The organism is Aureibaculum flavum (assembly GCF_016406085.1).
In the GTDB taxonomy this organism is placed as follows: Bacteria; Bacteroidota; Bacteroidia; order Flavobacteriales; family Flavobacteriaceae; genus Aureibaculum; species Aureibaculum flavum.
Window position 1 is genome coordinate 403,700 of the sequence record NZ_JAEHFJ010000002.1, and the last position, 57,671, is coordinate 461,370.

Here is a 57,671-nt window from a genome sequence, read left to right on the forward strand (position 1 = left end):
ATAACTAACTCAAATAACAACTTGTAAGAGAAACTGTATTCTCTAGCTTAAATTATTTTATTAATACCCAAAGTTTTGATCTAGAGCTGGAGCTTTTTCTATTTCCGCTTGCGGAATAGGCAAATAATATCTATAATCAAACCAAGGTCTGTTAACTACTGTCCCTTCAGTAAAAGATAGTGATCCATCCGCAGCTTTTTTCCATGTCAAACCTTTGATATCATAACCACCGATATGGTCTTGTTCCATCCATCTTCTTTCATCAAAAAAGTTATGGCCTTCAAAACAAAGTTCTATACGTCTTTCTCTTTTAATTGCGGCTAACAAATCTGTTCCACTTGCAGTAATATCAGGCTGTAAAGCTCTATTAGAAACCTTATTCACATACTCACGAGCTATATCTTCTGCACCCAAATTATATTGTGCTTCCGCATAATTCAAATAAATTTCAGATAATCTATATAAAATATATGGACGATCAGCGGAAAGATCTGTCAATGCTGATAAACTCTCATCTTGAAATTTTCTGATGTTATATCCTGTTTTAGAAGAATGTAGCGTGTTACCCAATCCATTCGGTGAATCTAAACCATCGGGTGTTGACACGCTTGGGTTATCAGCTAAAGCATAATCAACTGAACGTCCTCTAAAGTTAGCTCCTTGAAAATTAAGATCCGCATAATACCTCATTTCTCTATTGTCATTTGGCTTTGTGGCATCAAATGTTGCACCACCAGTTGTTGTTCCATCAGCCATATTAAACTCCAACGCAAAGTTATGAGATGGAGAAACCAATCCCCATCCGCCATAACCACTAGGAGATTGTGCTTGGTCTGGCAACGTATTAATATCATTTGCCATTTCAGCATACAAACTACCATATGATCTTGCAAATAAAATATCTTGATTCGCAGATAAAAATAAGTTTTGATACTCTGTTGCATTTGCTACAGCAATCAAATCACGAGCACCTACTAAATCAATCACCGCTTTTGCAGCATCGGAAGCATCTTGCCACTTGCTACCTTTAGTATAATCGTATAAAGGTCCATTTGGAACTGTACTTGGGTCATGTAATATACTAGCAGCATATAGTAAAGTACGAGATTTCACTGCCAACGCAGATAATTTTGTAGCTCTTCCAAACCATGCATCTGGCTGTGTTTCAGGTAAGACTGCTGCTGCTGCATCTAATTCCCTAACAATAAAGTCAACACATTCTTCATAAGAATTTCTTGGTAAATTAAAATCATCATCCAATCCTAAAGCATTTTCCATAATTGGAATACCTCCATAATACTTTATTAATTTAGAATAAATATTGGCTCTTAAAAACTGCATTTCTGCTTTAAGAATATTTACTTTATCTGGATCTGATTGCATAGCAGGACTATCATCAATTTTACCTAAAAACTCACTTATTAATCTGACATAATCCCAAGAGTTAGCCCATCTATTGTTAAAGGCTAATCCGGCATTACTTGGTGACCATCCTCCCCTCATTTTATAAGGATTGTCTAAATCTTTAAAATTAAATTTACCCTCCCATGAGGCACCTTCAATATTAATTCTAAATGTCCACCATTGAAAACGGTTTATAGACCAACTCTCTGTACTATTATACGCTGTAAAAACAACTCTTTCTGCTTGATCAGGGTCACTGTAAATTAAATCCTCAGCAAAAGCATCTTTTGCTTCAGTATCTAGTACATCTTCACAACTTACTAATGAAAAAACAGCGAACAGTACGATTGCATATTTTATTATTATATGTTTCATCTCTTTATATTTTTTTGTGTTTTTTTAAACAATTATTATTCTTAAAAATTGAAATTTAATCCAAACGTATACGTTTTTAAAGAAGGGTAAGTACTACCTCTAAAGCTGTTATATCCCGCTGCTTCTGGATCCAACCCTAAATCATACACATCAGAGAACATTGTTACTAAATTATAACCTCTAAAATACACTTTAACATCTCCGAACTTAATTTTATCTTTGGTGAACGTGTAACCTAATTCAATTTCTTTAAGTCTTACATATGATGCATCGCGTAACCATAAATCAGCTCCTTGAAAATTCCCTGGATCACTGTTTCGGTTAGCACTGTAAGAATCACCAACAGCAAATGCTCTTGGGTATGCGGCATCTGTATTTTCAGGAGTCCATCTTTGGTCGTATATGAAGTCAGGTAAAGCTCCTTGTCCTTCGAAAAATACCCACATCTTAGCTTTGGCTTGTCCTTGAAATAAGAAATTGAAATTCCAGCTCTTATAATTTAACCCTCCAAAAATTCCGTATTGTATTTCAGGCACATTGGAAGAGTATGTACGAACTCTATCTTCAGCGTTAATTTTACCATCTTCATTAGTATCTATATAATAAGGTTCACCAGGAACAGTACCTGCTAGAGTTGCAGGTGCAGCATCTATTTCTGCTTGATCATTAAAAATACCATTGGTTGGATAAACTATATAAGAATCCATTGAATGCCCTTCTCGCTTTAAAGCATCTGATACATCAGCAGCTTCATCCAAGTATTTTACTTCGTTTTTTGCTTTTGTAAAATTAAATCCTAAATTATAATTAAGGTTATCGTTTATCTCATCATTCCAACCTAATTCAAGTTCCCAACCATAATTGTCAACTTTTCCTAAATTTTCTTGAGGTAAAGTCAATCCTGTAAAATTAGGAACAGAAGCATTTCTTGTAATTAAAATATCTTCTCTTTTTTGGTAGAAATAGTTAATATCACCCGACAATTTATTATCAAACAAAGTGAAATTTAAACCTAAGTTTTTCATGTCAGCTGACTCCCAAGTTACATCTGGGTTAGCTGCCTGAACCCCAATACTAGAAAAACCATTATAATATTGACCTCCAAAATTATAATAATTAGGTTGTGCACCTAACGCACCTGCATAATCATACCTTGTTAAATATTGAAATCCACCGATACGGTCATTACCCATTTTTGCCCATGAAGCTCTTAATTTCAATGCGTTTATCCAATCTACATCATCCATAAAAGATTCTTTATCTATAGACCAAGCTACCTGTATAGCTGGGAAGGTACCAAATCTTTTATCTGGGCCAAAAGTACTAGAGCCATCATAACGTAAGGTTAGATCCATATAATATTTTTTCTTATAATCATAAGATAATGACCCAAAATAATTCACTCTCCCCCATTCAAAAGCCTCTCCGTAAGATGTTTGACCTTCAGCATCACCAGCAAATAATTCAGAGTGGTCAGAATCTGGAAACCCCCTTTTCTCAACCCAAAAACTACGTTGCTCTGAAGTTGTTTGTTCATAACCTATAAAGCCACCGATTGTATGATCTTCAAATGTTTTATTATAATGTAAAGTAGCATTTAACATTAACTCGTCATATTTCCAAAAGCTCTCACGTAAAATACGTTCATTACCTCTTTGAGAAAATCCTGATTGTTCTATATATTCATCTGTACTTTCTTGATAGTTATAAACCGACCAAGGTGTGTACCAAGATTTGGTGTCATTATTCATTCTTCTATACCCTCCAAATGTTTTAAGCTCTAACCCATCTACCAACTTATCTAACTTAAAGTTTAAAGATACTTTACCTCTTAAATCATTACTAATGGTCTCAACAAAACCTGACTCATCGCTAGACATAACGATTGGATTAGCACCATTTTCGCCACCCCAACCTGGTAAACCATTGTCATATACACCAACTTCTGTTGGAAAATTTGTATAGATGTGTTTAAAAATATAGCCATCATCAACACCTGGTTCTTTTGTATTACCAAATCTACCTGATAAATCAACACCTAAATTTATAGCGTCACTAATTTTTATATCAATATTAGATCTTACTTGATTTTGTTTAAATTTTAAATCACCAGAATCATACATACCCGTTTGTCTTACCATATCACCACTCACAAAATACTTTACATATTCACTACCTCCAGAAATTGAAAGCGAAGTTCTTGATTCAGGCGAGCTATCTGCAAAAGTCTCATCTTGCCAATTTGTATCCGTACCATTCCCTGAAGCAAAAGCATCAATTTGTTGCTGAGAATAAGGTAGTGCCGTTCCTGCTCTTTCTGCAATTTCATTATTGTAAATTGCAAACTGCTCAGAGTTCATTAATGTTGGTGTCGCAGAAAAGGAAGAGAGATTGTAAGATGTTGATAAACTAATTTTCGGTTTACCTGTTTTACCTCTTTTCGTTGTAATTAAAATTACACCGTTTGCTGCACGTGCACCATAAATAGCAGCAGCACCATCCTTTAATACCGTTAAACTTTGAATGTCTTGTGGTGCTAATTGAGAAAAACTACCTGCTGTAATTCCATCAATTAATATTAATGGGGAGTTATTACCCAATGTAGATTTACCTCTAATTAATAGCGTTAAATCTGCAGCATTAGTTGAACCAGGTAATCCACCTCTGTCTGAAATAATTAAACCAGAAACTTTACCGGCCAACGATTTTGCTAAATCTTTACTACCCGCTTGTTCTAATTTTTCAGAACTTACTGTACTAACAGATCCTGTTACATCTCCTTTTTTTCTAGAGGTATAACCAATTACAACCACTTCATCAAGTTGTGAATCTGAAATTAAGATTACATTAATAGCTGTTTGATTTCCTACTACTATTTCTTGCGTTTTGTAACCCACAAAAGAAAATACTAAAACTGCATTTTCATTTTCTACATCGATAGCAAAATTACCATCAAAATCAGATGTTGTACCTACGGTAGTACCTTTTATAGATACGGTTGCCCCAGGCAATGGTCCATCAGCGTCAGAAATTACCCCTGTAATCTGAGTCTGCTGTTTAAGGAATGTGAATTCCGCTGTGTCGTCATCAAAGTCATTGTTTGAATTTGTATTCAAAGCAATAACTTGAGTAAGGCCAAATGTAAAGGTCAGCACTGTTAAAAGCACTTTCTTTAGAGACCGTTTAAATACTAAACTATCCAATAAGGAATAATTTATTTGTCCGTCTAGGTTTCTAATTTTTTTCATAAAATTGAGTTAAGTTAGAATGAGTAAATTAAATTTTTCGATTAAATCTGTAGTGCTTACAAGTCTTTATATTTTCTTTATTAAATACATTATTAGACTATTAGCACTTTAGTGAATACAAAGTAAGACAAATGTTTTGTGTAGAAAATAATGGCATTTACCTAAAAATTACATTATTTTACCCCATCAGGCTTTTTAGAAAAAACTATTGAAGAATTAAATTGTTTTACGATATCCTTTAGGAGTACAATTCATAATTTGTTTAAACTGCTTATGAAAATTTGTTACAGAATTATACCCTACGAGATAACAAGCCTCAGAAATTGGCATATTATCTTGCACAAGTAAACGAGAGGCATTCCGTATGCGTACTTCGTTTAAAAACTGTGTGAAAGATTTGTTTGTCATTTTTTTAAAAAAGCGACAGAAAGAGTTCGTGGTCATACATGCCACATTAGCAATATCATTTAAAGTAATACGACTTGCATAATTATCAGATATAAACTTTAAAACAAGATCTAGCTTGTCAGAATTTTCAGAAGTATATTGTCGCATATCAGAAGAGGACAACATTACTTTATTTGTTGTAATAGATAGTTGATGTAAAATATCTAATAGTTTTATGCTTTGCTCTGTAATTGGTAAATCTGGAAGTTTAATTATTTGATCATGTAGTTTCTTACTAACGCTATTATCGAAACATATTCCATATTTAGAGTCCTCCAACAATTTACTAATTTTAGAAAAATTAGGATTGTTAAAAGTACCTTCGCCAATAAAGTCTCTATTAAACTTTGTTACAATCGTGTTTACCTTAGTAGTTCTTTCACCACTATAATATGAAGCATCATTTCTCCAAAGATGTGGTAAATAAGGACCCACCAACACTAAATCACCAGCTGAAAAATCAGAAACACTATCACCAACAAAACGTATTCCAGTGCTTTTAGAGATATACAAAAGTTCGTATTGCGAATGATAATGCCAAGCCGCTTCTAAGCAAGCAACATCCTTCTTAAGGATATTCAGTCGCTTATGAACAAGAGTGTCAGTATTTTTAATTACGAGTTTCATTATTAACAAATATAGGATTTTTTTATATTGATTTTAAATAATTAACATATATGCGGTTCACGAAGAGGTAATATTAATTAATTATATGGTAATATCTGCCTAGCTAAATATTACCAACTTTCGATAATTTTGTAATACTGTTACTATTATATGAATAATAAATAAGATCGCTAAAAAAGTTCAGCACTGTAAAAACTTACATTAATAAAGAATGTATGATTTTCAGTTTTATATTAATTATTTTTGTAGTAATGGTTTTACTTCTTTTCATTTAGAAGTGGAAATAGCATCTTTTTTTACTCTAATATGGAGTTTGCTATTGACTTAAGTATTATTTACGCGTAAAACAATTTAATAAGATAGAAATATGTCATCACAATTAAAAACACATCCACATCGTCGTTATAATATTTTAACTGGAGAATGGGTGTTAGTTTCACCACACAGAACCAAAAGACCATGGCAAGGTAAAACAGAAACTTCTACTAAAAAAGAGGCAATACCTTACGACCCTGAATGCTACCTGTGCCCTACTAATACCAGAATTAATGGTGAAGTTAATCCAGATTATAAAAATACTTATGTTTTTAAAAATGATTTCGGAGCTCTTTTAGAAGACACTCCTTTATTTGAATATAAAGAAGGGTTGCTTCATGCGGAAGGTGAAAAAGGAATTTCTAAAGTGATCTGTTTTTCTCCGAATCATTCACTAACCATTCCAGATATGGAAATAGCTGATTTGGTGCAAGTAGTTGAAACTTGGCAAAACGAGTTTACGGAATTAGGGAATACTGAGGATATAAACTATGTGCAAATATTTGAAAATAAAGGTGCCATTATGGGATGTAGCAATCCACACCCACATGGGCAAGTTTGGGCACAACATTCCATTCCTACAGAAGTTGAAAAAAAGACAAATGCACAAAAGAACTATTTAGAAAAAAAGGGTTCGGGATTATTACAAGATTATATAGAACAGGAATTAAAAGAAGATGTTAGAGTAATCTCACAAAATGAAAGTTTTGTAACTTTAATTCCTTTTTGGGCTGTTTGGCCTTACGAAGCTATGATTGTACCAAAACGAAAAATGGCAAACATATTAGGGTTAACGGATAAAGAAAAATTAGATTTTGCAGAGCAATTAAAAACACTTACGCAAAAGTATGATGCTCTTTTTGACACTTCTTTTCCTTATTCTTCTGGGATACATCAAGCACCAACAGACGGAGCCTATTATAAAGAATGGCATTGGCATATGAGTTTTTATCCGCCATTGTTAAGATCTGCAACGGTAAAAAAATTCATGGTTGGTTATGAAATGTTTGCCATGGCTCAACGTGATATTACTGCTGAATCAGCAGCCGAAAAATTAAAATCATTATAGACCTAATCAAGAGATTCATTAACAAAGGTTTTGTATTTATTTATAAACAAAGAACCAAATAGTAAACACTTAAACTTCATTCAAGGATATGAAAGAAATAGAATTTAATGCAAGCAATTGGGATTTAATTATAGATTCTCCTGGAAGAATAAATATTATTGGAGAACACACAGACTATAATCATGGTTTTGTTTTACCCACAGCTATTGATAAAAAAATACAGTTTAAATTTAATAAAAACGGAAGCTTAAACACGTGTAATATCCATAGTAATAACTTTAATACAGGTTTTAGTTTTGAGCTAGATGCAGTAGCAAAAAGCGAAAAGCAATGGGAAAATTACGTGTTGGGTGTTATTTATGAAATACAACAACTTTCAAATAAATTACAAGGGTTTGATTGCGTTTTAGATAGTGACATCCCTGTCGGTTCTGGCATAAGTTCATCAGCAGCTTTAGAATGTGGGTTGGCTTTTGGCTTGAATGAATTGTTTGATTTGAAATTATCAAAACTAACCATAGTAGAATTGTCTCAACGAGCAGAGCATAATTATGTAGGAACCAAATGTGGTATCATGGATCAGTTTGCATCTGTTATGAGCAAGAAAGACCATGTGATTCTTCTCGATTGCCAATCTTTAGATTTTGAATATGTCCCTATTAAAATAGAACCCTTTAAAATTCTACTTTTAAATACAAATGTGTCACATAATTTGGCTTCTGGAGAATATAATATCAGAAGAAGTCAATGTGAAGAGGGTGTAAAAATTATTAAGAAAAAATATCCAGAAGTACAAACTTTACGTGATGTTTCTAGTACTATGCTAAACGAATTTAAAGATGAACTTTCTGAGGTTATTTTCAAAAGATGCACTTATGTTATTGAAGAAAAAGAACGTGTTTTAAACACTGTAGCAGCATTAAAAAAATCACTTTCACATAAGCTCGGTGAAAACATGTATAAGACTCATGATGGCTTACAGAATTTATATGAAGTGAGTTGCCCTGAATTAGATTTTCTGGTTGATTTTTCTAAAAACTATGATGAAGTAATTGGGGCCAGAATGATGGGTGGTGGTTTTGGTGGATGTACCATAAATATAATTCATCAAGATGCTGTAGCCTCTTTTATCAAAGAAGCCTCGAAAGCCTATTTTGAAAAATACAACATTAAACTCACTGCTTTTGAAGCCATGCCTAGTGAAGGAACTAGTATAAAGACTACGTGAAAAAATTACGTATGACCTAAACCTAATCTCTTTAATGTGTCTAATCTTGAAATATCACTACAAGTTAATACTATGTTTAAGCTGATAATTAACACATCACATGGAAATGAAATATATAGCACTCCATAATTGAACTACTTTATAATAAAGAAAGTCATTTTTAAGGTTGAAAGTAATCGTTCTGTTGCTCATTAATTCATAACTTTGTTTTGTCTCTTTTGAAAATCACTATCGTACGAATTGCGTTTTAAACCTATTTGTGACCTGAATAAATATAATATAGAGAGCGAATAATAAACAGAAACTATTCTAATTTAAAAAAAGCGACATGTTAAAAACGATAAAAATATTATTTGTTTGTCTAATGATGATGACTTCTTGCAAAGAAGAGAATAAAACTCAAGCTGTAAATGAAACGAAAGGGCGTGATAGTATTCAACCAAATATCATTTACATCATGGCAGATGACTTAACCACACAAGCCATTAGTGCTTACGGTGGAATTTATAAAGACATCGCTCCTACACCAAATATAGATAGACTTGCCGACGAAGGTATGTTATTTCAAGACGTCTTATGCACTAATGCTATTTGTGGCCCTTCACGTGCCTCAATTTTAACAGGTACTTACAGTAATAAAAATGGTTATTATAAAAACGAAAGCGGCGGTAAATTTGATAAAAGTCAATGGACATTTCCACAAGAATTTCAAAAAAACGGATATCAAACAAGCTTATTTGGAAAGTGGCATTTAGGTACTGTACCACAGGGATTTGATAATTTTAAATATCATAATTCTGCAGGTCAACAAGGTAATTATTGGGATCCCATTTACAATGAAAATGGTAGAGACATCAAAGAAAAAGGTTATGCAACCAATTTAAGCACTGACTTTGCCATAAACTGGCTCGAATCAGGTAGAAAAAAAGAAGCTCCTTTTATGATGCTCTTACAATACAAAGCACCACATAGATCTTGGCAACCAGAAACTAAATATGAACAGTTATGGGAAGATATTGAAATGCCCTACCCTGCTACCTTTGATGACGATTATAAAGGTCGTGAGAAAACCGCTGGTGATACTGAAATGACCATGGATTATTTCTCACGAAGAGATATGAAATACGCTGAACCTAAAAATTTAAAAGGTAAAGAAAAACTGGCTTGGGCATTTTATGGGGCTAAAAAAGATGAAATAGTGCAACCAGATGGAATGTCTGCCCAAGAAGGTAAAAAATGGCGATACCAGACCTATATTAAAGATTATTTGGCCTGTGTAAAATCTGTTGATGATAATGTTGGACGTATATTAGACTATTTAGATGAAAATAATTTAACAGAAAATACAATGATTGTTTTGACTTCAGATCAAGGTTTTTACCTAGGTGACCATGGCTTTTTTGACAAGCGTTTTATTTATGAAGAATCATTGCGAATGCCATTTATAGTTAAATATCCTAAAAAAATTAAATCAAAAACTATAAATGAAGATATTATAACCAATATTGATTTTGCACCAACATTACTAGATTTAGCAGATATTAATACCGAACAAAAAATGCAGGGTAAAAGTTTCAAATCTATTTTGATGGGCAATACACCGAAAGATTGGCAACAGGCTATGTATTATCATTATTATGAATTTCCGTATTGGCATCATGTTCAACCCCACTACGGTATAAGAACTCAAAAATATACTTTAGCACATTTTTATTATAATATAGATCTTTGGGAATTGTATGATCTAGAAAAAGATCCTCAACAAATGAATAACATTATAAATGACGAGGCCTACTCAGATACTATTTCCGATTTAAAAATGCAACTAACAGGTTTAATGAAAAAGTACGAAAATAATAAGTCATTGGAAGAATTTAGAGTAATAACTGATAAAGATTTTGGTTCAATCGTTGATCAAAAAGATGATGAAATGTCAGTAAAAGATATTTTAAATAAAGAATAAAAAAAACAGTTCTTAAAAACTCAAGTGAGGTAACTCATACAATATAGCGAGTCTTTTCAATGAAATTTACACTCTAAAGGATTGGCTTAGGTGGTCCTGAATGTGCTCCGAATTCTAATAGGATAGACATGGTAACCTCATAAAGCTCCACGCGACTGTTCAGGATTGAAAATAAAAATCCAAACTTGTAAATTCAAGCGAGCTTGATTTACCGTCTTGTTACAGGATTGGCTTCGACAGAATTACATTTCCTGAATAAACTCTCTTCTGTAAATATAAAACTGTAACGCAAAGCATTACCGCTTTTATTATTTTTTCTTGATTCTGAAGTTACACTTCAATCATTCAAAAATAAGAAAACCTGCAATTTTTCAATTACAGGTTTTATGCTTAAAGTGACCTCGACAGGATTACATTTCCTGAATGTGCTCCGAATTCCGAAAGAAAAGTCAAAATTGTTACACAATTTAATTTTTTATTTTACTGAAATATCCACAAGCAAGCTTGGAAGATTTCAGTAAAATAAAAAGTCCAATGCTATGCATTGGACTCTTCTTTCTTAGTGACCTCGACAGGATTCAAACCTGTCTTGTAAGTATCTTTTTTACAGTGTTTTATAAACTGAAATGATATTTGATAGTCGAATAACGACCTTTTATATTATACTAGATTGTTTTCAATTAACCTCAATCTTGGTCTAAAGATAATACAAATACATCTAATTTACTACAGATTGAATTAATTTGATTTGCTGAATAAATCAAAATTAATGATGTTTATTGGAGAATTGTTGAACTGGAAATAACTCGACCGAAGGAAGCGTTATTCTATTTCAATAATGCCCGTATATTAAGCTAATTAACTTTCAAAATACTTATATCTAATAGACATTTTTCATTGGAAAACGTATTTCTCATTTATATTTTTTAATAAAATAAATTGGAATCCAAAAAAATAAAATTTTACTTTTCCCCTGTTACTGTTTCTTAGTTCCTGTAATTGAAACATGTTTAGATTGTGATTACTATTATCAAGTCAATAATAAAAGAAAAAAATAAAATTCAACTACTCAAAATTTATTAAAAATCAATACTTTTATAAAATGTACATACAAATCAATAGTATAATACCTATTTTAGATACCTAATAGCTTATATACTATAAAAGCATAAACAATATGATTAGCGTTATTTTTTAGATTAACCTCAGATGTTAAAAAGAATTTATACATTTTTATTACTATTAATTTTCACATGGAGTGGATTATATGCTCAAAATACTGAACTCGAGTATTCTAAAAAGATTGATATTTCTGATGGGTTAGCACACAATGGGGTTACTTCCATTCTTGAAGATTCTAAGGGTTATCTATGGTTTGGTACTTACGACGGACTTAACAAATATGATGGATATCATCTAGATACTTATAAAAATACGTTAGATAACGATATTTTAACAAGCAACCGTATCAGAGCGTTAAGTGAAGATAAAAATGGAAATATTTGGATTGGTACTGATGAAGGGATTACTATTTTCAATTATTCGCAAAAAAAGTTCAAAAAAATCTACTCCAATAAACTATCTGGAAAAGGTGCACGTGGGCCTATTATTCGTAAAATAATTATTACAGAAGAAAACAAATTTATCTTAGCCATTACCGAAAATAATGGAATCCTTGTCTTTAACAAAGACTATTCTTTAATTAAAAATTATTCACAACCAACGAATGTAACTAACGCCTACGTAAAATTTTACAACGGAATATACTTAGAAAATTCAAATTATATCTTTTCTACATCTGTAGGTCTAATACTTTTCAATTCTGAAACTGAATACTTTCAGAAAATTTCAGATATTGACATAAATCATAGTAAATCAATTATTAAAATTGATAATCATACGGTTCTGGCTACGCTATTCAAAGGCATTGCCATTATTGAATTTAATGCTATTAACAATTCTTACTCCTTTACTGTTAAAGAGAAAATATTGAACACTTACCATTTTAATAATGCCATGTTAGATACCTTAGGTAATTTATGGTTAAGTGAGTTAAATGAAGGTATTATTCATATCGATAACATAGATGCAATTATAAAAAAAACTCCTTTTAAACTTACAAAATTCAATGATGGTCTTAAAATTTTAAGAGGTAGCGGTTTTCTTAAAACTTCTAGAAATAGTTGTTGGTTTGCAACCTTTAACGAAGGTTTGTATCAGTTTAAAATTAATAAGAATCCTTTTCATAGTTATAATACGGATATGGATTATGATTTAGGATTACAAACAAACAGCATCACTCATATTGCTCCTTTTGATGATAATCGCGTTTTTTTATCTGCAAATTTTGGTGGATTGGCATTATTTAATACGCAAAATGAAAAATTTGAACCGTTACCATTTAAATTACCAAAGAGTTCAGACTTATCAATTTCAGCGGTATTTGTTGATTCGAAGCATAACACTTGGATAAGAATCAATGACGAAAAAGCGTTGCATCGAATTAAGAAAAATTCGAAAAAATTTGAAAAGATTCCATTTCCAAATATTTCTAATCCCAATGAGATTGCCATTCGCTCCTTTTCAGAAGATAAATTTGGAAATATTTGGATTGGGACAAATAATGACGTTTATAAAATATCTATAAATAAATTTGATGTTGTAACGCAGGTAGAATCTCTCAATACTAATAATTTTTTTAAGAATAATGAATTGACGCTTGCTCGATATGTCTATGCCGATCCACTGTATGATTATGTTTGGGTTGGTACAGGGTCAGATGGTCTATTTAGGGTATATAATGAAATAAATAAACCCATTGAGAAACTAGAAATAAATCAATATATAATTGATAAAACAAGCGAACATTCCCTTTCTAGCAATTTTGTTACTTCAATCTTAAGAATGCCTAATGAAGAATTATGGATTGGTACTGAGGGAGGTGGTATTTGTAAAGTTTTAAAGAGTGATACGAAACCTGAATTTATAGCTTTTACCGAAAAAAACGGATTGTCTAATAACGTGGTTAAAAGTATTTCATTTGATAATGAAAATAATCTATGGGTGGCCACCAATATTGGATTAAATAAATTTAATACTATAGATAAAAAATTTAAAAAGTTTCATAAATCCGACGGACTACCATTTGAAGATTTCTGGTTTGCTGCAAAGAGGATGGATAATGGAATTATTGTATTATCTGGTTTAGATGGTCTTTGCTATTTTAATCCTAATGAAATTGCAAATACTGAAGACTTACCATTACTTCAATTCGAAAACTTTAAAATATATAATAAAACAATCGTTTTAGGAGATACCATTGATGGAAGAGTTTTACTAAAAAGGAGTTTAAACGAATTAGATGAAATTACACTAAAACATGACGAAAATGTGTTTTCAATCGATCTAATTAGTTTGCATTACTCAAATCCAGCAAATCATAACTTAAAATATAGATTATTACCCTTAAATAAAGAATGGATTGAAGTTCCTTCAGGTCAGAACACTATTCAATATAGTGGGCTTCAACCAGGTGATTATGAATTTAATGTAATGGCATCTAACTCTTTAGATGAATGGACGATACCTAAGCAATTAAAAATAATAATTAAACCTTCCATTTGGAACACAAAATTAGCTTACTTTATTTACACTCTTTTAGGTGTTTTATTGACTTATATTATAGGTCGTGGACTATTTAAAATCCAGGCGTTAAACTATAAAGTAGAAATTGAGAAGTTAGCAGTTAATAATGTAAAAGAAGTTAATGAAGAAAAATTACGTTTCTTTTCTAATATCTCACATGAAATAAAAACACCATTAACTTTAATTTCAGGCCCTATCAACATCTTATCAGATAGGTTTAAGGGTAATGCTGATGTAACTAGTAAGTTGAAACTTATGCAGCGTCAATCAAAAAAAATTCAACAATTGATTGATCAAGTCCAAGACTTTAGACGTGCAGATGCAAACCTTTTAAAAATGGAATACTCTCGTTTTAATTTTGATAATTTTATTCTTGAGCTTGTTGAAGACTTCAAATTTTTAGCTAAAACAGATAATAAATCACTTATAATTGATGGTGGTGAAACCCCCATTATTATAGCTGCAGATAAAGATAAATTGGGAAAAATTTTAAATAATTTATTAAATAATGCTTTTAAATATACACGAACAAATGATACAATTACTATAAATTATAAAAGTGACAACAAAGATTTAATCGTTACAGTTTCAGATACAGGGCAAGGTATAGAGGAAGAAGATTTACCACATGTTTTTGAACGATTTTATCAGTCATATAAAAAGAAAACTGAACATATAGGCGGATCTGGAATAGGTTTGGCATTTTCTAAAAGATTAGTTGAAATGCATTACGGATTTATTAATGCTAAAAGTGAACTTGGTAAGAATACTATAATCACGGTGCGGTTGCCAGTTGTTAAAAAACACTTAGCATCAGACAAACTTGAAGAATTAGTATTACCAAAAGAAGAAGAGTTTGAAATTGATAATCAATTTATTGAAAGTTTTACTCCTTCTACTATAGAAGTAAGTGGTGAATTTACTAAATCACTGATATTCTATGCTGAAGATAATTTAGAAATGAGAAATTTTGTATCAGAAGTACTTTCAAAGTACTTTATCATTAAAAACTTTAGGAATGGCCAGGAATGTATTGATGCAATGGAAGATGAATGGCCAGATCTTGTAATTAGTGATGTTCAAATGCCTGAACTTAATGGTTTAGAGTTATGTATTAGTATAAAATCAAATTTAAAAACAAGTCATATTCCTGTTATTTTACTAACGGCTCTAACCAACATAAAGGATCATGTTCAAGGCATTAGAGATGGAGCTGATGCTTATATAAAAAAACCATTTAACGTACAGCAATTGGTCACTAATGTTGAGGCGTTGCTTACCAATCGTAAACAACTCCGCGAACGCTATCAGGTTGGAATACCATTGACTAAGGAAAACAATAAGAATAACAGAAATGATAATGCATTTCTAGAAAAACTATACAGTCTCATTGAAGAGAATCTCGATAATCAGGATTTTAACCTCAACAGTTTAGCCAAAGAACTCTATTTAAATCGCACCCATTTTTATCAAAAAGTAAAAGTATTAACTGATAAAACTCCTTTTGAACTCTTGAAAATGTACAGACTAAAAAAAGCAGCAGAATTTCTTGCACAAAAAGGACTCTCTGTTAATGAAGTTTATGCAATGACCGGTTTTAAGAGCCGTACCCATTTTACAAAAATATTCAAGGAAAAATATAATATTTCTCCAGGTAAATATGCTGCCGAAACTAGAAAAAACCACGAATCTAGTTAGTAATTTCAGAATTAAATTTCTTAATGAATCTATAAAGACCAATAAACTTGGTATGTAATTTTGATTTTAGATAACATCTAATAATAGATTTAAAGTGTAGTTGGAATTATAACATGTTTACTTAAGAATACATATAATATATTCTGAAATACATTTAATTTTAATTAAAGACCTTAATTTACTATTAATAATTAAAATGCATATTAACACCATTTATTCTATGAATACGAATCTAATTCAATTTCCAATAACAATACTCATTTTGTTTTTAAGCATTAATTGTGCATCAACTCAAGTTGAGCCATCTAACAACGAAGTACATAAATTTGCTGTTTATAGTATTGAAACAGGGTTTACAATTTCAAAAGTGCGTACTGCACAAAACCAGAATAAAACTTACGTAGTAGCCAGTAGCTACGAAGGTACTATTTTAGGGATTTCTTTAGATGGAAAAACACTATGGAAAAACGAATTATCTGGTTTTATGAATCATGATATTTGGGCTGCTGATATTAATAATGATGGTAATGATGAAATTATCGCAGCCAATGCAGATGGCACTGTATATTGCTTAGATAACAAAGGGAAGTTACTCTGGCAATTTAAGCAGAATGATGCACCAATGTATTCCGTATGTGTTATAAATAAAGAGAACGAAGCTTATGTGGTTTGTGGAGGATATGATAACAGTTTCTACTATGTGTCACCAAAAGGAGAAATGGTAAGCGAAATACCTTCAAAAACATATTCTATAGAAAAACCATTTGGCAAATCACATAAAGAATTGCCACCTTCAGGTTTGCACATAACAAATTTTCTAAGGCCAGGAAAGCTTAATGGAAAAGATATTTTAATTGTTCATGGTGTTCAGAATAGTATGAATGGGGATGGGTCAATCTATTTATTTAATCCTTTGGAAAAGCTGCCATTTGAAACTGTTAGTGTACAAAAACGTGGACCATATGGCGATTTAAGAGTAGTTGATGCTAATTCTGATGGGAGTAGTGAAATTTTATTAGGCCGAACTGGAGCTCAAGCAAAAGGAATGACTTTCCGTATTATTGACACAAAATCTCCTAATAAACAAAGTGTTCAAGATTTAAATAAAGCTAAAGATAAGGCTTCACTAAAAAGAGGTATGTATCGTGTTATTCAGCCAGAAGTTATTGATAATAATGGTAAACCCGCGTATATGTCTTTATTTGGAAGTAATATTATTATTTCAAATATAGGAGAACCACAAGCTGCTGCCGAAGTAATACCAACACGGTTTTCTTTTAATGATATGTTTAAAGATCCAAATTCTAACAAAGTAATATTAGCAAGTGCACAAAGTGGTGGCAGTGCCATTCATATTATTGATTTTAGTAATAAAGAATGGAAAAACGGTTATAAAAAATTAAATCCACCAGGAAAAATACAGGAGATACTGACTAATTCAGCAGAAATCAAACAGAATTTAAAAGGCTATAAAAAACCATCTTATCAAAAAGAATCAGCTCCAGTCTATTTTATGTCTGAAAACAGAAAGAAACAAGGTGCAGCAGAAGCTATTGAAAGGATTGAAGCGAAATATAGCAATCCAATATTTTTAAATGGAGGAAACTTTGATAAAGAAAATTGGGATCGTTCTACTATGACAAGTGAGATCTATAAAAATAAGCGAGATGGTAGAATGAAATATATACTAACACAAAATGATGTTTTAGAAATAATAGAGGAAAAGCATCAAAAGTCGAATGGTAAAGGTATTTCGTATTGGGGAGGACATGGTAATGATCCATTTATGTATCAAGTTTCAACCACTATGAAAGGTATGGATTTTGCCAATGGAAATAAAACAGTATTAATTTATCCAGAAGTAGTTGATTCTTCAGAAGAGTTTAATTTTGTGATGAATGAAATGTATTGGCCTTTAGCAAATTATGCTTCAACCCGAAATGGTAATTTGTACATGCGTAATAAGCATTTGTTTTGGCAAGCTGATGTATATATGCCAATGTGGGAACCTTTAGTTGCTGGTAAATATGCAAACGTATTTGTTCCAGCAATGGAAGAAACTACAGATAAATCTATGGAACTTAGTTTTACATCTCGATTGGGACTTTGGGCAAGTGGCTCTGTTGATAGTTGGGGAGCACGTTGTGCTAGAGATAACGTTAGTTTTGATCGTTTGCGTCAACATTCAAATCAAACGCTACCCAACCATTTTTTAAGAACCATGGTGTATTCAATATCTAGTGGTGCACAGTACATTGATAACTTTCCAGTCGATCAAGAATATATGAGTTTACTATGGGATTTAATAGCTGAAGGTGCACTATACGTACCAGAACGCTCTGATATTTTAAGTTTTTCACCTGTACATTTAAGTATTAATAATCCAGATGAGGAATATTTAACAACCTCAAGTAATGTAAAATGGTTGACCTTTTACAAGAAAGATGGAGATAATCTAGATGATTTTGCCTTTAGTAGGTTAAATGGCACATGGCCAGGAGCTCCTTTAACTAAATGGGATTTTTCTAGATATGCTGCCGGAGCAAATGAACGACGTTTAAATTTTATTCCAAAATATAATAACGGAATGGTTTTAATTACTCCTACACAAAATGGTGTATTTGTAGATAAAGATGCCGTTAGAAAACCGTTGGAAGAAAATATTAACCCATGGTACAAAGGTAAATTAAAAGAATATTATTCAGATGGTAAGAATTATATGTCCGCAGATGGTAAGACCACTTATAAACCTAGTGATTATTACAAGGTAATTGAAAAAGATATTGAAGATAGTGCTGTTTTGTTACCATTGACTGTTTCTGGTAATGTGGGATGGGTAGTTGCACAAATTTCACCAAAACATTTACGTTTAACAATTGTCGAAAATGGCTATATTAATCCGAAGAAAGCTACTGCATCGGTTAAAATTAATAGTATTAAAGTAGTAAAAATCAAAGATATCTTAAACAATGAAGAGTTTAAACCTAATGTAAACTCTGAAGTTGAAATAGATATTCCCTTAGGAGGTTTTCGTTTTATAGATATTGAACTGGAAAACGAATTAAAATAAGATTGACTGATATTTAATAGAAAAATATGAAAACATACATCGTCAAAATAGTAGTACTTGTAACTATTATCAGTTTAAATAGTTGTGATACGAAACAAAAGGAAGTAGCAGAAAATAATACTAATGTTACTGATAGACCAAATATTATTCTTTTTGTTTCTGACGACCATGGTACCGACGCAATAGGTGCATATGGTAATCCAGTTATAAAAACGCCAAATTTAGATAAGTTAGCAAATGAAGGTATCGTATTTACGGATGCATACTGTACCAGTGCCAGTTGTGCTGCTAGTCGTTCTGTAATACTTTCAGGAAAATTTGGTCATGCTACCGGCTCTTATGGTCATGTGCATGACTATCATCATTTCAGCACATATGATACTATCAAATCACTTCCAGTACTATTAAGTAAAGCAGGGTATGAAACAGCACGCATAGGTAAATATCATGTGGCACCAGAAAAAGTATATCATTTTGACCAAGTTTTAGAAGCAGATCCAAGAAATACGGTTGAAATGGCAGAGCAATGTGCTGATGTATTAAAATCAGACAAGCCCTTCTTTTTATATTTCTGTACGGATGACCCCCACAGAGGCCATCCTTTTGAACCGGACCCATGGGATACACCAAATAGTTTTGGAAATAAAAAAGAAGGTTATAAAGATGTTGAAACTATTACTTACAACCCTGAAGATGTTCTTGTGCCAGCCTTTTTACCTGACACGAAACAGACAAGAGAAGAAATTGCCGAGTACTACCAAAGCATATCTCGAATTGATCAAGGTTTTGGAAAATTAATGCAAATGTTGCAAGAAACAGGGAAAGCAGATAATACTATTGTTTTTTATATTTCTGATAACGGAATGGCCTTTCCAGGAGCTAAAACTACAGTTTATGAACCTGGAATTAAGTTACCATGTATCATTAAAGATCCGACAAAGAATAGTAAAGGATTGACGAGTAATGCTATGATTTCATGGGTAGATTTAACACCTACGATTCTTGATATGGCAAAGGTTGATTTTGATGCCAATAAATTCCATGGGCATTCATTTTATGATATCATGGGAAAAGAAAAGTTTGAAGGTTGGAATGAGATATATGCCTCACATACCTTTCATGAAATTACTATGTATTACCCAATGCGTGTTGTAAGAAGTGAAAACTATAAACTCATTTGGAATATTGCTTATCGATTAGAATATCCTTTTGCTTCAGATTTGTGGGCATCTTCAACTTGGCAAGCCATTTACAGAAATAATATAGAATTTTTTGGACCAAAAACAGTGAAAGACTATTTGTTTAGAGCAGAATTTGAACTCTACGATTTAAGTAAAGATCCGAATGAGTCGAATAATTTAGCTACTAACGCTTCTTTCCAAGACATTTTAAATACTATGAAAGGTAAAATGAAAGCCTTTCAAACCAAAACGAAAGACCCATGGATGATTATGTGGGGTCATGATGCTTCTTTACAAGGAAGTGGTGTTAATTTATAAAAATCAATATGAAAAAAATTAAGCAGATAACATTAATCGTATTATTTGGATTTTTAATATCATGTACTTCAAATGCCGCCGAAGTCATCCATATAAAGCATACAGATGGAGACATGACAATAGCAATTCGTGAAGTCATTGAAAATGCTAAAGGAAAAGATATCAAACTTGTTTTTGAAAAAGGTAATTATAAATTTCTTACTGATTATGCAGTTGGTAAATACATGCATATTACCAATCATGGTAACGGTTTTAAGAAAGTAATTTTCAATTTTGAAGGTTTTAATTCAGTTGAAATAGAAGGCAATGGTTCAGAATTTATATTTAGAGGGCAAACTGCACCTTTTGTATTTGAAGGTTGTAATAAAATCAATATTAGTAATCTTACTTTAGATTGGGATATTCCGTTTTCTTTTCAAGGTGATGTTATTGATGTAAATAAGGAAGAACAATATTTTGATTTAAAACCTTATACCGAGGGCTTTTCTTGGAAACTAACAAAAGGACAAATTGAATTCCCTGGAATTAATCATTTTAATTTCACAGCATTAGGAAGTACTTTGTCACATAACAAAGAAACCAAAGCAGTCGATTATGGTGCTTGGGATATATCTTTAAATCCAAATTACGTAGAAAAATTATCAAACGGAAATTTACGTTTTTATGATAAAAACATGAAACATTTTCCTAGAGTAGGAACTGTTTTACAGTCAAAAGGCGATAAAAAAAATAATCGTTATGCACCAGCTTTTTTAGTTAGAAATTCAAAAAATATAACAATTGACAACGTTGTGATTCATCACGCCTTGGGCATGGGATTCTTGTTCGAAAGGTCTGAAGACATTAAAATCATAAATAGTGGAATCTATATTCGTGAAGGTTCAGATAGAGTCATTTCTATTATTGCAGATGCAACTCATTTTGCAAATTGTAAAGGGGATATTCTAATAGAAAATTGTCGTTTAGAAGGAATGTATGACGATGGAACCAATGTGCATGGAACTTATGTGGAAGTTGATAAAGTTTTAAATAAAAATACGGTTAGAGTTGCTTTAAGACACGACCAGCAATTGGGTTTTGAGTTTGCGGGAGTTGATGATGAAATTTGGTTTATTAAAAGCCCTAATCCACAAAGAGCTGAAGAAAACAAAGTGTCTTCGGTGAAAGTTATTAATGATGTTTATACAGAATTAACGTTTAAAAATGAATTGTCTTCAGACCTCAAACCAGGAGATATTTTAGAGAACAAAACTTGGAACCCAACATTTACAATGCGTGGAAATACTATTAGGGATCATCGAGCGAGAAATATCATCATTAAAACACCTAAAAAAATAATTATAGAAGATAATGATTTATCATCAATGATGTCTTCAATTATGTTACGTGGTGAAACATTCTATTGGTATGAGTCCGGCAATGTAGAAGATGTTGTAATACGGAATAATCGTTTTGTTCATTGTGCTTATGGTGGAGCAGAACATGCGATTTTAAAAGTCTCGCCTAGACTTGGTAAAACTTTTGATGATTCAATGCTTTATGATAGAAATATATTATTCGAAAACAACACCATTGAAACCTTTGATAACAGAATTATTTGGGCTGATCGTGTTGATGGATTAATAATTAAAAACAACACCATCAAACAAACAACCACTGAACAACCGCAATATCCTGACGCTTTTATGTTTGATTTAATTAATTGTAACAACATTGAAATCACTAATAATATTTACGAAGGTGATTGTAAAAATGTCTTGAAAGCAGATGATGTTTCAAAAAAGACATTGGTTTTTAAAAAGAACAAAGGACTTAAAAAATAAGAGATGAGACTTTTCAAATTCATAATTGTAGTTTTTTTAAGTTTTACATCTTGTAAAGCTCAAAATGTGCCAACTGGTATAAATGATAAAATTGAAACACTTCAAAATCTAATTAAAAAAGCAGAAAAAAAAGGAATCGATGTTTTAAAAGAAAAAACAACTATAAGAACTGCTGAAATATTTTTAAAATTTGCAAATTGGGATGAAAAAAATGTGGAGACCAACGTAACATTCTTCAAAAAAGTACCATCTTATAAAGCGGACGCTGAAAAACTAGCACAAGATTTACCAGCTTTCGAGAGAAAAGAAATCTACTTAATGCTCGATAAAGCAGAAAGTAATTTAAGAAAATTAATTTCAAAAGAAATCTATAGAAAACCAAGTCCAAATGTAGATTGGACCAAAGTAAATGTTGAAGGAGACCAAATAACTTACAACAACAGACCTGTTTTTTTAACAGATTATACTTGGAAACCTGATGGGAAATTGTATAACGAATATCATGGAAATCAAGATGGTTTTTTCTTAACACCTTCACAAGTTATAGATTCAAACGGAACTGTTAACCCACGAGTTATTAATGAACTAGATTCTAAAGCAGATGGCTCTATTGGTTTTATTTTTATGAACCATAAAAATGTTCCTGATTGGACAACAAAAAAGTATGGAGAAGGTTTCAAAATGCGTGAAGATACCTATACAGCTTACGATATAGATAATCCTGGTGCTAGAGAGCTTCAAAAGTATTTATTGGGAGCAGTAGTTCCTAAAATGGCTGGTAAAAAATACACACAACTCGGTTATATGTTGTGTAATGAACCTCATTTTTATGCCTACAGCGATAAAACCAAGAAAAAGAAACCTTGGGCTTCAGGTCCCGTTTCAGAATATACAATTGCTAAGTTTAAAGATTGGCTGCAGCATAAGCATCATGGTATTTCAGAACTAAATCGAATCTGGAGAACAAATTTTACTAGTTTCGAAACAATAACAGCCAATATCCCTTTAGATATAAGCTTAAAGGGAACACCAATTTGGTATGATTGGGTAGCTTTTAATATGGATAGGGTTACGGAATGGTATACATTTCTAAAAGATGAAGTCAAAACTCACGACCCTGAAGCCAAAGTACATTTAAAGATAATGCCAAATCTTTGGACAAATAATATGAGAGCTCATGGTATCGATTTTGAAGCACTAACAGATTTAAGTGACATTATCGGTAATGATTCTGGTGCAGACCACAAGTATACTTGGGGAAAACCACATGAATGGCAAAAAAAATATGCTTTTGAGTGGCGAGAATTATGCATGGGCTACGATTTCTTAAAATCTGTAAGTTCAGATAAAATTAACTTCAATTCAGAATTACACTACTTATCTACAGTACGTTCTCGAGATTTATACCTAGATCCAAGTTATGCTAGAGCGACGTTTTGGTTGGCACATTCTTACGGAATGACAGCAAGTCAAATTTGGTTTTGGCCTCGTAAAGCAGATGGTGAAGTTACTGACAGAGCTGGCAAGGGTTATGCAGGGTCTAATAACCAGCAACCAAGAGTCACTAACGAAGTGGCAATGACTTTAATAGATTTAAATACCAATGCTGAAGCTATTATGGCAATGCAAAGACAACGTAAGCCAATACGTTTGTTTTATTCAAAAACGTCTGCCATAAATAATGGTAATCATATGGATAATCAATTCAAAATGTATGAAGCATTGCATTTTGAAGGTACACCTTTGGGCTTCGTAACGCAGAATATTATTAAAAAACAAGATAACAGTAATTGGAATGTAGTAGTTGTATACAATACTCCAAATGTTACTAAAGGAGAGCTTCAATCACTTCAGAATTACCTCGATAACGGTGGAACAGTTATCCTAGATAATAAAAGTCTGTTGAAAGATGAATATGGACAAGCTTTATTAGAATTAAAAGCTTCAAAAGGAATTTTAATAATGCTGAATTCAGTTTTGGAAATCAAGAACAAAGTATTATCCATTTTAAAAGATAAAAATAGTTTACCAGAAGTAAAAGTTGAAGAAACAAATACCATTGGTACTAAAGGTTGTATTTGGAAAGTCATTAAAAATGAAGCAGGTAATAACGTGTTGTCTGTGGTAAATGTTGGAAAATCAGATGCTACATTAAATATCACACTTAATGGAAGTGACGCTATTATTTGCAAAGATCTAATTGATGGAATTGAGGTTAGCAAAACGCCAGTATTAAAGCCTTTCGATGTCTATTTTGTTGAAATAACTAAAAACTAAAACATGAAGAATTATTTCTACACTTTTATCCTAGTGATATTTATTTTTACAAGTTGTAATACAGCTAAAGTAGATGCTTCTAAATCAAAAATTGGAAATTCAAAAGATGTACACGTCGTTTTATTAGCTGGTCAATCAAACATGCAAGGTGCAGGAAATTTTGATAATTTAAATGCTTCTGAAATTGAAAGAATTGAAAAAGTTTCAAGTCGAGTTTCACTAAGTTTTAACGGAGGAAAAGTAGAACCACTCTCTTATTACGATAATAAACCATCAGAAAAATATGAATTTACAAAACGCTTTGGTCCAGAGATATTTATAGGGTTAACCTTAGCGGAAAACAATCCAAATCAAGAATTTTTATTGATAAAGCGTTCTCAAGGCGGAACCGCTTTGTATGGTGCATGGAACCCAAATTGGACAGCCGAAAAAGCGAAAGCTGTTGAAAAAGAGAAAAAGCAAAAAATTCAGCTTTACAATTTGCATATCCAAGATATAAAGGAGAATTTGAAAGCATTAGAAACTCAAAATAAAACCTATAAAATTATTGGCTTAGCTTGGATGCAAGGGGAAAACGATGCAGCAAAAGAAATTAGTGCAACAACTTACGAAGAGAATCTTAAAATTTTGATTAAAAGTTATAGAGATGAATTTGGTATTATAAACATGCCATTTGTAATCGGACAAATAAATTCAAGATACGGAAAGTATAAAGCAAAAGGTCCAGCAATGGTTCGGAAAGCTATGGAAGATGTGGCTAATTCAGATAAAAATGTTGATATCGTTAAAACAACAACGGATACGAGTTGGAGTGATTATCCTAAACATATGGATAACGTCCATTATAATGCCGAAGGACAAAAACGCTTAGGTAAGGCATTTGGAGAAAAGCTAATTATTTTAAATAAATAGAGCTATGAAAAACTATTTGATACTATTTGTTGTTATTGTTTTTTATTCATGTAAAAATGAAAAACCTTCTCATACGAAAATAGCTCAAAAACCAAATATTGTCTTTGTATTAGTGGATGATTTAGGCTATGCTGATGTAGGTTTTAACGGTTCAAAATATTTTGAAACACCTAATTTAGATGCTTTGGCTAAAGAAAGTTTAGTGTTAGATAATGCGTATATGTATCCCACATGTTCGCCATCAAGAACTGCAATTTTTACAGGAAAACAATCTTTCAGAACTGGAGTTTATACAGTACCTGTTCTTGAAAAGGGAACAGCGGAAGAAAATATTTTTTCACGTTGGACAGTTGGGAAAGAACATCCAATCTATGCAGAACCCTTGGCAGATGCTGGATATAAATCTATTCATCTTGGTAAATGGCATATTGTTGGTCCATATCCAGAGAAAGAATTGTCAATGGAGTTTCCATTTCATCAAAAACTGACACAACCAGAACCTGGAGATTATAGTTGGGTAGCAGCACATAAACAACCAGAAATCAGTCAGTATTATCCTGAAGGAAGAGGTTTTATAAAAAATGTAGGAGGCACATTTAGAGGTGATCCTGGATTTGAAGAAGGTGGTTATAAAAGTGAAGCAGGAGGTTATTGGGCACCATTTAGCAATCCTTTTATAGACAAAAAAACAGACGATAATTGGTTAACCGATAGACTTACAGACGATGCTATTGCGTTTATGGATTCTCATAAAGAAGAACCTTTCTTAATCAACTTAAATTTTTATGCAGTTCACAGACCAATTAAGTCGCGTAGTGAAAAGTTGTATAAAAAATATATGACTAAACCTGTTGATTCAGTTTTAGGTCAAGGTATTGGTAAGAACGCAAAAGCAAAGGAATTAATGGCAAAATATGCCACAATGCTAGAATCTGTTGATGATAATATACAACGCGTAATTGACTATTTAGATAAAAACGGACTTAGAGAAAACACCATAATTATTTTAACATCAGATAATGGTTACCATAGAATAGCAAGTGCAAATAAGCAATTAAGAGGAGCAAAAGGAGATATTTACGAAGGTGGAATAAAAGTACCAATGTTGGTGAATTGGCCAAAGAAGGTAATACCAAGACGAAGTGAAGTTGCGGTTTCGGGGTTAGATGTTTTTCCAACGCTAATGGATTTAGCAAAAATTGAAGATTATAATGGACAATTAGATGGTGCTTCAATGACTAGCTTATTTCAAACAGATGATAAATCTCTAAAAGAACGACCCTTGTTTTGGCATTTAGCAAGTCAATATAAACATGGTACTTGTTCTGTAATTAGAAAAGGAAATTATAAGTTAATTCAATTTTTAGCGGATGGTAAATTGGAACTATATGATTTAAAAAACGATCAAAAAGAAAGTCATAATCTCGTTGAAGAACAACCAGAATTAACAACAAAATTATTGGTAGAATTAGTGGATTGGCGAAAAAACAATATGGTGCCTTTACCACCAAATTCTGTTTTGAAATTTTAGATTAAACCAATGTTGAAATTATAAGTCAAATTGATTTAGTCTTATATAAAACTTAAAAAATGAATTCAAAATTTTTAAAAATATCATTATTCGTTTGTTGTTGCATGTTTTTGTCTTGTAATGCACAAAAAGGGAATAAAACAACTCAAACAACCGTTAAAAAGAAACCTAACCTCATCATCATTCACACCGATGAGCACAACTTCAGAACATTAAGTTGCTATCAAAAATTATTGACAGAAGATCAAGCCTTTGTTTGGGGAAAAGGGAATAATTCGACAACGCCAAATATTGATAGATTGGCAGATGAAGGTGCCATTAGCACGAGTTACTATGCATCTTCTCCCGTTTGTACACCATCGCGTGCTTCATTAATGACGGGTTTATATCCACAAGCAACAGGAGCACCTAAAAATGGGCTTCATATTAGAGAAGATGTACCAACGTTTGCAACTATTCTAAGAGCTCAAGGATACGCAACATCATACGTTGGTAAATGGCATTTAGCAGGTCATGAGAAATACACATTTAATATTAAGTATAAAGCAGGTTTTGATGATAACCGTTATATGATGCGTGGTGGACATGCACCCTATTTCAAACTTTCTCAAGACGGTTCTGTAATCACTGGAATTAATGAAAAGGTTGCGGCCAAATTAAATAAGGGTGAGTTCGTTCATGTAACAGATTTCTTTACAAATAAAACACTCGAAATTCTAGAACGAGATAAAAACAAACCATTTGCGTTGATGTTATCCATTCCAGATCCACATACGCCAGATGTTGCGAGACCACCTTATGATAGAATGTATAAGGATTTAAAAATTGAAGCACCAAAAACAATGGCATCGGAATATACAGCTATTAAACCGTCTTGGGCAACAGATAAAACTAAGAACGAAACTATTGGAGCAAAATCTTTTGAGAATAAAAAAGAAACAAGTGCTTTAAAACAGTATTTCGGTATGGTAAGTCATATCGATGATAGTGTAGGTCGAGTTCTTAAATTTTTGGAGGATAATAATTTAGTGGAAAACACTATAATTATTTTCACTTCAGATCATGGAGATATGTTTTTTGAACATAACCGTAGAAATAAAGGTGTGCCTTATGAAGCTTCTGCTAGAATTCCATTTGTTATTCGTTATCCTAACAAAATACCAGCCCATAAAGTGATTAATACAGCGTATACAAATGTAGACTTTGCACCAACGATTTTAAGCTTAATGAATGTCAAAACTGATGCTAAGTTTCATGGTTTAGATACCTCTAAAGATTTTACAAATACTAAAAAAGTAGTCGATAGTGATAGAATTACATATTACGCCAAATCTGGTGGATGGTGGGTAACTGCGGTAAATGATCGTTATAAATTAGTTATTGATAAAAAGGAAAAGCCCTATTTGTTCGACCTAGAAAAGGATCCTGATGAGTTGATTAACTTTTACTACCATAAGGACTATAAAGACATAGCAAATATGATGCAAACCGAGTTGTTTAAGCAGTTAAAAAAGTATGATGAGCCAGGATTAAAAGGCAAACAAAGCTTTATTACGGAGTGATAATTAGCTATAAAACCTATGGCGACATTAATTTTACCATAAACGACACACTACCCTATGCGTAGGTTACCTTTGATTTATAATCTTTAAAATACTTAAAATGAAATTTACATTATCTAAAACTTTACTATATTTAGTTGTATGCGTTATCTGTTTTTCTTGTAATTCACAAAAGAAAGTAGCCGAAAAAAAACCAAATATCCTGTGGATAGTTGCTGAAGACTTATCGCCTTTTATGGGCTGTTACGGAGATTCTATAAATGCTGGACATACCCCAGTTATAGATAAATTGGCTAGTGAAGGCGTGCTTTTTAAACGTGCTTATGCTAGTGCTCCAGTTTGTTCTGCAGCAAGATCTGCATTTATTACAGGTGTTATGCAAACTACAACAGGAACTCATAATCATAGATCTAGTAGATTTACTGATGATAGTATTGTACCTCAAGATTTACGTATTCTTTTACCTAAAGACATGAAAACCATTCCTGAATTAATGAAGGATGCTGGATATTTTACCTTTAATAGTGGAAAAGATGATTATAATTTCCATTATGATAGAAGAGCTTTATATGATGTGGGTACAAAAGAGAACTATAAGGCAGGTATGAACGGTTGGCAAGGAAATCATGCTATTGATTACATGACGGTAAAGAATTATGTATGGAGTTCAAGACCTGATAAAAACCAGCCTTGGTTTGGCCAAGTACAAATAATGGGAGGAAAAAAAGATGCTAAGTATGTTCGAGAAGGTGAGAAATTAGAGCCAAACGATGTGCCTTTGCCTCCTTATTTCCCTAATATCCCATCGCAACGCGAAGCTTGGACAACACACTACAATGCAAATAGAGGGTCTGATGTTACGGTTGAAAATATATTAAAACAATTGGAAGCAGATGGCGAGCTGGAAAACACTATCATCTTTTTCTTTTCAGATCATGGAAGCCCAACGTCTCTTCGTCATAAACAATTTTGTTATGAAGGCGGTTTGTTAGTGCCCTTAATGATTAAGGGGAATCATCCAGCTTTAAAAGCAGGTGTTGTAAGAAACGATTTGGTATCATTATTAGATGTGTCGGCTACAACTTTAGCCATGGGAGGAGCTGTTATGCCAAAATATTTAGACGGTAAAGATTTGTTTGTTAAAGACTTTAAAGAGTCAAAATATGTTATAGGAGCAAGAGATAGATGTGATTATACCATTGACAGAATAAGGACTGTAGTTTCTAAAGACTTCCGTTATATTAAAAACTTTTTTCCAGAAAGACCAATGATGCAGGCGGGCTACAGAGATAATAAGCCAATTGTAAAGGATCTAAAAAAAGCTCATGAAGAAGGTAAATTAACCCCATACCAAGAAAAACATTGGTTTGGAGTACGACCTGTTGAAGAGTTATATGATTTAAAAGCAGATCCAGATGAAATGAATAACCTGGCTGAAAATCCTGAATTTTCTAAAGTTCTTTTAGAACACAGAACCGTTTTAGAAAATTGGATAAAAGATACGGATGATAAAGGGCAATATCCAGAAGATGCGGCTCAATTAGAAGCGACATTTAATTTATGGAAAGACAGACCACGATTTAAAAATGCAAAAGTTAATCCTGAGTATGATCAGTTTAGATAAAAATGGCATCTTTTTTAAAACAAATTAAACGAAGTCCATTTTTTAAAGTCTAATAATCCAATTCTATAATCTTTTAAAATGAAAAAAATATTTATGGCTTTCGTTTTTGCATTAATAGCATTTACGATTTCTGCACAGCACTTTATAACAGAAGGAAATGCTATTAGACATACTATTGCTGCTTCAGTAAATGGGGAATCTGTATTGTTTATAGGAGAATTAGATGGAAGCGTCTCTTCGTATACGCTAGGAGGAGAACAACGCTGGCGAGTGGCTACCCATGATCCCGCTGTGCTTTTCGAAATTGAAGCTGCAGATATTAATAATGATGGTAATGATGATTTATTAGTTGCAAATGCCAACGGAAACATCTATTGTTACGATAGTTCAGGAAAACTATTATGGCAATTTGCTTCGGATCATAAAGTACGTTTTTCTGAAGTTGCAGTTGTTAAAAACAAAGGTAATGTTCAGATTTTTGCAGGTGGAAATGATCGTACATTATATGAATTAGATACTAGGGGAAAGCTAGTTTCAGAAACGAAAACTGAAGGTGTTGTTAGAAAATTGGAAGCTGGTAATTTTGTCAACTCAGAAACAGAAAGCCTTTTTCTAATGACGTACAGTTATGATAAATTCCGTTGGGAGTTTTTAGGGTTCATGGATGCCAATTCAAAAGTAGTCATTAAAAGCGTTGATGATAAGGAAAAGTATTTAAAAAAATTAACAAAAGCAATGGTTACTGATATTACGATTGCTGATATCAATGGGGATAAAAAAGACGACATCTTATTTTTTGGAGACGATAAGTTTAAACCTTTATTTACAGCTTTAGATAGTGACTTCAACATTATTGCAGAATATCAAGGCAATAATAAACAAACACAGCGTTATGCACATTCTCAAGGAGCATTTTTACCAAGTAGAAATGAGATTATGTTTCAACATGGTGGTATTTTACTGGTTTTAGATAACAAAGGAAAGTTAATTAAATCATCAGGCGAACGTTATGGTAAAATGGTGTTTAGTGATTTTGCAGTCGAACAAAAATCGAATCAACTTATAGCTGGCGGAACTGTAGATGGAGGCAATGCGATTTGTTTTTATGATTTAACAAGAGATAATTGGTTTAAGACGAACCATAATAAAGAAGGCAGAATGCTCGAGGTCGAAAAAAATATTGCCACTCTTTATGAGCAAACACTAAATTTTAAATTACCTAGTTATCAAACTAAATCGGAAAAAGAATGGGTTATGATTACAAAAAGTAATACCGATTCTAGGCTAGAAAAACTAGATGGTGGAGATATTACATTTGTGATTCAAAAAGCACCTAAGGAATCTACTGATCGATCGCATTTAGTGGCAATTATGGGAGATGTTGCCTTAAAAAAAGATAAGCGTGGTAAATACCAAGATTCAAGAGAAGATATAATACAAATGGCTAGAGATTTTGAAGCAGAAGGTCAACCATTCACATTTTGGGCTGGTCATGGAAATGATCCATTTTATATTCAGATTGAAACTTTAGAGCAAATATTAGAAGTTGCACCAAATACCTGTTATGGTTTTGTATATGCAGAAATGGCGAATGTTGAAGATCCTAGAGTTATTCATTATGTAAAGGAATATATGCCAAGACTTGCTAAGGCAATCCGGAAAAATAATAAGGCAAAACTATACTTTAGATATAAAAATATGTTTTGGGCTGCAACTTCACACTTACCATTATGGAAAGACATGTTCTTCTCAAAGAAATATAGCGATATTTTAGCACCTGCTTCTGAAGACACAAGTAATCGCACACAAGACTTAAATTTAGCAGGTCGTGTTGGTATGCATTCAGGAGGTTATGTAAATGATTATGCAATGCGACTAATTGATGATAACCCTACAAGTTGGAGACCATTGTCGCCAGGCGGACAAAATTCAGTATCGCCATATTTAAGACAAGGCGTAATAATGGCAGCATATGGAGCAAGATATGGTGTGGTTTCTACAAGTGGTTTTGTAGAAGAACCTGGTTTAAACGTATTATTTGCTTTAATGAAATCTGGAGTACTTCCTATTGTTGAACCTGAAAACATTCAGTCTATTGGTTCTTGGCTTCTTATAAAAGATGTAGATGAAGAATTGATTCATGGTGTAGATAATCATCATAAAATAGATCAATATAAAATTGATGATGATAATGCAGTTTTTTCAGTTTCTCAAATGCATTGGGCAGGAACGAGTATTCCAGAATACGATTTCTCTAATGTAGCTTTAGGTGTAAAATACCGTTGGACCAACTACATGCCAGAATTACCCTATGGAATGGTACCAGTAGCACCCATAGAAAGTAAGATAGAATTAGAAAAAGCCAATGTGCCTTATTTTGTGTCTAATGCAAAAGTTGGATATGAGGGCGAAAACAAAGTATCAGCAGATCAATTTGGTGCTACTATTGTAAAAACGGTAGAAGCTGGCGAAAAGAAACTTAATATTGTTGTAAACGGAGCATCTTGGAGTGCCATTAAAATTGATGATTCTCACACCCGATTAATTATAGTAGATCAAGGATATCTTGATCCTCAAAAAAGAGAAGCTACGATAAAGTTTCAAAATAAAATGCCTGTATCGGCAACTGATATTTTGAGTAAAGAAAGTTTAAGGTTTGGAAAGGAAATTAAACTTACAATTCCAGCAGGTTCTATGCGATTTATTGATATTGCTTATTAAAATGGAATAAATTATTTTCATTATGCGTATTCTGTACTTTAAAAAATATTAAAACAACAATCAAAGACTTAAGTAAGTCAAAATGATTGAGGTAAATTTTTTTACAAACCTATACTTACTGTACAAAAAAGCGATTCTAATTATAAAACATTAAAAAGATTAGTTTTTCTTTTTACCTTTTTTCTTTCCTTTAGCTGTACCCTTAGCATTAAACTCTTCAAATGATAATTTTTTGTCTTCATTTGTATCTTTTTTTGCAAATATTTTATCTGCATTAAAAGGATCTCCTTTTTTAGTTTTTTTACCATCATAAAAAACTGTCAATTCTTCTAGGCTAATAGACTTATCATTATTTGTGTCTGCTTTTTCAAATCTCTTTTTCACCTTAGCGTCAACTTCTTGAGCATAAGTTTGAGAAAATGCAAACATGGCTAAACCAGCAATAGTTAATTTTAAATATTTCATTTCAATTGGTTTTAATATTAAAATCCAAATATCATTAAAATTACGATGCATATTACAAATAATTCTTAATTGCGTATGCGTAACTTAAACAATCGTTACTGTCAATATAAAATTTACGCCTAAAGACATTTTCTAAACTTAAAGAAACAATTTTTTGATATATTCAGTAGATATTTACATTATCTAATTAAATATCCAGATACTAATGACCATAAAAAAAATATTATTAAATGTTATAGTTATATCTGTATTTATATCTTTTACTTCTTGTAAGAATCAAAAACCGGATAACGAATCAAAAATAGACGTTGAATCAAAATCAGAGAAACCAAACATCGTATTGTTATTTATTGATGATTATGGTTGGTCAGATGTTGGATTTAGAAATAATACTTTTAATACGCCAAATATTGATCAACTAAAAAAAGAAGGGTTAGATTTCAACAGAGCCTACATTCCTACACCTACATGTAGCCCGAGTAGATTGTCTTTGCTAACTGGAAAGGAAGCTATAAGATTGGGTATGCCAAGGCATATCGCAATCGATCCTAATGATCCAGATGCAGAATATAATTTATGGCCAACAGATCCCGTTCAACGGCCTTCACGTAATTATTTACCTCTTGAGGAGATTACCTATGCTGAACGGCTTAAAGAGTTTGGTTATTACAATTACTTCATTGGTAAATGGCATTTAGGTCATGCAGGACGTTACCCTACGGATCAAGGTTTTGACGAAGCCTACGGAACTACTAATGCAGGTCATCCCAAAAACTATTATTACCCATTTTTCAAACCTGATGAAGACCCAAAAGATTTTTTAAATTCAGGACCTAAAGAAGGCGATTATTTAACTGATGTATTAACCAATAATGCTGTTGAATTTATAAACGATTATGACAAAAACCAACCATTTATGTTATCGTTCTGGTACTACTCGGTTCATGGACCGTCTATTGGTAGAAAAGATCTTCTTAAAAAACATCAAGACGCTGGTTTACAAGGTAAATATGCAGATCATGCCGCTATGGTTGAAGCAATGGATGAATCCATTGGACGCGTTAGAAAGGCATTAGAAGATAAAGGTATTGCGGATAATACAGTCATTATTGTATTATCAGATCAAGGTGGAGCTTATACCAATGCACCTTTGAGTGGAGGTAAAAAAGGGGGTAATACATTGGGAGAAGGTGGAGCAAGAGTGCCTTTCATTATTAAATATCCTGGAGTTACAACCGCAAATACAGAAAGTGATATTCCTGTTCAGTCTATTGATTTGTATCCCACTTTAATTGAAATAGCCTCAGGAAAAGAATACAAAGACAATCAAATTCAAGGGGTTAGTTTACTACCAATTTTAAAAGGTAATGATATTGAAAAACGAAACCTCTATTTCTTTAGAAGTTATGAAGACCAATATGCTGCAGTAATTTCAGGTGATTGGAAATTGGTTAAATACCATAGTGGAAAGTTTCAACTTTTCAATGTTTCAGAAGACATTAGTGAGCAAAATGAGTTGATAGGTACAGGATTGGAAATAGAAACCAAACTAAAAAAAGAAATAGCTGCTTGGGAAGCTGAAGCAGTTCCTCAATATTAAATAAATAGTTAATGAAAAATTATAGATGGATAACCTTAGTATTATTGTTTGTTATAGCTCATAGTTCATGTCAAAATGATAAAAAAGAAATAGAAAGCAAGGCTCAAACTAAAAAACCGAATATTGTTTTTCTATTAGCCGATGATATGGGTTATGGTGAATTAGGAAGTTATGGTCAAAAAGAAATTAAAACACCATTTTTAGATGAATTAGCTTCAAAAGGGATGCGATTTACTGATTTTTATGCAGGAACAGCAGTCTGCTCACCCTCAAGAGCAGTCTTAATGACTGGAATGCACACTGGACATGTGAGTATTCGCGGAAATAAAGGGCAATATGAAGATAAATATGGTAGAGTACCGTTAAAAAAAACGGAAGTGATACTACCCGAAATGTTAAAAGAAGCAGGGTACCAATCTGCAATGATTGGTAAATGGCATTTAGGGATTCCAGAAGATATTTCAACTTGGGCAAAAGGAAGAGGTTTTGATTATGCCGTACAAGAACAATGGGGCGAGGACAAAAATGGAAAAGAAATTGACGAACGTGTGCATTGGGTGAATAACAATCAAGATTCAATATTCTACAACTACAATAATTACTCCTGTTTAGATGAATTTAGAACTGATTTTGCACTTGATTATTTAGACAAAAAAGATAATGACAAACCTTTCTTTTTATATATGTCTTATAGAACACCCCATGCACATGAATTTTTCTTAAAAAAAACAGATCTATATGCGGATAAAATAGAAGAATGGCCAGAAATAGAAAGGCGTCATGCTGCTCGAATTACGATGTTAGATTCTCAAATAAAAAGATTGTTTGATAAATTAGAGGCAATGGGAGAGCTTGAAAATACGCTAATCATTTTTACGAGTGATAATGGTCCAACCAATGAAAATCATCATAGTTACAAATTTTTCAACAGTTCTGGTAATTTAAAAGGGTATAAACGCGATTTATATGAAGGTGGAATTAGAGAACCCATGTTTGCCTATTGGAAAAATAAAATAAAAGCAGGTACCACAAGTAAACACCCAAGTGCTTTTTACGATGTAATGCCAACGCTTGCTGAACTTGCAGGAGTGAAACCACCAACACAGACCGATGGTATTTCTTTTTTACCAACATTATTTGGTAAAGAAAATCAAAAGCAACACGAGCATTTGTATTGGGAAATTCAAGAAGGAGCTTCAGTAAAAGGATTTAAACAAGCCGCACGAATGGGTAAATGGAAAGCCGTTAGAATTGCAAATTCATACAAAACTGAATTATACGATTTAGAGAAGGATATTAATGAAACCCATGATTTATCATCTCAATTTCCAGAAATAGTAGAAAAAATGAATAATATCTTGAAAACAGAAAGTGTGAAAATGGAGCACTATCCGAATTCAGGAGGAATTTTTAAGTAAAAAATATGCGAATTCAAATTAATTACATCATTTCGAGTATTCTGATTATATCCTTAATGTCTTGCGGAGAAAAAAAAGCTGAAAAAGCGGAGGTCATAGAAAATAAACAGCCTAATATCATCTGGATTATGGCAGAAGATATGAGTACCGATTTGGCCTGTTATGGTTTACCGAATGTAAAAACACCCTATTTAGATAAAATGGCAAGTGAAGGTGTTCGTTTTGACAATGCCTTTGTAACCAACCCAATTTGCTCACCTAGTCGCTCTGCCATGATGATTGGTACGCATCAAGTAAAAACAAATACTCATAACCATCGTAGCAATAGAGAAGTTCCTTTAGATAAACAGTTTACGCCTATGACTCAAAAATTACGAGAAGCTGGGTATACAACTATTTTGGGTAACCACTCCGTTATGAAAAAGGGACGTAAAATTGATGTTAATTTTAAACATGAACCCTTAGGAGCATGGGATGGAGAAACAAAATTTGGATTGTTTGATAAGTACGACAATTTTGAAAAAGCAGATGAACCTTTCTTTGCACAAATTCAATTAGTAGTAACGCATCGTGGTGATTGGTGGGATGAAGTTCGCGAAAAATCTAAACATCCTGTAAATGCAGATGCTGTTGAAATGCCTCCTTATATGGCAGATCATCCAGCCATTCGTTTGGATTGGGCTAAATATTTAGACCAAATAGAATACATGGATAATGAAGTCGGAATGATTTTTAAAGAGCTTGAACAAAAAGGAATGGCAGCTAATACTGTTGTTATTTTTATTGGTGACAACGGTCGTTGTAATATTAGAGGAAAGGGTTATTTGCATGACCCGGGATTAAGAATTCCATTGATTGTCTTTTACCCAGAGCAATTTAAAGGCGGTGAAATTAGAAAAGATGTGGTTAGTGCCACAGATATTACTGCTAGTATTTTAAATTTTGCTAAAATTGATATCCCTTCCTATATGACAGGACAACCCATGTTTGATGCCAATTTTAACAGAGAATATGCTTATGGAGCACGTGATTTATGGGATGAAATTGAAGAAAAATCAAGAGCCATTACCTCTGATGAATGGAAGTATATTAGAAACGATAAACCAGAGATTCCTTTTGATGCTCATCAAGCTTATTTAGAGTTTTATCGGCCTGCTGTTCATATCATGCGTCAACTTAAAAAAGAAGGAAAACTCACAGAGGAACAAAAATTCTTCTTTGAAGATTCTAAACCCGTTGAAGAATTATACAATCTAATAAATGATTCTCAAGAATTGGTCAATTTAGCTAACAATCCTGAATATGCCGATATATTGGTTAAAATGAGAGCAAAAACTAGAGATTTAGATAGCCTAATGAAGCCAGTAAGTGCTATTTACCAACCAAAATCTGTTCAAAGTACGGTGGATTTGGTGCAATGGATAATAGATGAACATCCAGATGTTCGTAAACAAATGGAAGACGGTGTAGAAGTTGGATTTAAAAAATGGGGAGCAATCTATAAAAAGTATCTAAAGAATAAAAAGAAATGAAATATTTAAAAGGAATAGTATTATTGATAGTTGCAACTTTAACACTTCAGTTTTGTAAAAAAAATGACATTGTAGAAGCAACTCCTCTCAATGAGGATTGGAAATTTAGTAAAATTAATGAAACAGGAGCGTTAGATGAAAGTATTTATTCGATTGCTTATGACGATTCTCAATGGGAAACTGTAAACTTACCACATACAGCCAATATTGAACCTTTAACTGTGAACAATCAGTGGCAAGGGATTTGTTGGTATCGTAAACGAATTACAATACCCAAAAGCGATAAGGATAAAAAAATATTCTTTGAGCTTGAAGCTGCTATGAATTATTCTAAAATTTGGATAAATGGCATCGAAGTTAAGGACCATCAAGGTGGTTATTTACCAGTTATAATGGACATTTCGAAATATGTAAAACCTGGAGCAGAGAATATTGTTGCCATACGATTAGACAATACTGATAATTTAGTTACTGGCCCAAAACCATTAAAACGATTAGACTTTAATATGTTTGGTGGATTATACAGAAAAGTAAACTTAACTACAAAAGAAAAAATTTACATCTCACATCCTGTGTTAGCAAATAAAATTGCCGGAGGAGGTGTTTTTATTACTTATCCTAAAGTTTCAGAAGCTGCCTCTATAGTAAATATAAAAACACATGTTATTAATGAATATGAAAATTCAGAATCTATTGAACTTGTTCAAATTATTTTAAAAAATGGAAAGATAATACAAGAAAAGACATCTTCAAATATAGAGATTAAAGCAGGAAAAGATATTGAATTAACAGAGCAAATCACAATTGTTAATGCTGAATTATGGTCGCCAAAACATCCAAATTTATATAGCTTAGAAACCAAAGTACTTCAAGATGGAAAAGTCATAGACCAACAAACAACAAACTTTGGTATAAGAGAATTTACTTTTGATGACAAGCATCAGCTTCACATTAATGGTAAGAAAACATTTTTGAGAGGTGTTAATCGCCATCAAGAATATCCCTACATCGGTTATGCATTATCAGACAACGCACAATATAGAGATGCCAAGAAAATAAAAGATGGCGGTTTTGATTATATCCGTCTGTCACATTATCCACAATCTCCAGCATTTATGGATGCATGTGACGAACAAGGTCTTGTTGTAATTGACGCCATAATGGGTTGGCAGTTTTATAATGATACCGAAGACTTTAGAAATTATTGTTATCAATCTGCAACAAACTTAATTAGAAGAGATAGAAATCATCCATCTGTTTTGGGCTGGGAAGTATCGCTCAATGAAACTAAAGAGATGCCGGTTTATTTTATGGAAGAATTAAATAACATTACACATGCAGAATATCCTGGTGACCATGTATATTCATGTGGATGGAAGGATGATGTATATGATATTTACTTAGAAGCACGCCAACACAGAATATTGAGACCGCATCCCTATAAAGAAATGCCAATTACAGTTTCAGAATATGGTGATTGGGAATACTATTCTAAAAACGCAGGTTTAAATCAAGATAAATTACCTAATGATGTGAGAACAGAAATGAGTAGTCGCCAAGCACGAGGTTATGGAGAAAAACGTATGATGCGTCAAGCTATTAATGTACAAGAAGCTCATAATGATAATTTAAGTACACGAGCTTATTCGGATAGTTATTGGGTAATGTACGATTATAATCGTGGTTATCATGATGATATAGAACGTTCTGGTTTGATGGATCTTTTTAGATTACCAAAACTAGCTTATTATTTTTATCAGAGTCAGCGTGATATTGATGATGTCGCTGTGCTAAAACTTGCTACCTATTGGAATGATAAATCGCCAACGGATATAAAAGTATACTCAAATACAGATGAAGTTGAGTTATACCTCAACGATGAATTAATTGCCAAACAGAAACCAGATTCAGGAAAGGATACTGAGAATTTAAAACATCCACCTTACACATTTAACCTAAATGAATTTAAACAAGGGACATTAAAAGCTGTGGGGTTTGTTGATGGGAAAAAAATCACTGAAGATATTGTAATTACACCTCAAAAACCTACAAAGTTAAAAGTTTGGTTAGATGAAAGTGGTAAGACACCAGCTGCAGGTCAAAATGATATTCTTTTCTTATATGTTGCTGCCATAGATGATAATGGTACTATAAATCCTGATTTTACTGAAACCATCACTTTAGAAATTAATGGAAGTGCAAAAGTGATGAATGTTGATGCCGTAAATGCAGAAGCAGGAATTGCAACCGCAGTATTACAATTAGGTAATACTAAAGAAACGATAATTGTAAATGCAAATGCAGCAGGTTTGAGTGGAAACCATGAGTTTAAAATCGACTAATTTGCTTTTTAAATAATATCTCGAGGTCTGAAAACTTCAACATTTACAGGGGGTTACTGTTAATTTACTGTTAAATACATTTTATGTACGCGTATATACATATGCTTTGATGAATTGAATGATATTTACTTCTGTAAAAGCACAATAAATCAAATTTTAATGTCAATACATAAAAACATTACAAGAATTCTTCTATCAACGGTATTACTTTTTAATCTCAGTTGTTATAGTCAACAAATGCCAAAAGGTGAAGTGGTAGAATTTGGTTTAGGTATTGCTGAAGATGCAACACCAGCTTTAGTATCAAGAATTCTAAAGGCTAATGAAAAACCGATTTCAGAAATAAAATTTGAAAAAGGAACCTATCATTTTTATCCAGACAAAGGTTTTGAAAAATTTTGCTACATATCAAATCATGGTGACTTGATGGTAAATACACCTTTCCCAATATTTAATATAGAAAACTTAACTATAGATGGTCAAGGGTCTACGTTTATATTTCATGGAGTAATGATTCCATTTTTAATTGATGAAAGTAAAAATATAAGTATAAAGAATGTATCTATTGATTGGTACCAATCATTTCATAGTGAAGGGCTAATTGTAGCAAATGATGAAGTCAATAAAACTTTTGATATGCAAATTTCTGATGAATACCCTTATGATATCCGCAATGGTGAATTGTTTTTTATAAAAGAATATTATCAACATACCATTGGACAATCTATCTTATTTGATCCAAAAAGAAAAGCGATTTCTTTTGATACAGAATCCTATACAAATATTACTACAAAATCAAAATCGACTACCACCAATAATTTAGATAATATTAAATACAAGTATGAATATGATAAACGCGATGTAGGCTATAAGAATATAGGTATTGAAAATCGTGTTACAGTTAAAGAATTAAAACCAGGATTGCTTCGAGTTTATGGTCACACTAAAAAAATGCTACCTGTAGGTCATATTTTGTCCATGAAAGGTGAACAGGGTTTAAATAGAGTCTCACCTGCGTTTAGCGTAAAACATACTAATGGGTTTAATGCTCTAAATGTAAATGTACATCATGCAGGAGGCATGGGTATTATCGCAGAAAATTCTGCGAATCTTATTTTGGACAATTTTAATGTTACACCATCCCAAGGACGAATGGTATCTACTACTGCAGATGCAACTCATTTTGTTGGTTGCAGAGGAAAAGTGGTATTAAAAAATTGCACATTTGAAAATCAATTGGATGATGCTTCTAATATCCATGGTACTTATCAAAAAATCGTTGATGTTTTAGATGAATATAGAATTGGTGTTAGAATGGGGCATCATCAACAAAAAGCTTTTGTAATCGGTCAACCTAATGATAATTTAGGTTTTGTTAGATTGAGTAATTCATTTTTCGCTTATCAAAAAGCTACAATAAAAAGTATTGAATACATTAATAATAGGTACCAAATTATAACGCTAAACGAAAAGTTACCCGCTGATGTACTACCAGGAGATTTAGTAGAAAACCTTGATGGGTATCCAAATTTATTAGTCCAAAACTGTACCATAAGAAATAACAGAGCAAGAGGTTTATTGATTTCCAATCCTGTAAACACCGTTATTGAAAATAACTTTTTTAGTACTGAAATGGAGGCAATTTTAATACCGGTAGAAAGTGGTCATTGGTACGAATCTGGAAATGCAGCCAATGTTGTTATTAGAGATAATACATTTCAAGACTGTCAACATGGTGGAAAAGACCGTGGTGTAATTCGATTTGACACAGATGATGATAATAAGAATATAGCTTTTAAAAATATAGAAATTGTTGACAATACTTTTAATCAATTTGATAATCTAATTCTTGAGGTTACTAATTTGGACGGTCTTGTTTTTAAAGGAAATACTATTACCAATACAGAAACTTTTCCCCGACTTCACCCCCAAAATCCTGCTTTTAAAGTTAAACGTTCTAAAAATATAAAATTTCAAAACAATATTTATAAAGGCAAAGTAAAAAATGAAGCAGTATTGGAAACGGATGAAACGATGTCGAATTTAAAATTTAAATAAAAATTAATCTAATTATACTCAACAAATATTTAACTTAAAACTAATTTTATGAAACAAAGAAAACTACTAACTAATAAATTATTGAGCAGGTATTTGTTCATTACTTTATTAATGTTATTACAAAGTAACATTTGGGCTCAAACTCAAGGTTTGACAGTTACAGGAACAATTACAAGTTCGGAAGACGGTTCACCAATTCCAGGTGCAACGGTGCAAATAAAAGGAACATTAACAGGTACAACATCAGATTTTGATGGACTTTATTCAATTGAGGCCAAAACAGGAGATGTATTGATATTTAGTTTTATTGGTATGGAAAACCAAAATGTTACAGTAACGAAAGCAAAATTAAATGTAATACTGGTACCGCAAGCCGAGAGCCTTGAAGAGGTTGTAGTGATAGGATATGGTACTGTTAAGAAAAAAGAATTAACAGGTGCCGTTGCTCAGGTAAAATCTGCAGATATAGATCAGTATGTAACCTCAGATGTTGCTTCAGCTTTACAAGGTCAAGTTGCTGGTGTTTCTGTGGTTTCTAACTCTGGAGAACCTGGAGCACAATCAAGTATTCAAATTAGAGGGATAACTTCATTGACTTCAGGAGCAAATTCTCCACTATGGGTTGTAGATGGCATACCTCAAGTAGGAAATCCAGGTTTAAATATGAATGAAATTCAAACTTTTGACATTTTAAAAGATGCAGCATCAACAGCCGTTTACGGTTCTAGAGGAGCTGCAGGTGTTATTTTAGTTACCACAAAAAAGGGTAAGGAGGGTGTTATGAAAATTGATTTTACACATACTTATGGTGTTCAAAATCTAGCTGAAAGTGCTCCTTTAATGAATGCTAGTGAGCAAATAGCTTTTGAAACTGTAAAAGAGTCATTAGGTTTTGCAAATCATATTTCCATTTTGGATGCAAACCCAACATGGTATGATAATGATAATGATTTTAGTCAATATGTATTAAATAATAATCCTACTACAACCAACTATTCTCTTAATGTTTCTGGAGGTTCGAATAAACTAACCTATAATTTTTCAGGTGGATATTTAAATACAGAAGGTACGTTAATAAATTCCTATTTAAAAAGATACAATGCACGTACTTCTACAACCTATACGACTGATAATTGGAAGATAAATACAAGTATAGCTGTAACCCTTGAAAAAAATGAAGTCTCGAGTAATGGATTACTCGCAGTAGCTAGTCGTTACTCACCTTATTTCCCTTTGATTGATCCAGATGCCGAAGCCATTTTCACTTCAGATGACGGACCTGTAACAACCCCTTTAAATAACTTGGCTCAAGCAATTAAAAGAGAGAATTTGTTTCGTAGAGATATTTTAAATGGAAGTTTAGATATTACACGTCGAATAACGGATGATTTGAGTTTCAATACACGTGTAGGAGTTTCTGTAAGAAATCAATTGCAAAAACAATTTGTCCCAGCATATACACTTGTAAATCCTGATGATTTTGATGATACGGAAACTGATCCGACAAAAAGTTTTGTGAATAGTGAAGCACAAAGATTATCAAAATTCAGTTGGGATGCTGGTTTGAATTACAACAAGAAATTTGGAGAACATACCATTGGTTTATTAGCAGCCGTAACGTTGGAAGAAGATACTTTTGAAGGTTTCTTTGGTCAAAAACAAGGGGTATCAAATAATGATATTAATGTATTGAACACTGCTACTATTAATCCAACAACAAATAGTTTATCTGGATACAACACCACTCGTGTAGGTACCTTAGGAAGAGTACAATACAATTACAAGGGAAAGTATTTGTTTTCAGTCTTAGGACGTTATGATGGTTCTTCTAAATTTGGACCTGACAATCGTTGGGGTTTCTTTCCATCAGCTTCTGCAGCATGGAATGTGTCTGATGAGAATTTTTGGGAGCCTATCAATCATATTGTAAATAACTTTAAAATAAGAGCAAGTTATGGTGAAGTAGGTAATGATGCCATAGCGGATTATGTTTTTAGCAGTACCATAGGACAGGCTGCTGATTATATTTTTTCAGACAATGATGGATCTTTTAGTAATGGAACTGCAGTTAGAGATTATGCGAATGAAGTAGCAAAATGGGAAACATCAAAATCAATAAATTTTGGTATTGATTTAGGTTTTCTAAAAAACAAGTTTGTTTTAACGGCTGAATATTATAATACTAAAAAAGAAGATATGTTATTTCCAATTACGTATCCAAGTTCTTCCGGAGCTTTTAATCAAACAGGTAATGCCCCTTTCGATAATTTCGATCATCGAAACGTAGTATTAAATGTGGGTAACATGACTAATCAGGGTATTGAATTAGGAGCAAGATACAACCAGAAAATTGGAGAAAGTAACTTAAGGTTGAACGCTACTTTTTCTAAAAACACAAATGAAATTACAAGTATTTTTAATGATATCCCATCTATTCTTAATGGTAATTCTGTTTTGGTTACTGGAGATAATCAGAATTCATTAATTACTGTTTTTGCAACAGGCTATGAGGCAGGTGCTTTCTTTATTTACGAGACGAATGGGGTCGTTCAAACAGATGCTCAGTTAGCAGACTATCAACAACTTGGAGGAAGAGAAAGTGCTCAAAAAGGAGATTTAATGTATGTAGATACAAACAATGACGGTCAAATAACCGCTGCGGACAAAGTTTATAAAGGAAGTGGGTTACCAGATTTTGAAATCGGCTTTAATATGAATTGGAATTATAAAAATTTCGATTTAGCCATGAATTGGTATGGAAGTGTAGGTTCAGAAATTATGAATGGTAACAAAGCAGTAAGTTATATTGCTGGTCGTCATCCAGATTTAAGTAACATGTGGACTGAAAATAATTCTACTTCTAACATACCCAATTGGAGTGGAGCTAAGGGTGATATTAATCATAATGGAAATACTGATTATTGGTTAGAGAATGGCGATTATTTGAGGTTAAAATTAGTTACCTTAGGATACTCACTACCTAAAAACGTTTTAGAAAAAATAAACATTTCTAAATTTAGACTTTTTGTTTCTGCTCAAAATCCAATTACAATTACAAATTATGATGGTTATGACCCAGAAATTGGGGGAAATGTTGCAAGTAGAGGGCTAGATGTCTCAAGATATCCAATTTCTTCTCTATACAGTTTAGGTGTAAACATCGGATTTTAATAAATAAAAAATTTACAAAATGAAAAATTTTAAAAATAAATTAATTGTTTTGATTGTAATGACCAGTTTTTTACAATCATGTAGTGATTACTTGGATCAAGTTAATCCAAATGAAGTTTCTACTGATATCTACTATGCAGATCTTGAACAGTCTGATGCGAGTTTAACCGGTGTCTATGGAGGTATGTTAGATACATATATCGTTAACGCTTGGTCAGAATCTTTACGTTCTGATTTGGCAATTCACTCTTTGCTTAGGTTAAATAACCCAAGACCAAATGCAAGAGTTACACCTTATTACGCTCATACTTATAACTCAGGCAGTTTTGATTTTAATAGACAATGGGATGCATTGTATCAAGTAATTTTTAGATCAAATCAGCTAATTACTGGACTTGAAAGTATGGATGCTACTTTGAAAAGTAATGACCGTTGGACAGAACAAATGGGACAAGCAAGACTTTTAAGAGGCATGTGTCATTTTTATTTACACGCCATATATAATAATGGTGAAATCATAATACGTGATAAAGTTCCAGGAGAAATAAACGAAATTTCTAAATCTACATCAAGTTCAGAAGATGTAATTAAATTTTTCAGAGAGGATTTAGTATATGCTTACGATAATCTCCCTGCTGCTTTTGATGAGAAGTCTCGCGTAGACAAAGGTGTTGCTGCCACTATTTTAGGGACAAGCCATTTGTATGAGAAAGAATATGATCAAGCTATTGTTTATTTTGACGATATTATTAATAATTCTGATTATGGTTATGCCCTTTTAACAGGAGATGATGTAAAACTAATGTATACTCAAGCTGGAGAATTTAGTTCAGAATCAATTTTCGAGATTAATTACTCGGTTGCATTAAAGCCGGAAGAGTCTCAGTTTTACGAAGAAAGTTTTAATACTAGAAACGCGAGGTATTCTGCTCCAAATGGAAGAGGTGGAGGAGCTCCAGAACATTATGTTGCAGCTGCTTGGTTAACTGACGCGTATTCCACAGAATTTTTAGATCCTTTGGATGCAAGAAATACTGTTTTAGGGTATAATGGACGCGATAGGATCACGGATAATATATCCTTAAGAGCCTCCTCTATGATTGCACTGGTAAATGATGAACATACTGAGTATTATGATAAGCCTACAGCTGCAATTAGAGAAACTTTCAACAACAATAAAATTTCAGCTTTTAAACAGTATACAAATCATGACATTACAGATCATGAAAAAAATGTTGGTAATTCCACATGGAAATCTGGTAAAAATGTAATTATCAATCGCTTAGCAGATGTTTATTTAATGAGAGCCGAAGCCTATTTAGAAACGGGTAATATAACTGACGCACTAAGCGACATAAATACCATTCGTGAACGTTGGGCATTGGCATTGTTAGGGCCAGTTGTAGATGCAAGTAAAACGTATGTTATGAATGAACCTGTTACAAATTTACCATATACTGATGAAAATACTTTAAGAAAGCATTTAAGACATGTTGAACGACCATTAGAATTAAATGTTCAAGGTGTTTCTTCTAGGAATATAGATTTAAGAAGATGGGGTAATGCCCAAGCTAGATTTTCAGAATTAAATGGAATGAAATATTATTTATCTGATTACGAGTATGTTAAAAATGATGGTGGAGCTACTGCAACAAGAAAGAATAGTTTGTTGACAAGATCAGTTACTGGAAAAGAACTTTATTCTGATGGGGAAAATGAGTTTAAAGATGCTGCACAAAATTACAATGAATCGCGAGATTATAAACCGTTACCACTAAGCGAGACGGACAATAACACAAACCTATAACCGTAATAGGTAATTAATTTCTATTAAATATATATCCCATCTCCAAATGAGATGGGGTATTATCTTAGATTTGAGATAAATCAGGAGATAAAATTAGTATTGAAAATTTTATTTTAGCTTATCAAATTCAAAATATGAAAAACCTAAAACAATCATTTTTTTTAGCCACTTTTTTAATACTTGCTATAAGCTGTAAAGACAAACTCGCAGAAAAGGCAAATGATGTGGATACTACATCAAAGAAACCGAACATTATTGTCATCTATCTTGATGATTTAGGTTATGGAGATATTAGCTCCTATGGAGCAACTGAGTTGCAAACACCAAATATCGATGCATTAGCTTCTGGAGGTATAAGATTCACAAATGGATATGCAACATCAGCAACATGTACGCCTAGTAGATATGGATTGTTAACAGGAATGTATCCATGGCGAAATAAGGATGCTAAAATATTACCAGGTACTGCACCACTTTTAATTAGCACAGAGCAACAAACCTTACCAAAAATGCTTAGAGGCCAAGGTTATCAAACCGCCATTGTTGGTAAATGGCATCTAGGGTTAGGTTCTGGAATTACAGATTGGAATGAACATATATCTCCTGGACCGAATGAGGTTGGATTTGATACGTCTTATATTTTGGCCGCCACCCAAGATAGAGTCCCAACAGTTTATATAGAGAATGGAAATGTTGTTGGTTTAGATCCTGAAGATCCTATTTCTGTAGATTATAAGAATAATTTTGAAGGAGAACCTACAGCAATTTCTAATCCAGAAATGACAACTATGAAATGGCATCATGGTCATAATAATAGTATTGTAAATGGTATTCCAAGAATTGGTTTTATGAAGGGAGGAGATTCTGCGAAATGGAGTGATGTAGATATGGCGGATCATTTCTTGACTAAAGCACAAGATTATGTGAAAAATCATAAGGATAAACCTTTCTTTTTGTATTATGCCATGCAACAACCTCATGTGCCACGTACACCACATCCACGTTTTGTAGGTAAGTCAGGATTGGGACCAAGAGGTGATGTTATTTTAGAAGCAGATTGGTGTATTGGCGAATTTATGAAAACTTTAGAAGAGGAAGGAATATTAGAAAATACGCTAGTCGTTTTTTCAAGTGATAATGGGCCCGTATTGAATGACGGATATTATGATGACGCTGTTGAAAAATTAGGGAAACATGATCCTAAAGGAGGCTTAAGAGGTGGAAAATATAGCATCTTTGAAGCGGGAACAAGAGTCCCGTTTATCACCTATTGGAAAGGTAAGATTCAACCAGCAACTTCAAATGCTATTGTTTGTCAAATGGATTTATTAGCATCTATGGCAGATTTAGTTGGCACGGAAGATTCAACTACTGACAGTAAAGATTTACTTGAAGTTTTATTAGGTAAATCAGAAAAAGGAAGAGAAAGTTTAATCATTGAAGCCACAGGAAAAACCGCTTTACGACATGGAGACTGGTTAATGATACCTCCTTACAAAGGCAAAAATTTTAGAGAAAAAGTAGGTATTGAAGTTGGTAATATGCCAGAGTTTCAACTTTACAATTTGAAGGAAGATGTAGGTCAACAAAATAATTTAGCTATATCTAATCCTGAAAAACTAGCAGAAATGACCAAAATTTTTGAATTATTAAGAGGAGTAGATTTTGAAAAGGGTGTCAAAGAAGTCATCTTTAGATAAGGTCAATATCATAATATGATACATATGAGAGTTAAAGCAATATTATTAAGTACACTACTTTTAATAGCATTAATTTCATGTGCTCAAGAAAAAAAAGAAAATCAAAAGGAAACTATAGTTGAAAATCAAAAGCCAAACATCATATACATTTTAGCTGATGATATGGGGATTGGCGATTTAGGATCTTACGGACAGACAATTATCCAAACGCCGAATTTAGATAAAATGGCGGCTAATGGAATGCAATTTACACAACATTATAGTGGAGCCTCAGTGTGTGCACCTTCGCGTTCTACGTTAATGACTGGTCAACATACAGGACGTACACCAATTAGAGGTAACAAACAATTTATGCCGAATAAAGATGGTCAAGTTCCACTTCCTGCAAATAGTGTAACGCTAGCAGAAATTTTGAAAGAAAAAGGCTATGTCACAGGTGCGTTTGGAAAATGGGGACTTGGTTTTAATGAAGGTGATCCAAATAATCAAGGTTTTGATGAATTTTATGGCTATAACTGTCAGCGTCTAGCCCATAGGTATTATCCACCATATTTGAATCATAATCAAGAAATTGATTCATTAGAAGGTAATGACTGGACTAATAAAGTTACTTATGCTCCAGATAAAATTCAGGAACATAGACTTAAATTTATAGAAGACAATAAAGACAAACCATTCTTTGCATACATTTCTTTAGTATTGCCACATGCAGAGATTATCTCTCCTAACGATTCCATCTTTAAATTATTCGATGGTAAGTTTAAAGAAACGCCATATACTGTAGATAATAAATACACGTCAGATTATGGTCCAGATATAGTATTACATGAGTATGCTTCAGTAGAAAAGCCTTTAGCAACCTATGCATCTATGATAACTAGAATCGATGCTTATGTAGGTCAGATAATAGATAAGGTAAATGAATTAGGTCTTGCAGAGAATACCATTATTATGTTTGCAAGCGATAATGGCCCTTCTCCAGAAGGTGGTACGAATCCTGACTTTTTTAACAGTAATGGTAAATTTCGAGGTTATAAAAGAGATTTATATGAAGGCGGAATTAGAGCTCCATTTATAGTAGTTTGGCCTAATAAAGTAAATGAAGGAAGTATCTCTAATCACGTTTCAGCATTTTGGGATGTATTACCAACAATAACTGAAATAACAAATGCAAAAAATCCAGATAATATTGATGGGATTTCATTTTTGCCATCTTTATTGGAAGTTGAAAATCAAAAACAACACGAGTATTTATATTGGGAATTTAATATAAAAGGAGGAAGAAAAGCAATTAGAAAAGGTGTTTGGAAAGGTGTTTGGTATAAAATGAACACCAAAAACCCTAGTGCCTTTGAACTTTATAATTTAGCTGATGATGTTTCTGAAACCAACAATGTTGCAGATCAGCATCCAGAAATTGTTGCTGAATTTCAAGAAATATTGAGAGAAGCAAGTACTGAGTCAGAATTATTTCCTTTTAATACTGATTAAACATTCATATTAACATATTAGCTTTCAAGAAACCTATAATAATTATGCAATCACAACTAAAAACACATCCGCATCGTAGATTTAATATTTTAACAGGAGAATGGGTGTTAGTTTCACCACACAGAACAAAAAGACCTTGGCAGGGTAAAACGGAAACGTCTGCAAAAAAAGAGGAGATTACCTACGACCCAAAATGTTTTCTTTGTCCTACCAACACAAGAATTAACGGTGAGGTGAATCCAGATTATAAAAACACCTATGTTTTTAAAAATGATTTTGGAGCTCTTTTAGAAGACACTCCACTTTTTGAATACAATGAAGGCTTACTTCATGCGGAAGGTGAAAAAGGAATTTGTAAGGTGATCTGTTTTTCGCCAAACCACTCGCTAACCATTCCTGATATGGAGATTGATGATTTGGTTACAGTAGTTGACACTTGGAAAAACGAGTTTACAGAATTGGGAAATGATAAAGATATAAACTATGTGCAACTATTTGAAAATAAAGGAGCTATCATGGGATGTAGTAATCCACACCCACATGGGCAAATATGGGCACAACATTCCATTCCTACAGAAGTTCAAAAAAAGACAACCGCACAAAAAAACTATTTAGAAAAGAACGGTACAGGATTATTACAAGATTATATCGAGCAAGAATTAAAGGAAGATGTTAGAGTAATCTCACAAAATGAAAGTTTTGTAACGCTTATTCCCTTTTGGGCCGTTTGGCCTTACGAAGCTATGATTGTACCTAAACGACAAATGACAAACATACTAGGATTAACAGATAAAGAAAAGAGAGATTTTGCAGAGCAATTAAAAACGCTAACGCAAAAATATGATGCTCTTTTTGACACTTCTTTTCCTTATTCATCGGGTATACATCAAGCACCAACAGACGGGGCCTATTATAAAGAATGGCATTGGCATATGAGTTTTTATCCACCCTTATTACGTTCAGCAACTGTAAAAAAATTTATGGTGGGATATGAAATGTTTGCCATGGCTCAACGAGATATTACTGCTGAATCAGCAGCGGAACAATTAAAATCACTTTAAATATGGAAGAAATAGAATTTAACCCAAGTAACTGGGATCTCATAATAGATTCCCCAGGTAGGATAAACATTATTGGTGAACATACTGACTATAATCATGGTTTCGTATTACCCACTGCTATAGATAAAAAAATCCAATTTAAATTTAAAAAAAATGGCAGTTTAAACACCTGTTCTATTCATAGTAATAATTTCGATACTGGCTTTAGTTTTGAACTCGATGCTGTTGAAAAAAGTGAAAAACAATGGGAAAACTATGTGTTGGGTGTTATTTATGAAATACAGCAGCTGACTGATAAATTACAAGGATTTGATTGTGTTTTAGATAGTGATATTCCTGTTGGTTCAGGTATCAGTTCATCAGCAGCTTTAGAATGTGGGTTGGCTTTTGGTTTGAATGAATTGTTTGATTTGAAGTTGTCAAAGCTGACCATAGTAGAATTGTCTCAACGAGCAGAGCATAATTACGTAGGAACCAAATGTGGTATCATGGATCAGTTTGCATCTGTTATGAGCAAGAAAGACCATGTTATTCTTTTAGACTGTCAATCCTTAGATTATGAATATGTCCCTATTAAAATAGAACCTTTTAAAATTCTATTACTCAATACAAATGTTTCGCATAATTTGGCTTCGGGAGAATATAACATTAGAAGAAGTCAATGTGAAGAAGGTGTAGCGGTAATAAAACAAAAATATCCAGAAGTAGATACTTTACGCGATGTTTCTAAAGACCTATTAAATGAATTTAAAGACGAACTTTCTGAAGTTATTTTCAAAAGATGTACCTATGTAGTTGAAGAAAAAGAACGTGTTTTAAACTCCGTAGCAGCCTTAAAAAAATCACTTCTACATAAGCTAGGTGAAAACATGTATAAGACTCATGAAGGCTTACAGAATTTATATGAAGTGAGTTGCCCTGAATTAGATTTTCTGGTTGATTTTTCTAAAAACTATGATGAAGTAATTGGGGCAAGAATGATGGGTGGTGGTTTTGGTGGATGCACCATTAATATTATTCATCAAGATGCTGTTGAACCATTCATAAAAGAAGCCTCGAAAGCCTATTTTGATAAATACAAAATTAAACTTACTGCATTTGAAGCGATGCCGAATGAAGGGACTAGTATTAAAAACACATAAAAAAAATATTAATTATGACAGCAAATTTCGGATTTTGGGATTATTTTATTTTTATAGCTTATGCATTACTTATTTTAGGTGTTGGACTTTGGGTATCCCGTGACAAAAAAGGACATCAAAAAAATGCTGAAGATTATTTTTTAGCAAGTAAATCTTTGCCATGGTGGGCAATTGGTGCTTCCTTGATTGCAGCGAATATTTCTGCTGAGCAATTTATAGGGATGTCGGGCTCAGGTTTTGCTTCTGGATTAGCCATTGCCTCCTATGAATGGATGGCAGCATTAACTTTATTAATCGTTGGTAAATATTTCTTACCCATTTTTATAGAAAAGGGGTTATATACTATTCCCGAATTTGTTGAAAAACGTTATTCTACGAATCTTAAAACCATTTTAGCCGTATTTTGGATAGCATTATATGTATTTATTAACCTAACAACAGTATTATATTTAGGAGCTTTAGCGTTGGAAACCATAATGGGTGTTCCTATGATTTATGGAGTATTAGGTCTTGCACTCTTTGCGGCTGCATATTCACTTTATGGTGGTTTATCAGCGGTAGCATGGACAGATGTTATTCAGGTAGTATTCTTAATATTGGGAGGTTTGGTTACAACTTATTTAGCCTTAGATACAGTTTCAGGAGGAAACGGATTTGTGGCGGGGCTTTCAAGAGTTTACGAAGAGGTGCCAGAACGGTTTGCTATGATTTTAGATGAGTCAAATCCTGAATATAAAAATTTGCCAGGTATCGCCGTATTAGTTGGTGGTATGTGGGTTGCAAATCTTTATTATTGGGGTTTTAATCAATATATTATTCAGAGAACATTAGCTGCTAAATCTTTAAAAGAAGCACAAAAAGGAATTTTATTAGCCGCATTTTTAAAATTATTAATTCCATTAATTGTTGTAATTCCAGGTATTACCGCTTATGTAATGATAAATGATCCAGAAATTATGGCAAACCTTGGTGATGCCGGTCTTAAAAATTTACCGTCATTAGAACAAGCTGACAAAGCATACCCTTGGTTATTACAATTTTTACCAACAGGACTTAAAGGTGTGGCATTTGCAGCGTTAGCCGCCGCAATTGTTTCCTCTTTGGCATCAATGTTAAATTCAACTTCTACAATATTTACCATGGATATATACAAACAATATATTAACAAAAATGCAAGTGATAAAAGCACTGTAGGTATGGGAAGAATTTCTGCTGGTGTAGCCTTAATAATTGCGGCATTATTGGCTCCTCAATTAGGTAATCTAGATCAAGCCTTTCAATTCATTCAAGAATATACAGGTATTGTTAGTCCTGGTATTTTAGCTGTCTTTATGCTAGGTTTATTTTGGAAAAAAACTACAAATAAAGCAGCGATTATTGGTGCGTTAGCTTCCATACCAATTGCAATGTATTTTAAAGTTGCTCCGAATGGATGGTCAAATAGTTCTGTATTTGTTGATGTTCCATTTATGCATCAAATGGGATATACTGTTTTGCTGACGATGGTCGTAATAATTATAGCCAGTTTAATACAACATAAAGGTAAAGATGATGAGAAAGGAATTGATATTAAAAAAGGCTTGTTTAAAACCAGTCCATTATTTAATATTGGGGCATTTGCTGTAATGATAATCCTTGTACTATTGTATTCTGTTTTTTGGAATTAGTACTATTTATACATAAATTAAGATGAAACAAAAAATTATTATTACGGGTGGTACAGGTTATATTGGTTCACATACTACTGTAGAGTTTATTACAAAAGGATTTAATGTAGTCATTGTTGACAATTTGAGTAATTCTGATATTTCAGTACTAGATAGAATCAAAGAAATTACGGGTACCAAACCAGAATTTGAACAAATTGACCTTACTGACAATGAAAAGACTAAATCGTTTTTTGAACGTCATAAAGATGTAAGTGGAGTTATTAATTTTGCTGCATTAAAAGCAGTAGGTGAAAGTGTACAAAAACCCATACTATATTATCAAAATAATATAAACATTTTGCTGAATGTCTTAGAAAATATGGAAACCCATGGAATTTCCAATTTAATATTTTCTTCATCAGCAACCGTATATGGCTTACCAGAAACGCTACCTATTACAGAAAATGCCCAAACTAAAAGACCAACATCTCCATATGGGAATACTAAAAAAGTTGCGGAAGAAATTATAGAAGATTTATCAAAAGTTTCTGAATCACTCAATGCTATTTCTTTAAGGTATTTTAATCCAATAGGAGCTCATAATTCTTTAAAAATAGGAGAAGCACCCAGTGGAATCCCGAACAATTTAATGCCCTTTATTACCCAAACGGCAGCTGGTGTAAGAGATGAGCTGAAAGTGTTCGGTAATGATTATGATACACCCGATGGAACTGCAGTTAGAGATTACTTGCATGTTGTAGATTTAGCCAAAGCTCATGTTTTGGCCCTTGATCGACTATTGCATAAACGTTCAAAATCGAACTTTGAGGTCTATAATTTGGGAACAGGTATTGGGTATTCCGTTTTAGACGTTATACAATCTTTTGAAAAAACAACTGGATTAAAACTTAATTATTCTTTCGATCAACGAAGAGAAGGTGATGTTCCGCAATTATATTCAAACCCATTAAAAGCAAATAAAGAGCTTCAATGGAAAGCAACATTATCATTGGATGACATGACACTTTCTTCATGGGAATGGGAGCAAAATTTAAGAAAGAATAATTAAGAAAATATGGACTTACCCCCTACTTTCTTTAATGACACTAATTCTTAGTAAATGAATATACTTTCCGCTTAAAAACCGCAAGTACTTTCATCAAAAATTAAATTGAAGTTGAATGCTAAAAAAGTCGCCCAAAAATAATTGTAGGCGACTTTTAAATAAAAAACTAACTCAAATAATTTTTTTAATTATATCAAAAACGATATTCTAAAACAAAGTTATTAATTATACATAATTGAATGTGCTTCTCAATATATTTTGTGTATTTCTCAATACATCTTTTCAATTTTCTATAATTTAAATTTATTCCAATTGTTGCAATAGAAGATTAAATATTCAATTTAATAAAAAAACAAATCAAACTTTTGAAAAGATAAAAACTTAGCATTTATTCTTGTTAAAAAATAATATACGGAATAGCACTAATGCAACAAAATAAGGATAATGTTGCCATTGGTTTTTGGTATAAATGCAACCGAATTTCATGAAGAATTGAGGGTGTAAATTTTACTTTTTCCGCAACCTTTTTTGTAAATTAAAGGATGAGAAATGAAAAGCGATATAACACTCATTTTGACAATAAGATGAAGCAATATGAACGGTTGTTTTTGATGCCGTTTTTGATTGTTAAGGAATTGATATTGCTTATGGTGAGATTTTTGAAATGGGTTAAGAGAGATTAATTAAAATTATAGCTCTTTTTAGAAACTTGCTTGTCATCTCTAGTCTATTTAACCATACTTTTTAAGACATTTTTTAACTTAACATTATAATTGAATTGAAGTAATAATACAATTATTCAAAAAATCAATTTATTTAATATGTTAGAATTAATAATATTTAGATTTCAATTGCTTATTGTTAAATAGGATAATGAGAATATTGCTTAATTTACCCCCACATTTTTTCCGAAGTATTGAATATGCCTTAGAGATATGACCTTCAACAGTTTTAATTGAAATATCAAGATATTCAGATATTTCAATATTAGTAAGCCCTTCTTTTTTACTTAACAAAAATGTTTTTTTACATTTAGGTGGTAAATTGGAGATGCCATCATTAACAAAGTCTATCTTCTTTTTTATTAGTTCAGAATTGTTTTCATCAATACTTTCATTTAAAGCTTCAATATAAGTGCGTTCTAAAAGGGAGATGGCTTTTGTCTTATGATAATCATTTATAAATTCATTATAAGTTGTTTTGTAAAGAAAGTTTTTTATAGAAAAATCAGGATTTAAGCGTTTTCTGAATTTCCATGTTCTTAAGAATACGTTTTGAATTATGTCTTGAGCACTAGCATTATCATTGGTAAGACTTAAAGCATAAATATATAAGGGTTTGTGATAATTAGTGACCAAGTATGTATAAGCATTTTCGTTGCCAATCATAAGTTGCTCAATCAATTTAGAATCATCTTTAAATGAAAATAGCATAGATAAAATTTACAAATTCATATTTTTTAGAGCATAAATATCTTAATTTAATAATTAAAAGTGAAATATTTTTTTACAAAAAGGAAGGGTTATTGACTTTTGTATTGTAATAGGTAATAAAGAAATCAAAATAAAGATGTCTGTGCAAATTGAAAAAATAATAGTGAAATACTTAAATCAGTCAGCTACGGCTCATGAATTGGATTTACTTTTTGAATGGATTAAGCTACCTGAGAATAAGAAATTATTTAGTGAGTTTGTACAAATGCATTATGCCATAACTTATAATATGAATGATCCAGACCATAAAAAAACACTTGCAGAACTACTTTTTGTAATAAAAAAGGAAAAATCATTAGCTTATAGAATAAGAAATAAAATAGGTTATAGATATGCAACGGCTGCTATGATCATTGGATTGATTTTTTCTATTTACTTATTTAAGGACCAGGTATTTCATAATAGAACAGCGAATAAAGAACCTATCATTGTAAATAATGAAATTAACCCTGGTATAAATAAGGCGATATTAACTTTAGATAATGGCTCACAACTCACATTAGAGAAAGGAGATACTTTACATACACAAAATGCGGAGAGTAATGGTGAGGAACTTATTTATGAAGCAAAACAGAAAAATGTTGGAGAAGTTGCATATAATTATTTGACCATACCGCGGGGGGGATATTTTTTTATTA

The 57,671-nt window shown here is 32.4% G+C and carries 32 protein-coding genes (1 of these 32 cut by a window edge); 27 read left to right on the forward strand and 5 right to left on the reverse strand.

What is annotated here, in order from left to right:
* Window positions 1-60: 60 nt before the first annotated feature.
* From JBL43_RS05040 to JBL43_RS05050, 3 genes are all read right to left on the reverse strand, one after another.
* Window positions 61-1,779, reverse strand: coding sequence for a RagB/SusD family nutrient uptake outer membrane protein (locus JBL43_RS05040; RefSeq protein WP_198840376.1), 1,719 nt, complete (start codon window positions 1,777-1,779; stop codon window positions 61-63).
* 41 nt (window positions 1,780-1,820) lie between these two features.
* The gene (locus tag JBL43_RS05045) at window positions 1,821-5,027 is read right to left on the reverse strand and encodes a SusC/RagA family TonB-linked outer membrane protein (RefSeq protein ID WP_198840377.1); all 3,207 of its coding nucleotides are present in this window, start codon (window positions 5,025-5,027) and stop codon (window positions 1,821-1,823) included.
* A gap of 216 nt (window positions 5,028-5,243) precedes the next feature.
* Complete coding sequence (locus JBL43_RS05050) at window positions 5,244-6,101, reverse strand: AraC family transcriptional regulator (protein ID WP_198840378.1); 858 nt, start codon at window positions 6,099-6,101, stop codon at window positions 5,244-5,246.
* A 367-nt stretch (window positions 6,102-6,468) separates the two neighbouring features.
* Between JBL43_RS05050 and JBL43_RS05055 the strand changes: the two genes are divergently transcribed.
* The 13 genes from JBL43_RS05055 to JBL43_RS05115 all read left to right on the forward strand — a co-directional run bounded on the left by JBL43_RS05055 (window position 6,469) and on the right by JBL43_RS05115 (window position 33,038).
* Complete coding sequence (locus tag JBL43_RS05055; protein WP_198840379.1) at window positions 6,469-7,485, forward strand: UDP-glucose--hexose-1-phosphate uridylyltransferase; 1,017 nt, start codon at window positions 6,469-6,471, stop codon at window positions 7,483-7,485.
* Window positions 7,486-7,573: 88 nt separating this feature from the next.
* Complete coding sequence (galK, locus tag JBL43_RS05060) at window positions 7,574-8,713, forward strand: galactokinase (RefSeq protein WP_198840380.1); 1,140 nt, start codon at window positions 7,574-7,576, stop codon at window positions 8,711-8,713.
* Between the two features lie 328 nt (window positions 8,714-9,041).
* Window positions 9,042-10,676, forward strand: coding sequence for a sulfatase family protein (locus JBL43_RS05065; protein ID WP_233098692.1), 1,635 nt, complete (start codon window positions 9,042-9,044; stop codon window positions 10,674-10,676).
* 1,209 nt (window positions 10,677-11,885) lie between these two features.
* Window positions 11,886-16,019 carry a hybrid sensor histidine kinase/response regulator transcription factor gene (locus JBL43_RS05070; RefSeq protein ID WP_198840381.1) on the forward strand — a complete coding sequence of 1,378 codons (4,134 nt, stop codon included), beginning with the start codon at window positions 11,886-11,888 and terminating at the stop codon, window positions 16,017-16,019.
* A gap of 220 nt (window positions 16,020-16,239) precedes the next feature.
* Window positions 16,240-19,089 carry a PQQ-binding-like beta-propeller repeat protein gene (locus tag JBL43_RS05075; protein WP_198840382.1) on the forward strand — a complete coding sequence of 950 codons (2,850 nt, stop codon included), beginning with the start codon at window positions 16,240-16,242 and terminating at the stop codon, window positions 19,087-19,089.
* 26 nt (window positions 19,090-19,115) lie between these two features.
* The gene (locus tag JBL43_RS05080) at window positions 19,116-20,588 is read left to right on the forward strand and encodes a sulfatase family protein (protein WP_117883670.1); all 1,473 of its coding nucleotides are present in this window, start codon (window positions 19,116-19,118) and stop codon (window positions 20,586-20,588) included.
* An 8-nt stretch (window positions 20,589-20,596) separates the two neighbouring features.
* Window positions 20,597-22,411: an alpha-1,3-galactosidase-related protein gene (locus JBL43_RS05085; protein WP_198840383.1), complete on the forward strand. Its 1,815-nt coding sequence runs from the start codon at window positions 20,597-20,599 to the stop codon at window positions 22,409-22,411.
* Between the two features lie 3 nt (window positions 22,412-22,414).
* On the forward strand, window positions 22,415-24,688 hold the full coding sequence (locus JBL43_RS05090) for an alpha-amylase family protein (protein ID WP_198840384.1): 2,274 nt from the start codon (window positions 22,415-22,417) through the stop codon (window positions 24,686-24,688).
* 3 nt (window positions 24,689-24,691) lie between these two features.
* Window positions 24,692-25,600, forward strand: coding sequence for a sialate O-acetylesterase (locus tag JBL43_RS05095; protein WP_198840385.1), 909 nt, complete (start codon window positions 24,692-24,694; stop codon window positions 25,598-25,600).
* A 4-nt stretch (window positions 25,601-25,604) separates the two neighbouring features.
* Window positions 25,605-27,131, forward strand: a complete 1,527-nt coding sequence (locus tag JBL43_RS05100) for a sulfatase (protein WP_198840386.1) — start codon at window positions 25,605-25,607, stop codon at window positions 27,129-27,131.
* A gap of 59 nt (window positions 27,132-27,190) precedes the next feature.
* Entirely contained in the window at window positions 27,191-28,693 is a 1,503-nt protein-coding gene (locus JBL43_RS05105) for a sulfatase family protein (protein ID WP_198840387.1), read from the forward strand.
* A 100-nt stretch (window positions 28,694-28,793) separates the two neighbouring features.
* Window positions 28,794-30,317, forward strand: a complete 1,524-nt coding sequence (locus JBL43_RS05110; RefSeq protein WP_198840388.1) for a sulfatase family protein — start codon at window positions 28,794-28,796, stop codon at window positions 30,315-30,317.
* Window positions 30,318-30,395: 78 nt separating this feature from the next.
* Window positions 30,396-33,038, forward strand: a complete 2,643-nt coding sequence (locus tag JBL43_RS05115; protein ID WP_198840389.1) for a hypothetical protein — start codon at window positions 30,396-30,398, stop codon at window positions 33,036-33,038.
* A gap of 159 nt (window positions 33,039-33,197) precedes the next feature.
* Here the strand turns inward: JBL43_RS05115 and JBL43_RS05120 are convergent, their stop codons facing one another.
* Window positions 33,198-33,503 carry an EF-hand domain-containing protein gene (locus JBL43_RS05120; protein ID WP_157972929.1) on the reverse strand — a complete coding sequence of 102 codons (306 nt, stop codon included), beginning with the start codon at window positions 33,501-33,503 and terminating at the stop codon, window positions 33,198-33,200.
* Between the two features lie 205 nt (window positions 33,504-33,708).
* Between JBL43_RS05120 and JBL43_RS05125 the strand changes: the two genes are divergently transcribed.
* The 13 genes from JBL43_RS05125 to galE all read left to right on the forward strand — a co-directional run bounded on the left by JBL43_RS05125 (window position 33,709) and on the right by galE (window position 55,543).
* Window positions 33,709-35,103 (forward strand): sulfatase, encoded by a 1,395-nt coding sequence (locus JBL43_RS05125; protein WP_198840390.1) that lies wholly within the window; start codon window positions 33,709-33,711, stop codon window positions 35,101-35,103.
* Between the two features lie 11 nt (window positions 35,104-35,114).
* Window positions 35,115-36,521, forward strand: coding sequence for an arylsulfatase (locus JBL43_RS05130; RefSeq protein ID WP_198840391.1), 1,407 nt, complete (start codon window positions 35,115-35,117; stop codon window positions 36,519-36,521).
* 5 nt (window positions 36,522-36,526) lie between these two features.
* A complete protein-coding gene (locus JBL43_RS05135; protein ID WP_233098693.1) occupies window positions 36,527-38,053 on the forward strand; it encodes a sulfatase family protein in 1,527 nt (508 codons plus the stop codon).
* Window positions 38,050-40,395, forward strand: coding sequence for a glycoside hydrolase family 2 protein (locus JBL43_RS05140; RefSeq protein ID WP_198840392.1), 2,346 nt, complete (start codon window positions 38,050-38,052; stop codon window positions 40,393-40,395). Before JBL43_RS05135 ends, JBL43_RS05140 begins: the two co-directional genes overlap by 4 nt.
* Before the next feature lie 159 nt (window positions 40,396-40,554).
* Complete coding sequence (locus JBL43_RS05145; protein WP_198840393.1) at window positions 40,555-42,453, forward strand: right-handed parallel beta-helix repeat-containing protein; 1,899 nt, start codon at window positions 40,555-40,557, stop codon at window positions 42,451-42,453.
* Between the two features lie 48 nt (window positions 42,454-42,501).
* Window positions 42,502-45,624, forward strand: coding sequence for a SusC/RagA family TonB-linked outer membrane protein (locus tag JBL43_RS05150; RefSeq protein ID WP_198840394.1), 3,123 nt, complete (start codon window positions 42,502-42,504; stop codon window positions 45,622-45,624).
* Between the two features lie 19 nt (window positions 45,625-45,643).
* Window positions 45,644-47,431: a RagB/SusD family nutrient uptake outer membrane protein gene (locus JBL43_RS05155; RefSeq protein ID WP_198840395.1), complete on the forward strand. Its 1,788-nt coding sequence runs from the start codon at window positions 45,644-45,646 to the stop codon at window positions 47,429-47,431.
* A gap of 134 nt (window positions 47,432-47,565) precedes the next feature.
* On the forward strand, window positions 47,566-49,131 hold the full coding sequence (locus JBL43_RS05160) for a sulfatase family protein (RefSeq protein ID WP_198840396.1): 1,566 nt from the start codon (window positions 47,566-47,568) through the stop codon (window positions 49,129-49,131).
* Between the two features lie 24 nt (window positions 49,132-49,155).
* Window positions 49,156-50,622, forward strand: coding sequence for an arylsulfatase (locus tag JBL43_RS05165; protein ID WP_233098694.1), 1,467 nt, complete (start codon window positions 49,156-49,158; stop codon window positions 50,620-50,622).
* A gap of 44 nt (window positions 50,623-50,666) precedes the next feature.
* Window positions 50,667-51,683, forward strand: a complete 1,017-nt coding sequence (locus JBL43_RS05170) for a UDP-glucose--hexose-1-phosphate uridylyltransferase (protein WP_198840398.1) — start codon at window positions 50,667-50,669, stop codon at window positions 51,681-51,683.
* A gap of 2 nt (window positions 51,684-51,685) precedes the next feature.
* A complete protein-coding gene (galK, locus tag JBL43_RS05175; RefSeq protein ID WP_198840399.1) occupies window positions 51,686-52,825 on the forward strand; it encodes a galactokinase in 1,140 nt (379 codons plus the stop codon).
* 14 nt (window positions 52,826-52,839) lie between these two features.
* A complete protein-coding gene (locus JBL43_RS05180) occupies window positions 52,840-54,492 on the forward strand; it encodes a sodium/sugar symporter (RefSeq protein ID WP_198840400.1) in 1,653 nt (550 codons plus the stop codon).
* A 22-nt stretch (window positions 54,493-54,514) separates the two neighbouring features.
* The gene (gene galE, locus JBL43_RS05185) at window positions 54,515-55,543 is read left to right on the forward strand and encodes a UDP-glucose 4-epimerase GalE (protein ID WP_198840401.1); all 1,029 of its coding nucleotides are present in this window, start codon (window positions 54,515-54,517) and stop codon (window positions 55,541-55,543) included.
* Between the two features lie 827 nt (window positions 55,544-56,370).
* On the opposite strand, the gene JBL43_RS05190 is transcribed toward galE, so the two are convergent.
* A complete protein-coding gene (locus tag JBL43_RS05190; protein ID WP_198840402.1) occupies window positions 56,371-56,973 on the reverse strand; it encodes an RNA polymerase sigma factor in 603 nt (200 codons plus the stop codon).
* A 163-nt stretch (window positions 56,974-57,136) separates the two neighbouring features.
* On the opposite strand from JBL43_RS05190, the gene JBL43_RS05195 reads away from it, so the two are divergent.
* Window positions 57,137-57,671: the 5' portion of a FecR family protein gene (locus tag JBL43_RS05195; protein WP_198840403.1), read on the forward strand. It continues 608 nt past the right edge of the window; 535 of the gene's 1,143 nt are visible here — the first part of the coding sequence; the start codon lies at window positions 57,137-57,139; the stop codon falls past the right edge of the window.

Excerpts from the sequence above, each read along its gene's own strand:
- JBL43_RS05065 (WP_233098692.1), top strand. The coding sequence starts at position 9,042 with ATGTTAAAAACGATAAAAATATTATTTGTTTGTCTAATGATGATGACT.
- JBL43_RS05100 (WP_198840386.1), top strand. The coding sequence starts at position 25,605 with ATGAAAAACTATTTGATACTATTTGTTGTTATTGTTTTTTATTCATGT.
- JBL43_RS05080 (WP_117883670.1), top strand. The coding sequence starts at position 19,116 with ATGAAAACATACATCGTCAAAATAGTAGTACTTGTAACTATTATCAGT.
- JBL43_RS05115 (WP_198840389.1), top strand. The coding sequence starts at position 30,396 with ATGAAAAAAATATTTATGGCTTTCGTTTTTGCATTAATAGCATTTACG.
- JBL43_RS05055 (WP_198840379.1), top strand. The coding sequence starts at position 6,469 with ATGTCATCACAATTAAAAACACATCCACATCGTCGTTATAATATTTTA.
- JBL43_RS05045 (WP_198840377.1), bottom strand. The coding sequence starts at position 5,027 with ATGAAAAAAATTAGAAACCTAGACGGACAAATAAATTATTCCTTATTG.
- JBL43_RS05145 (WP_198840393.1), top strand. The coding sequence starts at position 40,555 with ATGTCAATACATAAAAACATTACAAGAATTCTTCTATCAACGGTATTA.
- JBL43_RS05140 (WP_198840392.1), top strand. The coding sequence starts at position 38,050 with ATGAAATATTTAAAAGGAATAGTATTATTGATAGTTGCAACTTTAACA.
- JBL43_RS05105 (WP_198840387.1), top strand. The coding sequence starts at position 27,191 with ATGAATTCAAAATTTTTAAAAATATCATTATTCGTTTGTTGTTGCATG.
- JBL43_RS05125 (WP_198840390.1), top strand. The coding sequence starts at position 33,709 with ATGACCATAAAAAAAATATTATTAAATGTTATAGTTATATCTGTATTT.
- JBL43_RS05130 (WP_198840391.1), top strand. The coding sequence starts at position 35,115 with ATGAAAAATTATAGATGGATAACCTTAGTATTATTGTTTGTTATAGCT.
- JBL43_RS05095 (WP_198840385.1), top strand. The coding sequence starts at position 24,692 with ATGAAGAATTATTTCTACACTTTTATCCTAGTGATATTTATTTTTACA.
- JBL43_RS05135 (WP_233098693.1), top strand. The coding sequence starts at position 36,527 with ATGCGAATTCAAATTAATTACATCATTTCGAGTATTCTGATTATATCC.
- galK (WP_198840380.1), top strand. The coding sequence starts at position 7,574 with ATGAAAGAAATAGAATTTAATGCAAGCAATTGGGATTTAATTATAGAT.
- JBL43_RS05070 (WP_198840381.1), top strand. The coding sequence starts at position 11,886 with ATGTTAAAAAGAATTTATACATTTTTATTACTATTAATTTTCACATGG.
- JBL43_RS05150 (WP_198840394.1), top strand. The coding sequence starts at position 42,502 with ATGAAACAAAGAAAACTACTAACTAATAAATTATTGAGCAGGTATTTG.
- JBL43_RS05090 (WP_198840384.1), top strand. The coding sequence starts at position 22,415 with ATGAGACTTTTCAAATTCATAATTGTAGTTTTTTTAAGTTTTACATCT.
- JBL43_RS05160 (WP_198840396.1), top strand. The coding sequence starts at position 47,566 with ATGAAAAACCTAAAACAATCATTTTTTTTAGCCACTTTTTTAATACTT.
- JBL43_RS05155 (WP_198840395.1), top strand. The coding sequence starts at position 45,644 with ATGAAAAATTTTAAAAATAAATTAATTGTTTTGATTGTAATGACCAGT.
- JBL43_RS05050 (WP_198840378.1), bottom strand. The coding sequence starts at position 6,101 with ATGAAACTCGTAATTAAAAATACTGACACTCTTGTTCATAAGCGACTG.
- JBL43_RS05170 (WP_198840398.1), top strand. The coding sequence starts at position 50,667 with ATGCAATCACAACTAAAAACACATCCGCATCGTAGATTTAATATTTTA.
- JBL43_RS05180 (WP_198840400.1), top strand. The coding sequence starts at position 52,840 with ATGACAGCAAATTTCGGATTTTGGGATTATTTTATTTTTATAGCTTAT.
- JBL43_RS05075 (WP_198840382.1), top strand. The coding sequence starts at position 16,240 with ATGAATACGAATCTAATTCAATTTCCAATAACAATACTCATTTTGTTT.
- JBL43_RS05110 (WP_198840388.1), top strand. The coding sequence starts at position 28,794 with ATGAAATTTACATTATCTAAAACTTTACTATATTTAGTTGTATGCGTT.
- JBL43_RS05085 (WP_198840383.1), top strand. The coding sequence starts at position 20,597 with ATGAAAAAAATTAAGCAGATAACATTAATCGTATTATTTGGATTTTTA.
- JBL43_RS05165 (WP_233098694.1), top strand. The coding sequence starts at position 49,156 with ATGAGAGTTAAAGCAATATTATTAAGTACACTACTTTTAATAGCATTA.
- JBL43_RS05190 (WP_198840402.1), bottom strand. The coding sequence starts at position 56,973 with ATGCTATTTTCATTTAAAGATGATTCTAAATTGATTGAGCAACTTATG.
- galE (WP_198840401.1), top strand. The coding sequence starts at position 54,515 with ATGAAACAAAAAATTATTATTACGGGTGGTACAGGTTATATTGGTTCA.
- JBL43_RS05120 (WP_157972929.1), bottom strand. The coding sequence starts at position 33,503 with ATGAAATATTTAAAATTAACTATTGCTGGTTTAGCCATGTTTGCATTT.
- galK (WP_198840399.1), top strand. The coding sequence starts at position 51,686 with ATGGAAGAAATAGAATTTAACCCAAGTAACTGGGATCTCATAATAGAT.
- JBL43_RS05040 (WP_198840376.1), bottom strand. The coding sequence starts at position 1,779 with ATGAAACATATAATAATAAAATATGCAATCGTACTGTTCGCTGTTTTT.